60 protein-coding genes (1 of these 60 only partly in view) are annotated in these 54,326 nt (G+C 47.4%); 32 read left to right on the plus strand and 28 right to left on the minus strand.

Translation table 11 applies throughout. The features are described 5' to 3' along the window. Both clpB and QU605_RS10620 read left to right on the plus strand, forming a co-directional pair. Positions 1-822 carry the 3' portion of an ATP-dependent chaperone ClpB gene (gene clpB / locus QU605_RS10615; protein ID WP_289725286.1) on the plus strand. It extends 1,779 nt beyond the left edge of the window, so only the last 822 of its 2,601 coding nucleotides appear in the window; the start codon falls outside the window, past its left edge; the stop codon is at positions 820-822. A gap of 117 nt (positions 823-939) precedes the next feature. Then, entirely contained in the window at positions 940-1,536 is a 597-nt protein-coding gene (locus QU605_RS10620; RefSeq protein WP_289725287.1) for a TetR/AcrR family transcriptional regulator, read from the plus strand. Between the two features lie 16 nt (positions 1,537-1,552). Here QU605_RS10620 and QU605_RS10625 read toward each other — a convergent pair whose 3' ends face one another. Beyond that, complete coding sequence (locus QU605_RS10625) at positions 1,553-2,977, minus strand: PorP/SprF family type IX secretion system membrane protein (protein WP_289725288.1); 1,425 nt, start codon at positions 2,975-2,977, stop codon at positions 1,553-1,555. Between the two features lie 94 nt (positions 2,978-3,071). Here QU605_RS10625 and QU605_RS10630 point away from each other — a divergent pair, with 94 nt between their 5' ends. Then, complete coding sequence (locus QU605_RS10630) at positions 3,072-3,617, plus strand: SixA phosphatase family protein (RefSeq protein ID WP_289725289.1); 546 nt, start codon at positions 3,072-3,074, stop codon at positions 3,615-3,617. Here the strand turns inward: QU605_RS10630 and QU605_RS10635 are convergent. After that, a complete protein-coding gene (locus QU605_RS10635; RefSeq protein WP_289725290.1) occupies positions 3,595-4,344 on the minus strand; it encodes a DUF6503 family protein in 750 nt (249 codons plus the stop codon). The genes QU605_RS10630 and QU605_RS10635 overlap by 23 nt on opposite strands. 101 nt (positions 4,345-4,445) lie before the next feature. On the opposite strand from QU605_RS10635, the gene smpB reads away from it, so the two are divergent. After that, positions 4,446-4,907, plus strand: coding sequence for an SsrA-binding protein SmpB (gene smpB / locus QU605_RS10640; protein WP_289725291.1), 462 nt, complete (start codon positions 4,446-4,448; stop codon positions 4,905-4,907). A gap of 8 nt (positions 4,908-4,915) precedes the next feature. Here smpB and QU605_RS10645 read toward each other — a convergent pair whose 3' ends face one another. Next, complete coding sequence (locus QU605_RS10645; RefSeq protein ID WP_289725292.1) at positions 4,916-5,557, minus strand: protein-L-isoaspartate(D-aspartate) O-methyltransferase; 642 nt, start codon at positions 5,555-5,557, stop codon at positions 4,916-4,918. Positions 5,558-5,733: 176 nt separating this feature from the next. Here QU605_RS10645 and QU605_RS10650 point away from each other — a divergent pair, with 176 nt between their 5' ends. The 8 genes from QU605_RS10650 to QU605_RS10685 all read left to right on the plus strand — a co-directional run bounded on the left by QU605_RS10650 (position 5,734) and on the right by QU605_RS10685 (position 12,933). After that, positions 5,734-6,714 carry a Gfo/Idh/MocA family protein gene (locus QU605_RS10650; RefSeq protein WP_289725293.1) on the plus strand — a complete coding sequence of 327 codons (981 nt, stop codon included), beginning with the start codon at positions 5,734-5,736 and terminating at the stop codon, positions 6,712-6,714. Between the two features lie 27 nt (positions 6,715-6,741). Continuing rightward, complete coding sequence (locus tag QU605_RS10655; RefSeq protein ID WP_289725348.1) at positions 6,742-7,629, plus strand: 3-hydroxyacyl-CoA dehydrogenase family protein; 888 nt, start codon at positions 6,742-6,744, stop codon at positions 7,627-7,629. Between the two features lie 3 nt (positions 7,630-7,632). After that, on the plus strand, positions 7,633-8,880 hold the full coding sequence (locus tag QU605_RS10660) for a DUF1015 domain-containing protein (protein WP_289725294.1): 1,248 nt from the start codon (positions 7,633-7,635) through the stop codon (positions 8,878-8,880). Then, positions 8,877-9,536, plus strand: coding sequence for a YggS family pyridoxal phosphate-dependent enzyme (locus tag QU605_RS10665; RefSeq protein WP_289725295.1), 660 nt, complete (start codon positions 8,877-8,879; stop codon positions 9,534-9,536). The genes QU605_RS10660 and QU605_RS10665 overlap by 4 nt, the downstream gene beginning before the upstream one ends. A gap of 16 nt (positions 9,537-9,552) precedes the next feature. After that, positions 9,553-10,665 carry an exonuclease domain-containing protein gene (locus QU605_RS10670; protein ID WP_289725296.1) on the plus strand — a complete coding sequence of 371 codons (1,113 nt, stop codon included), beginning with the start codon at positions 9,553-9,555 and terminating at the stop codon, positions 10,663-10,665. A gap of 81 nt (positions 10,666-10,746) precedes the next feature. Beyond that, positions 10,747-11,523, plus strand: a complete 777-nt coding sequence (locus tag QU605_RS10675) for an ion transporter (RefSeq protein ID WP_289725349.1) — start codon at positions 10,747-10,749, stop codon at positions 11,521-11,523. Then, positions 11,523-12,443, plus strand: a complete 921-nt coding sequence (gene miaA, locus QU605_RS10680; RefSeq protein WP_289725297.1) for a tRNA (adenosine(37)-N6)-dimethylallyltransferase MiaA — start codon at positions 11,523-11,525, stop codon at positions 12,441-12,443. Before QU605_RS10675 ends, miaA begins: the two co-directional genes overlap by 1 nt. Then, the gene (locus QU605_RS10685; protein WP_289725298.1) at positions 12,433-12,933 is read left to right on the plus strand and encodes a gluconokinase; all 501 of its coding nucleotides are present in this window, start codon (positions 12,433-12,435) and stop codon (positions 12,931-12,933) included. Before miaA ends, QU605_RS10685 begins: the two co-directional genes overlap by 11 nt. 48 nt (positions 12,934-12,981) lie before the next feature. Here the strand turns inward: QU605_RS10685 and QU605_RS10690 are convergent, their stop codons facing one another. The 13 genes from QU605_RS10690 to QU605_RS10750 all read right to left on the minus strand — a co-directional run bounded on the left by QU605_RS10690 (position 12,982) and on the right by QU605_RS10750 (position 25,382). After that, the gene (locus QU605_RS10690; protein WP_289725299.1) at positions 12,982-13,695 is read right to left on the minus strand and encodes a response regulator transcription factor; all 714 of its coding nucleotides are present in this window, start codon (positions 13,693-13,695) and stop codon (positions 12,982-12,984) included. A 6-nt stretch (positions 13,696-13,701) separates the two neighbouring features. After that, positions 13,702-15,282, minus strand: coding sequence for a sensor histidine kinase (locus QU605_RS10695; protein ID WP_289725300.1), 1,581 nt, complete (start codon positions 15,280-15,282; stop codon positions 13,702-13,704). A 55-nt stretch (positions 15,283-15,337) separates the two neighbouring features. Continuing rightward, positions 15,338-15,946: a dephospho-CoA kinase gene (gene coaE, locus QU605_RS10700; RefSeq protein ID WP_289725301.1), complete on the minus strand. Its 609-nt coding sequence runs from the start codon at positions 15,944-15,946 to the stop codon at positions 15,338-15,340. After that, positions 15,943-16,872: a CdaR family protein gene (locus QU605_RS10705; RefSeq protein ID WP_289725302.1), complete on the minus strand. Its 930-nt coding sequence runs from the start codon at positions 16,870-16,872 to the stop codon at positions 15,943-15,945. The genes coaE and QU605_RS10705 overlap by 4 nt, the downstream gene beginning before the upstream one ends. A gap of 27 nt (positions 16,873-16,899) precedes the next feature. Next, entirely contained in the window at positions 16,900-17,916 is a 1,017-nt protein-coding gene (locus QU605_RS10710; protein WP_289725303.1) for a glycosyltransferase family 2 protein, read from the minus strand. A 59-nt stretch (positions 17,917-17,975) separates the two neighbouring features. Further along, entirely contained in the window at positions 17,976-18,788 is an 813-nt protein-coding gene (locus QU605_RS10715; RefSeq protein WP_289725304.1) for an enoyl-ACP reductase FabI, read from the minus strand. Positions 18,789-18,873: 85 nt separating this feature from the next. Next, positions 18,874-20,529 carry a DNA repair protein RecN gene (gene recN, locus QU605_RS10720; RefSeq protein WP_289725305.1) on the minus strand — a complete coding sequence of 552 codons (1,656 nt, stop codon included), beginning with the start codon at positions 20,527-20,529 and terminating at the stop codon, positions 18,874-18,876. Between the two features lie 58 nt (positions 20,530-20,587). Next, entirely contained in the window at positions 20,588-21,481 is an 894-nt protein-coding gene (gene porD, locus QU605_RS10725; RefSeq protein WP_492008284.1) for a type IX secretion system protein PorD, read from the minus strand. Next, positions 21,471-22,676, minus strand: coding sequence for a bifunctional phosphopantothenoylcysteine decarboxylase/phosphopantothenate--cysteine ligase CoaBC (coaBC, locus tag QU605_RS10730; protein ID WP_289725306.1), 1,206 nt, complete (start codon positions 22,674-22,676; stop codon positions 21,471-21,473). The genes porD and coaBC overlap by 11 nt, the downstream gene beginning before the upstream one ends. Position 22,677: 1 nt before the next feature. Continuing rightward, positions 22,678-23,013 carry a DNA-directed RNA polymerase subunit omega gene (locus QU605_RS10735; protein ID WP_289725307.1) on the minus strand — a complete coding sequence of 112 codons (336 nt, stop codon included), beginning with the start codon at positions 23,011-23,013 and terminating at the stop codon, positions 22,678-22,680. Then, positions 23,010-23,852, minus strand: a complete 843-nt coding sequence (locus tag QU605_RS10740; RefSeq protein ID WP_289725308.1) for an outer membrane protein assembly factor BamD — start codon at positions 23,850-23,852, stop codon at positions 23,010-23,012. Before QU605_RS10740 ends, QU605_RS10735 begins: the two co-directional genes overlap by 4 nt. Before the next feature lie 106 nt (positions 23,853-23,958). After that, a complete protein-coding gene (dapA, locus tag QU605_RS10745; protein WP_289725309.1) occupies positions 23,959-24,849 on the minus strand; it encodes a 4-hydroxy-tetrahydrodipicolinate synthase in 891 nt (296 codons plus the stop codon). Next, positions 24,846-25,382: a DUF6913 domain-containing protein gene (locus QU605_RS10750; RefSeq protein ID WP_289725310.1), complete on the minus strand. Its 537-nt coding sequence runs from the start codon at positions 25,380-25,382 to the stop codon at positions 24,846-24,848. Before QU605_RS10750 ends, dapA begins: the two co-directional genes overlap by 4 nt. Before the next feature lie 64 nt (positions 25,383-25,446). Between QU605_RS10750 and QU605_RS10755 the strand changes: the two genes are divergently transcribed. Together QU605_RS10755 and QU605_RS10760 are read left to right on the plus strand one after the other, a co-directional pair. Continuing rightward, positions 25,447-26,220, plus strand: coding sequence for a 5'-nucleotidase C-terminal domain-containing protein (locus QU605_RS10755; RefSeq protein WP_289725311.1), 774 nt, complete (start codon positions 25,447-25,449; stop codon positions 26,218-26,220). Continuing rightward, positions 26,217-27,128 (plus strand): bifunctional metallophosphatase/5'-nucleotidase, encoded by a 912-nt coding sequence (locus tag QU605_RS10760; RefSeq protein ID WP_289725312.1) that lies wholly within the window; start codon positions 26,217-26,219, stop codon positions 27,126-27,128. The genes QU605_RS10755 and QU605_RS10760 overlap by 4 nt, the downstream gene beginning before the upstream one ends. 73 nt (positions 27,129-27,201) lie before the next feature. Here the strand turns inward: QU605_RS10760 and ligA are convergent, their stop codons facing one another. Genes ligA through QU605_RS10775 form a run of 3 tightly spaced genes read right to left on the minus strand, consistent with a single transcriptional unit; the run spans position 27,202 to position 30,595 of the window. Beyond that, positions 27,202-29,199 (minus strand): NAD-dependent DNA ligase LigA, encoded by a 1,998-nt coding sequence (gene ligA, locus QU605_RS10765; RefSeq protein ID WP_289725313.1) that lies wholly within the window; start codon positions 29,197-29,199, stop codon positions 27,202-27,204. An 11-nt stretch (positions 29,200-29,210) separates the two neighbouring features. After that, entirely contained in the window at positions 29,211-30,098 is an 888-nt protein-coding gene (prmC, locus tag QU605_RS10770; RefSeq protein WP_289725314.1) for a peptide chain release factor N(5)-glutamine methyltransferase, read from the minus strand. After that, positions 30,095-30,595 (minus strand): GNAT family N-acetyltransferase, encoded by a 501-nt coding sequence (locus QU605_RS10775; protein WP_289725315.1) that lies wholly within the window; start codon positions 30,593-30,595, stop codon positions 30,095-30,097. Before QU605_RS10775 ends, prmC begins: the two co-directional genes overlap by 4 nt. A gap of 5 nt (positions 30,596-30,600) precedes the next feature. Here QU605_RS10775 and ribD point away from each other — a divergent pair, with 5 nt between their 5' ends. From ribD to QU605_RS10795, 4 genes are read left to right on the plus strand one after another with little or no spacing between them, the layout of a single operon-like run. Further along, positions 30,601-31,671, plus strand: coding sequence for a bifunctional diaminohydroxyphosphoribosylaminopyrimidine deaminase/5-amino-6-(5-phosphoribosylamino)uracil reductase RibD (ribD, locus tag QU605_RS10780; RefSeq protein WP_289725316.1), 1,071 nt, complete (start codon positions 30,601-30,603; stop codon positions 31,669-31,671). Then, the gene (locus QU605_RS10785; protein WP_289725317.1) at positions 31,664-32,269 is read left to right on the plus strand and encodes an HAD family hydrolase; all 606 of its coding nucleotides are present in this window, start codon (positions 31,664-31,666) and stop codon (positions 32,267-32,269) included. The genes ribD and QU605_RS10785 overlap by 8 nt, the downstream gene beginning before the upstream one ends. A gap of 4 nt (positions 32,270-32,273) precedes the next feature. Beyond that, positions 32,274-33,143, plus strand: a complete 870-nt coding sequence (locus tag QU605_RS10790; protein ID WP_289725318.1) for an EamA family transporter — start codon at positions 32,274-32,276, stop codon at positions 33,141-33,143. 11 nt (positions 33,144-33,154) lie between these two features. Next, positions 33,155-33,766, plus strand: a complete 612-nt coding sequence (locus QU605_RS10795) for an IMPACT family protein (protein WP_289725319.1) — start codon at positions 33,155-33,157, stop codon at positions 33,764-33,766. Here the strand turns inward: QU605_RS10795 and QU605_RS10800 are convergent. Next, the gene (locus tag QU605_RS10800) at positions 33,763-34,164 is read right to left on the minus strand and encodes an acyl-CoA thioesterase (RefSeq protein WP_289725320.1); all 402 of its coding nucleotides are present in this window, start codon (positions 34,162-34,164) and stop codon (positions 33,763-33,765) included. The genes QU605_RS10795 and QU605_RS10800 overlap by 4 nt on opposite strands. Before the next feature lie 205 nt (positions 34,165-34,369). Between QU605_RS10800 and dnaA the strand changes: the two genes are divergently transcribed. The 3 genes from dnaA to QU605_RS10815 are packed head-to-tail and all read left to right on the plus strand — an operon-like array spanning position 34,370 to position 36,988. Then, positions 34,370-35,794, plus strand: a complete 1,425-nt coding sequence (gene dnaA, locus QU605_RS10805) for a chromosomal replication initiator protein DnaA (RefSeq protein WP_289725321.1) — start codon at positions 34,370-34,372, stop codon at positions 35,792-35,794. Between the two features lie 6 nt (positions 35,795-35,800). Next, the gene (locus QU605_RS10810) at positions 35,801-36,259 is read left to right on the plus strand and encodes a low molecular weight protein-tyrosine-phosphatase (RefSeq protein ID WP_289725322.1); all 459 of its coding nucleotides are present in this window, start codon (positions 35,801-35,803) and stop codon (positions 36,257-36,259) included. Between the two features lie 6 nt (positions 36,260-36,265). Then, entirely contained in the window at positions 36,266-36,988 is a 723-nt protein-coding gene (locus QU605_RS10815) for an SAM-dependent methyltransferase (protein WP_289725323.1), read from the plus strand. A 12-nt stretch (positions 36,989-37,000) separates the two neighbouring features. Here the strand turns inward: QU605_RS10815 and QU605_RS10820 are convergent, their stop codons facing one another. From QU605_RS10820 to dapF, 4 genes are all read right to left on the minus strand, one after another. Beyond that, positions 37,001-37,642, minus strand: coding sequence for a hypothetical protein (locus tag QU605_RS10820; RefSeq protein ID WP_289725324.1), 642 nt, complete (start codon positions 37,640-37,642; stop codon positions 37,001-37,003). A gap of 149 nt (positions 37,643-37,791) precedes the next feature. Continuing rightward, on the minus strand, positions 37,792-38,835 hold the full coding sequence (mltG, locus tag QU605_RS10825; RefSeq protein WP_289725325.1) for an endolytic transglycosylase MltG: 1,044 nt from the start codon (positions 38,833-38,835) through the stop codon (positions 37,792-37,794). Further along, positions 38,825-39,358, minus strand: coding sequence for a GNAT family N-acetyltransferase (locus QU605_RS10830; RefSeq protein ID WP_289725326.1), 534 nt, complete (start codon positions 39,356-39,358; stop codon positions 38,825-38,827). The genes mltG and QU605_RS10830 overlap by 11 nt, the downstream gene beginning before the upstream one ends. Then, positions 39,355-40,128 carry a diaminopimelate epimerase gene (dapF, locus tag QU605_RS10835; RefSeq protein WP_289725327.1) on the minus strand — a complete coding sequence of 258 codons (774 nt, stop codon included), beginning with the start codon at positions 40,126-40,128 and terminating at the stop codon, positions 39,355-39,357. The genes QU605_RS10830 and dapF overlap by 4 nt, the downstream gene beginning before the upstream one ends. 110 nt (positions 40,129-40,238) lie before the next feature. Between dapF and QU605_RS10840 the strand changes: the two genes are divergently transcribed. The 6 genes from QU605_RS10840 (at position 40,239) to rplS (ending at position 45,584) form a co-directional block, all read left to right on the plus strand. Continuing rightward, positions 40,239-41,624, plus strand: coding sequence for a trypsin-like peptidase domain-containing protein (locus tag QU605_RS10840; RefSeq protein ID WP_289725328.1), 1,386 nt, complete (start codon positions 40,239-40,241; stop codon positions 41,622-41,624). A gap of 119 nt (positions 41,625-41,743) precedes the next feature. Further along, entirely contained in the window at positions 41,744-43,195 is a 1,452-nt protein-coding gene (locus QU605_RS10845; RefSeq protein WP_289725329.1) for a glyceraldehyde-3-phosphate dehydrogenase, read from the plus strand. Between the two features lie 135 nt (positions 43,196-43,330). Continuing rightward, complete coding sequence (locus QU605_RS10850; protein ID WP_289725330.1) at positions 43,331-43,945, plus strand: tRNA (guanine-N1)-methyltransferase; 615 nt, start codon at positions 43,331-43,333, stop codon at positions 43,943-43,945. A 20-nt stretch (positions 43,946-43,965) separates the two neighbouring features. After that, on the plus strand, positions 43,966-44,403 hold the full coding sequence (locus tag QU605_RS10855; RefSeq protein WP_289725331.1) for a GNAT family N-acetyltransferase: 438 nt from the start codon (positions 43,966-43,968) through the stop codon (positions 44,401-44,403). A gap of 27 nt (positions 44,404-44,430) precedes the next feature. Continuing rightward, positions 44,431-45,129: a tRNA (guanosine(37)-N1)-methyltransferase TrmD gene (gene trmD / locus QU605_RS10860; RefSeq protein ID WP_289725332.1), complete on the plus strand. Its 699-nt coding sequence runs from the start codon at positions 44,431-44,433 to the stop codon at positions 45,127-45,129. A 104-nt stretch (positions 45,130-45,233) separates the two neighbouring features. Then, positions 45,234-45,584, plus strand: coding sequence for a 50S ribosomal protein L19 (gene rplS / locus QU605_RS10865; protein ID WP_289725333.1), 351 nt, complete (start codon positions 45,234-45,236; stop codon positions 45,582-45,584). Positions 45,585-45,636: 52 nt separating this feature from the next. Here rplS and rocD read toward each other — a convergent pair whose 3' ends face one another. Continuing rightward, a complete protein-coding gene (gene rocD, locus QU605_RS10870; RefSeq protein ID WP_289725334.1) occupies positions 45,637-46,914 on the minus strand; it encodes an ornithine--oxo-acid transaminase in 1,278 nt (425 codons plus the stop codon). Between the two features lie 203 nt (positions 46,915-47,117). Here rocD and rlmD point away from each other — a divergent pair, with 203 nt between their 5' ends. Genes rlmD through QU605_RS10885 form a run of 3 tightly spaced genes read left to right on the plus strand, consistent with a single transcriptional unit; the run spans position 47,118 to position 49,833 of the window. After that, entirely contained in the window at positions 47,118-48,536 is a 1,419-nt protein-coding gene (rlmD, locus tag QU605_RS10875; RefSeq protein WP_289725335.1) for a 23S rRNA (uracil(1939)-C(5))-methyltransferase RlmD, read from the plus strand. A 12-nt stretch (positions 48,537-48,548) separates the two neighbouring features. Beyond that, positions 48,549-49,079 carry a DUF6452 family protein gene (locus QU605_RS10880; RefSeq protein ID WP_289725336.1) on the plus strand — a complete coding sequence of 177 codons (531 nt, stop codon included), beginning with the start codon at positions 48,549-48,551 and terminating at the stop codon, positions 49,077-49,079. Beyond that, on the plus strand, positions 49,060-49,833 hold the full coding sequence (locus QU605_RS10885) for a DUF6048 family protein (RefSeq protein WP_289725337.1): 774 nt from the start codon (positions 49,060-49,062) through the stop codon (positions 49,831-49,833). Before QU605_RS10880 ends, QU605_RS10885 begins: the two co-directional genes overlap by 20 nt. A 6-nt stretch (positions 49,834-49,839) precedes the next feature. Here QU605_RS10885 and QU605_RS10890 read toward each other — a convergent pair whose 3' ends face one another. Beyond that, entirely contained in the window at positions 49,840-51,000 is a 1,161-nt protein-coding gene (locus tag QU605_RS10890; protein ID WP_289725338.1) for a THUMP domain-containing class I SAM-dependent RNA methyltransferase, read from the minus strand. A gap of 55 nt (positions 51,001-51,055) precedes the next feature. On the opposite strand from QU605_RS10890, the gene QU605_RS10895 reads away from it, so the two are divergent. Beyond that, positions 51,056-51,748, plus strand: a complete 693-nt coding sequence (locus QU605_RS10895) for a ZIP family metal transporter (protein WP_289725339.1) — start codon at positions 51,056-51,058, stop codon at positions 51,746-51,748. Between the two features lie 10 nt (positions 51,749-51,758). Here the strand turns inward: QU605_RS10895 and trhA are convergent, their stop codons facing one another. Both trhA and QU605_RS10905 read right to left on the minus strand, forming a co-directional pair. After that, positions 51,759-52,394: a PAQR family membrane homeostasis protein TrhA gene (trhA, locus tag QU605_RS10900; RefSeq protein ID WP_289725340.1), complete on the minus strand. Its 636-nt coding sequence runs from the start codon at positions 52,392-52,394 to the stop codon at positions 51,759-51,761. A gap of 165 nt (positions 52,395-52,559) precedes the next feature. Continuing rightward, positions 52,560-53,873, minus strand: coding sequence for a hypothetical protein (locus tag QU605_RS10905; protein WP_289725341.1), 1,314 nt, complete (start codon positions 53,871-53,873; stop codon positions 52,560-52,562). A 261-nt stretch (positions 53,874-54,134) separates the two neighbouring features. On the opposite strand from QU605_RS10905, the gene QU605_RS10910 reads away from it, so the two are divergent. Further along, the coding region (locus QU605_RS10910; protein WP_289725342.1) for a hypothetical protein at positions 54,135-54,326 on the plus strand (192 nt) is incomplete at its 3' end.

Below are 54,326 nucleotides of genomic sequence, written 5' to 3' on the forward strand. Positions count from 1 at the left end.
AAACCCATAGGCTCCTTCCTCTTCTTAGGAACTACCGGAGTGGGGAAAACCGAGTTGGCCAAAACCCTGGCAGCCTATTTGTTCGACGATGAAAATGCCATTACGCGCATAGATATGAGCGAATATCAGGAACGGCATTCGGTCAGTCGTCTGGTAGGAGCACCTCCCGGATATGTCGGTTATGACGAAGGGGGACAATTGACAGAGGCAGTGAGGCGCAAGCCCTATTCCGTGGTATTACTGGACGAAATAGAAAAGGCCCACCCCGATACCTTTAACACCCTCCTTCAGGTACTCGATGAAGGAAGGCTTACCGATAATAAGGGAAGGGTTGCCGATTTCAAGAATACCATCATAATCATGACCAGTAATATGGGTAGCCATATCATTCAGGAGAAGTTTGAGGAGTATCCGGATATGGAGACCGCATCAGAGCATGCACGGACGGAAGTCCTGGAACTGTTGCGTAAGAACATCCGTCCGGAGTTCCTCAACCGGATTGATGACATCATCATGTTTACACCGCTCAATAGAGAGGACATCAAACAGGTGGTTCGACTACAGATCGAAAACTTGAAGAAGATGCTTGCTGAGCAGCATATCACTGTTGACGCCACTGAAGAGGCCATTGCGTATCTAGCGGACAAAGGATTTGATCCTCAGTATGGGGCACGCCCGATTAAAAGGACCATACAGAAAGAAGTCCTGAATAACCTTTCGAGGGAGATCCTCAAAGGCAGCGTTCACCCCGAGAGCATTGTATTGATCGATAGTTTTGAAAATGAACTCGTGTTTCGCAATGAGGATGAACTTGTAAAGTAGCCTTAAGAAACCCCGTAAATAGCCCCCGGATTCCCTTTGAATCCGGGGGTTCTTTTTTAAGTTGCATTATACCGTGCAGTATGCTATTTTTAACTTCTGACAAAAACCAACCCCTCCATGAGTACAAAAGCTGAGCGGACTACCGCCTTTATTATCGAAACTGTAGCTCCCATATTTAACCGACAGGGGTATGTAGGAACGAGTATGAGCGATCTTACCGAGGCGACAGGACTCACCAAAGGGGCCTTGTACGGGAACTTTGAGAATAAGGATGCCCTCGCTTTGTCAGCTTTTCAATACAATACCACAAAGCTTTTAGGAGCTATCGATGAAGTACTCAGCAAGGAAGGCAGTGCCATGGAGAAATTGTACCGCCTTATTAATTTCTACAGGACCTACGATATATTTACAAATTCAATGGGGGGCTGTCCGATACTCAATACAGGGGTTGACGCTCAGCACAACCATCGCGTCCTTGCGGCTGCAACACGGGAAACCGCCAGAATCATAGAAGGTAAGATTGCCCTGGTGCTGGAAGAAGGGGTGAACAGCGGAGAAATGAAATTACCTGTCCCGCCCCTGCAGTTCGCCAAACAATTTTATACGATGATCATGGGTGCGGTGGCTATGGCGACCATAATGAGTGATCGCAAATACCTCTTTAACACTACTGCCTATCTGGAGGTCCTGATCCAAAAGGAAATCAAAAAATAATTACGGTAACGGATCCTTATCGAATCCTGAAGATCCAAAGTGCATCCTTATAGCGACCGCCAAACTTGCTGTCACGTGCCTTACGCGCTTCCTGAATGCTATTATAGCGCTGCAGGTATACATAGTTGAATTTATTCGCACTCCGATAGAACGACTTGGGCTCCAGGCCGCGGTCAGCGAGTTCCTTCATAAACGCTTCATAATACTTTTTGGTCCCAAAGACATTGGTGATCAAGTAGAAGCCGGGCTCCAGGCCTTCTTCATCCACCTCCTGGTATTTTTCACCTTTTTCAGGGACAACCTCCTCATTGAGTGCCAGTGCTGCTTCCTCGGCTTTGGCAATGGAATCCCTTGTGCGCTGAAGGGCAAGCTCCTGATCCCTGGCAACGGCATCCAGCGAATCCCGTCTGCGGGCCGCCTCGGCTATGGCGCGCTCCTGAGCTTCGATTTCAGCCTCGAGTTCCGCCTGCTCAGCATCGGTCAAAGCCGCATCCTCCTCGGGCAGTTCCTCTTCGATTTCCTCCTGCAGGATGTCTGATTTCCTCGGACCAAAGGAGAATGCCATGACTACTTCGTAACTGGTATTCCCTCCAACCGGATTATCATTCGAACCAAATTCCATTAGCGCACCGATTGACACCATTTCAAATAGCCTCACCCCTGCTCCCAGGGATGCCCCGTAAAAACTATTATAACCAGCCTGGGCCCAGTAAGATGGGGCAGACCAAAGGGCAGTCAGCCCCATTTGGTTATCGTATCCGGGAACGCGTCTATAGTAAACAAGGGGTTCAAGGGTGGTCATGGTCCCAGACTTATTTTCCATAACCGGGAACGAGTATCGCGCCATCACACTAAAAACCTTCTCATCTGATTCCGTCACCGCGCCACTTTCGGTAAAGTTGTAATCCAGCATGTTCTCCGAAGTTACACCAATGGCAAACTCCCTGATCTGAAGTTCAATGCCAGGCATAACCTGAAAAACAAAATCATCCACTTCACCATCGATAGGAAGTATGGGTTCTCCCGGATCAAGTCTGTCGTCTATCAGTTCTTGTTGATACCCAAAAACATTGACCCCAAAGGCAAGACTAAAATCTCCCCCAAGTGGTAAGTTGTAGGCAAAATTCAGCATTCCTCCAGTCTGTTGAAACAAGCCTGTATTGTGCTGGATAAACCCCGCACCATAAGACATGCGTTCCTGGCTCCTCATGTAACTCAGGTACAAAGTTGTTGGGTCAGCATCGATACCCTGCCATTGCCAGCGCGACCACAATGCCACCTGATTTTCATAATCCTGGCGCAGGGAATACGTCGGGTTAAACAGGTTGGAGTTGAATTCCTGCAGGTTGTGTTGTCTGAAATCCGGGGGCAACTGAAGACTCTGGGTAAAAGCAGCTGTGCACATTGCGAAGAATAGCCCAATAATACCTTTCTTAACCATTAGCCCCGCATTGAATTAATGAAGATGAATATATTATATTTGTTAGCGCGTGCGCTTTTCGAGAGAGTCTCAAATGTACGGAAACCTACCAATTATGAAAATTTTTCCTTATCTATTTTTAGGAATTTGCCTGTTAACGTTTTGGGGTTGTAAGGATACCCCGGTCGAATCCAAAATCGAGGTCAGCCCGGTTGTTTCAACCTATTATCTTATCCGGCATGCGGAAAAGGACCGGACAGATCCCGAAAACAAGGATCCGGAGCTCAATCAACGGGGATTGGGAAGGGCGATGCACTGGGCCGAGATCTTCGACGATATCCCCCTGGACGCCATTTACTCCACGGATTATGCCCGAACTACCATGACTGCGGCGCCTTCAGCCGTAAAAAAAGATATTACGGTTTCGTACTACGATCCGGAAATGTTGGGGATAGAGAGCTTCAAGGCTGAGACCATGGGAAAAAATGTACTCATCGTAGGTCATAGCAACTCAACGCCTGCAATGGTCAACCGGTTAATTGGAGCGGAAACCTACGCTGCCATGGAAGACACGGATAACGGGAGCCTGTTCATCGTTACGCTAGTGGGAGAAACCCACTCCGTTGTGCGGTTGCATTTTAATTGTAATTGCCCGGAATAACCTCTACGTTTTCTAACTCCACAAGGGATAGCAATTCCAGGGCATCGCGGAGGTAAAGGGAATCCAGTTCTGCTACGGGCAAGGGGCCTTCGTATTTGTAATTTCTATAGTCCACAAAGCGCATCCCCCCGATCACTCGTTCGTTAAACGCCCTGCGAAAGCGCTTTCCACCGCCATTGGTATGGTATTCATACGCCAAAAATTCCGGCAAATACGTCCTGGCGTTGAACCAATAGACGAATACATCTTCGTAGTCCGTTCCTCCCCCCTCCTGATCGAAGGTGACCTGAACCTTGTAATATTCAGAATCCTCAAGGGTTACACGCCCCAGATAGGCCTTGTTTACCGCTGCGTCATTCAGGCCGTTTGGCAAATACGCAAAGTAGTGCACTGAATTTACAGCCTCCGCCAGTTTCTGACGGGTACTGTCCGCTAACACTTGAGGCACCCCGTCAATCTTTCTCTCAAAAGAAGCCCCGGCAAGCCGATCTTCAATAAGGGAAGAATCGGTCTGTGTTATCCGCATCAGCACCCGCTTACCGGATTCCCGGAAGGTGCGGTATTGGCGGTCCCGGAATGTAAACTGTATCACACTGGTGTGGTAGCGGTCTCCACCGGCAGCCTCAATGGCGCAATCTACGATCTGTTGGGCATCGGGAACGGTTTCTTTTCTCGACTGGCACGCAAAGGTCAGCAGTACGATTGGCAAAAGCAGGAATCTGTTCATTGCGAAAATAATTGAAATGCAAAGGTGCTATTTTCCTGTGAATTAAATCAGACCCACCTTTTTCAAAAAGCGTTCCCCCTATTTTGTGCTATTTTTGCCTTATGGAAAAGCGGATCAACATTAAGAACAGGCGTGCCCGGTTCGATTATGAATTTCTGGATACCTATGTAGCCGGCATTGTGCTTTCCGGTACGGAAATCAAATCGATTCGCCAGGGCAAGGCATCCATCACCGAGAGTTTCTGCGAATTCAATGAGCAGGGGGAACTCTTTGTGATCAATATGCAGGTTGAACTCTATTCCCACGGATCCCATTACAACCATCAGCCCAAAGCCTCCAGAAAACTATTGCTTCAGAAGCAGGAACTCAAAAAGCTTGAGAAGGCCGTAAAGACGAGTGGAAACACCATCATTCCCACAAACCTCTTTATCAATGAAAGGGGGCTTGCCAAAATGAAAATCGCCTTAGCACGGGGTAAGAAAGAATACGACAAGCGTGAGACCATTAAAGACCGGGATTCAAAACGACAACTGGATCGGGTCAAAAAAGCCTATAACAATTAAGCGAAAGCTTAGTTCTTATCTTCAAGCAAGGGAACAAAACGAAAGGTACCGCATTCCCGTCTCTCGAATTCCTTTTCTGAACTCCGCGTAATGAGCAACATCGTCTGACTGTCCTCCCCTACCGGAATGACGAGCCGGCCTCCGATCTTCAATTGGGAGAGGAGCGCCTTAGGAACTCTCGGAGCTCCTGCAGTTACAAGGATTCCGTCAAAAGGAGCTTCTTCCGGCATTCCCTTATAGCCATCTCCAAAGACAAAACGTTTCGGCCGATATCCCATTTTTTCAAAAAACAATTTCGTTTTCTTGAACAAACTGAGCTGTCGCTCCACGGTATAGACTTTAGCTTTTAAAAATAAAAGGACGGCAGTCTGGTAACCACTACCCGTTCCTATTTCCAAAACCTTATCCCCTGGCTTGATTTGCAGCAGTTCAGTCTGGTAAGCCACGGTATAGGGCTGTGATATGGTCTGATCCGCGGCAATGGGAAATGCCTTGTCCTGATAGGCGTGATGTTCAAAACCGCTATCCATAAAAAGGTGCCTCGGAATTGTGCGTATCGCCTCCAGTACATCAGCATTTTTAATGCCTTTGGAAGCAACCAAATCGGCGAGTTGGTTTCGTTTCCCTTTATGTTTTAGCGTATCCTTCAAGAATGCAAGGTTTGATGCGAATTTAGAAAATCCCGGGAACACTAAAAGGATTTTTTACGCTTTGACTGCCCCTCGGGACGGGTCCTGAATTTTATACACCCATAGTTGGCGGGAACTACGCCAATTCTGCGGGGAACTCATAAAGTATCATTATTTTTGAAAAAACAGGAAATCACATGTTGAAAGCAGGCGTTCTCGGGGCGGGTCATTTGGGCAAAATTCACCTGAGGTTGTTAAAAGAATCCTCCCGTTATGATTTAATCGGGTTTCACGACCCTGATATCATTCAGGGTAAGGCCGTATCCGAGGAATTCGGTATTCCTTACTATGAAAATATGAACGCGCTCATCGAGGCGGTCGACGTGGTCGATATTGTCACCCCCACCCTATCGCATTATGACTGCGCTAAAAAAGCCATCGGAAAAGGCAAGCATGTCTTTATTGAAAAACCGATTACACATACGCAGGAAGAAGCCAGGGAACTTATCGCACTATTACAGGCCAAAGGACTGAAGGGGCAGGTTGGCCATGTAGAGCGATTCAACCCCGCGTTTCAGGCTGTCAAACATCAGATTGCAGATCCGATGTTTATCGAAACCCATCGCCTAGCAGAATTCAACCCCAGAGGTACCGACGTACCCGTGGTACTGGACCTGATGATTCACGATATCGATATTATCCTGAGTGTGGTACAATCGGAAGTCGCAGATATTCAGGCAAGTGGGGTTTCAGTAATCAGTAATTCCCCGGATATAGCCAATGCCCGGATTGCCTTTAAAAATGGATGTGTAGCCAACCTCACGGCAAGCAGAATATCCCTTAAAAACATGCGGAAATCCCGATTCTTCCAACGCGATGCATACATTTCTGTAGATTTCCTGGAACGGAAGGTGGAGGTCGTAAAAATGAAAGATGCCCCGGAAGAACCAGGGGAATTTGATATGGTCTTGCAGAATGCAGAAGGAGCTAAAAAACAGATCTATTTCGAGAACCCGGAAATCGTTGCAAACAATCCGATCCTCGATGAACTCGAAGCCCTTGCCACTGCTATTGAAAAAGACGTCACCCCCCCGGTTCCACTGGAACAGGGTGCCCGTGCACTTGATGTGGCGCTGCGGATCATCCAGGCCTTTGAAACTTCAAAACTCAATGCATAACATTAGATAACTGTATACCAAATCATGATACAAAATATAGCTGTCATCGGCGCTGGTACTATGGGAAATGGAATTGCCCACGTATTTGCCCAAAATGGATTTAAGGTGCACCTTGTGGATATCTCTGAAAAAAGCCTTGAACGCGGCCTGAGCACCATCGAAAAGAATCTGGATCGGATGTTGAACAAGGGAATACTCAATTCCGACCAGGTTAAAGACACCCTTGATAATATAAAGACCTTTACAGATCTGGCCAAAGGAGTTGTGGAGGCAGATCTCGTAGTGGAGGCAGCCACGGAAGAGGTAACCCTGAAGAAGAAAATATTCCGGGAGTTGGACGCCCATTGTCCTGAACAAACGATTCTTGCCACCAATACCTCCTCGATTTCCATTACCGAGATCGGGGCAGTAACCAACCGGGCAGATAAAGTCATCGGCATGCATTTTATGAATCCGGTACCGATAATGAAACTCGTAGAGGTGATTCGGGGCTACAATACGAGCGACCGGGTGACCGAAGAAATCCTGGCCCTATCGGCCAAACTTGGGAAAATACCTACTGAGGTGAACGATTACCCCGGTTTTGTAGCCAACAGAATATTGATGCCCATGATCAACGAGGCTATTGAAAGCCTCTTTCACGGCGTGGCAGGGGTTGGTGAAATCGATACGGTGATGAAATTGGGAATGGGCCACCCCATGGGGCCACTCCAGCTCGCCGATTTTATCGGCCTGGACGTCTGCCTTTCCATTCTGGAAGTGCTCTATGATGGTTTTAAAAATCCCAAATACGCTCCATGCCCCCTGCTGGTTAAAATGGTAATGGCCGGGAAACTCGGGGTTAAATCGGGCGAAGGTTTCTACGATTACTCCGAATCCAGAAAAGCAGAGAAAATAGCTGCGCAATTCAGCTAATCCATGGCTGAGGTAATTCCTTTCCAGGCCACACGTCCTGCCCCTGATAAAGTGGCCCATGTGGTGTCGCGATCTTATGACGAGTACCGGCCCAAGGAACGCAAAGCGGTTATGGCCTATAATCCCTTTTCGTTTCTCCACATTATTGACCCGGGTTTTAAATTTCACAAAGAAGTACATGGGGCCCGGCGTTTTGCCATGGTACGCAATCGATACCTCGAATTCATGGAAGAGGGCATCCTGATGCGGGAAAAGACACCTTCTTATTATCTATACCGGACACAGCAAGATACTTATACCTCATGTGGAATTTTTTGCGCTACCGCCACAGATGATTATCGGAACGATGTAATACGCAAGCATGAGGAGACCCTTAGCTATAGGGAAACCCTCTTTGCCGACTATCTTCAGACTGTGAAATTCAATGCTGAACCCGTCCTGCTCACTTATCCTGACCAACCTCAGCTCGATTCCCTCTTCAGGGACATCATGAAGGAGACCCCTGAATATTTTTTCACCACAACAGACCAGGTGACACACCAATTGTGGGTTATTTCAGATCCGGATCGCATTGAGGGAATCCAGAAGGGCTTCGCCAAGGTGGAGACCTTGTATATCGCCGATGGGCATCACCGCAGCGCCTCCTCCGACCTTCTTGCCCGCAGAATGCAGCAGATATCAAATCCTGCTGCAACGGGCACCTACGGATACTTTATGAGTTACCTCATCCCGCAGTCCCAATTGAGAATCCGATCTTTTAGCCGGTTACTTTCGGGAGTGGGCCATCAGTACACGGATGACATTCTGATTGGCCTGGATCGGCACTTCAGGATTCACGAAAAAGGCACAATGCCTTTTGAGCCTTCACAAAAACACGAGTTTTCGATGTATTTGCGGGGTGAATTTTATGCTTTAAAGCTCAGGAAGCATTCCCATTCCTTTGCGGATCCTCTGAGTGCGCTGGATACCCAAATCCTGTATCAAACCGTCTTAAAACCACTTTTCGGGGTTCAGGATCTCAGGAAGGATTCCAGAATACATTATATCTGTGCGAGCCAGAACGCCATCAAGATGAAGAAATTGATCGATAAGGGAACCTTCGATATCGGTTTTGGGATGACTCCCGTAGACGTTGAAGAACTCAAGGCCATTTCAGATGCAGGGCTTAAAATGCCCCCTAAGAGCACCTTCATCGAACCCAAACTCCCCAGTGGGCTTACTATTTACGATTTCCAAAACCCGGACCTATGAGCATAAGCGAGAAACTACAGCAGATTGTAAAAACACTTCCTCCCGGGGTGACCCTGGTTGCTGTTTCCAAGACCAAAAGCGAAGATGATATCATGAAAGCCTACACGGCAGGTCAGCGCGTTTTCGGAGAAAATAAGGTCCAGGAATTGGTGGGAAAATGGGAAGTGCTGCCCAAAGATATCCAATGGCATATGATCGGGCATTTACAGCGAAATAAGGTGAAATATATTGCGGGATTTGTGACCTTAATCCACGGTGTTGACAGCCTTCGATTGCTCAGGGAGATAAATAAAAGAGCTGCCCAGGCTGACCGGATTCAGGATTGCCTGCTGCAGGTCCATATTGCCAGCGAATCCACAAAATTTGGTTTTGATCAGGCCGAAATCGCCGAGGCAATGGAGATCATCAAAGCAAAACAACTTCCTAACATACGGGTACGGGGCCTTATGGGAATGGCTACGTTCACGGAAGATCAGGCCCAGGTAAGGGGTGAATTCAGGTTTCTCAAGTCGCTGTTCGATGCGCTTGGAAAAGGAGATGAGACCTTTAATATCCTTTCCATGGGTATGAGCGGGGACTACCTTCTGGCAATTGAGGAGGGCAGTACCATGGTGCGTTTGGGAAGTAGTATCTTTGGGAGTCGAAATACCCCCTGAGGGGAAAAAGATTACTATGTACGCTATTCTGGATATAGAGACCACAGGTGGGAAGTACAACGAAGAAGCGATTACAGAAATCGCCATCCATCGTTTTGACGGAGACCAGGTCGTGGACACCTTTATCAGCCTGATCAATCCAGAGCGGGAAATTCAGCCCTATGTACAAAAGTTGACGGGAATATACCCGAAAATGGTTCGAACGGCTCCAAAATTTTATCAGGTGGCAAAGCGGATTGTGGAGATTACCGAAGGAACGGTCCTGGTAGCTCACAATGCGATGTTCGATTATCGGATACTGCGCACCGAATTTCGGAGGTTGGGATTCGATTTTCAACGGCAGACCCTTTGTACGGTAGCCCTTTCACAGCAGCTTATCCCGGAAGCAGAATCGCATAGCCTGGGTAAACTGGTCCGATCCCTTGGCATTCCGGTAAGCGACAGACACCGGGCCAATGGCGATGCCCTTGCCACATTAAAACTCTTCCAGGTCCTGATGAACCGGGATATTAAAAAGGGCATTCTCAGGGAGGTCATCCGGGCCGAAGAGCACGGGGAACTCTCTTCCCGACAGCTCAAACTCGTGGCCTCCGTACCGCGGGACATTGGAGTCTACTATCTCTTTAACAAGGAAGGGGCTTTGATTTATCTGGGGAACAGCAGGAATATGCAGGCTGCGGTGAACGCCCACTTTACAGGCGAACATCAACCCGGGCTGAGTCTGAGAAAGGAGACCCGGGAGGTTCAATTTGAACGTACGGGCAGTGAGCTGATGGCATTGCTGAAAACCCATATGGAACTGGTTACCAATCAGCCCGTCCACAACCAGCCCCTCAGATCTGCGGTAAAGCCGGAAAGGAATCAGATCCAGGTTAACGGCACCCCAATGTCGCTTGAGGGAAGGCAACTTTTGCTGGTGGATAAAGGGCGTAAAAACGGGGAGCGGTCGGCCATATGGCTGCAGGATAAAGAAGTGAAGGGGATTGGTTATTATGAATTAAACCACCAAATCAATAATATTCATATCTTAGAAAACCTTCTTACCCCTGTATCCGACTCCACAGGGGCACTGGATGTGGTGATCGATTTCCTGAATAAAAAACCGATCCTGAAGGCTATTGAACTCTAAGATCCTGATTTGAAAAACACCATAGTAAAGAAAGATTGGAGACATAAGCTTCACGAAATCATTTACGAGGCAGATACGCCTATGGGCAAAGGGTTCGATCTGATTCTCATATTTGTGATCCTCCTGAGTGTGGTGCTGGTCATGCTGGAAAGCGTTACGGAATTCGATCAAAAATACCACGATACCCTTTTCACAATGGAGTGGATCGTGACGATCTTTTTCACCATTGAGTACATCGCCAGGATTATATGTATCCGGAAACCTACCAGCTATATTTTCAGCTTTTACGGCATCATTGACTTTCTTTCGACCATTCCCCTCTACCTCTCCTATCTCGTTGCCGGCTCCCAGGTATTGCTGGCCGTAAGGGCTTTCAGGCTTTTGCGTATTTTTCGGATCCTCAAACTGGTCCAATATATTGGGGAAGCCTCTCAATTGGGCACTGCCCTGAAGGCCAGCCGGACGAAGATTGCCGTTTTTATCTACGTTGTGCTTATCCTTTCGGTGATCATGGGAACCCTGATGTACCTTATCGAAAGTCCGGAAGCGGGGTTCACAAGCATCCCCAGAAGCATTTACTGGACGATTGTTACCCTTACCACTGTGGGATATGGAGATATTGCGCCCCAGACTACCATGGGACAGTTTATCGCAACAGTGATCATGATCCTGGGGTATGGGATCATTGCCGTGCCAACCGGTATTGTTACGGTGGAATTTGCCAAGCATGGAAGCAAGGGGAAGAACGCAGAGGACAAAAATCTGGTCCATGTCAATACCCACTCCTGCTCATCGTGCGGGGTGGAAGGCCACAGAGATGACGCCACCCATTGTTTCAAATGCGGAGAGCTGCTCTGATGGACAAGTATTTGATCTCGATTTGCGGAGCTACCGGAATCGGTAAAACCCGGTGGGCCATACGCCTGGCACAACATTATAAAACAGAAATCCTCTCCGCGGATTCGAGACAGTTTTACCGCGAAATGCGCATTGGGACGGCAGTCCCCTCAGCCTCCGAATTAGAAGCCGTTCCCCATCATTTCATACAGCATAAATCCATTCTCGAAACCTATACTGTCGGGGATTTTCAAAGGGAAGCTCTGGAGCGTATTGCGGACCTTTTTCAAGTACATGACCACCTTATCCTGGCAGGTGGCAGCGGGCTCTATCTGGACGCCGTAACCAGGGGGCTGGATGAATTCCCGGAGGTGACTCCCGGTGTGAGGGAGGACCTTGAACGAAAATACCGCGAAGAGGGAATCAAGACCTTGCAGGACCTGCTCTATAAGGTCGACCCGGAATATCACAAAATCGTCGACTTACAAAACGTCAGAAGACTTGTTCGCGCCCTCGAAATTTGTATCTCCAGCGGAAAGCCTTATAGTTCTTTCCTGGGAAAACCAAAATCACCCCAGGGCTTCAAACATATTGCATTGGGTATCGATGCCCCACGAGAGGTGATCTATAGCAGAATCGACCAGAGGGTTGATCATATGATTGAACAGGGCCTCCTGGATGAAGTGATCGAATTACGCCAATATCGGGACCTGAACGCCATGCAAACCGTAGGATACCAGGAACTCTTTGCCTATCTGGACGGGGAGGTTGCTTTGGAGACCGCTATAGAGAACATCAAAAGAAATACGAGACGTTTTGCCAAACGACAGGGGACCTGGTTTCGCAGGGATCCGAATATTTTCTGGATTCCCTTTGATGCTCCTGCTGAGACCGGTATAGCACTTGTGGAAAATCACATAAGATCCCTCCATGGTCACTAAAGAAAGAATATATATAATCATGGGTGTTTCCGGCTGTGGAAAGTCTACCCTGGGCAGGGTGCTGGCCGAACGTCTGGAGCTCCCTTTTTTTGATGGCGATGATTTTCATCCCCCTGAGAATATTGAAAAAATGTCCGGCGGTTTACCCCTGGACGATTCGGATCGGGAGGGGTGGCTCAGCAGACTGAATGAGCTCTCCCTGCAGCACAAAAGCAAGGGGGCAGTAATTGCGTGTTCCGCACTTAAGGAGAGGTATCGCAAACGATTAGGGGCCGGTCTCGAAGGCAGTATCACCTGGGTATACCTGCATGGAAATTATCAAACAATACTGGAAAGAATCCGGGGCCGGGAATCTCATTTTATGCCATCCGCCCTGCTCAAATCCCAGTTTGAAACCCTTGAACCTCCGCAATACGGTTTACATATCCCGGTCAGTCTTCCGGTTGCAGCGGCAGTTTTAAAAATTCAGGAGTACGTAAAACAGCTCTGAAACGTTGATGCTCAGATGTACGTAGGTACATGGAGTGCTTTTTTTCCTTTAGGAATCAGTCGCCTTGACGACCAGGCGAAAGCCCTCCCCGTGAATATTCAGAATCTCCACGCTATCATCCCGCTTCAAATATTTCCTGAGCTTGGCAATGTAAACATCCATACTCCGGGAGGTGAAGTAATTATCATCCCTCCATATTTTGGTCAGGGCAAGCTCCCTGGGCATAAGGTCGTTTTCATGCAGGGCGAGCAATCGAAGTAGTTCATTCTCCTTTGGAGAAAGCTTATTGGGCTCCTCGTCTTTATATTTTAGGAAACGCAACTTTGAATTCAGATGAAAATTCCCGATCTGAAACTCAAACTGCTTGCTGTCCGCCAGGTTGTTGGATTCCTTGCGCAGAAGTAGTGCCTGTAGTTTGGCCAGGAGAACCTCAGAATCAAAAGGCTTATTCAGATAATCATCAGCCCCGGCTTTGTAGCCTTTAAGGACATCTTCCTTCATCGTTTTGGCAGTGAGGAAAACAATGGGGACGCTCTCATTCTTCTCACGAATCTCTCTGGCAAGGGTAAAGCCATCCTTATAGGGCATCATCACATCGAGGATACAAACATCGTAGTTATCCTTCTTGAATTTTTCAAAACCCTCCATCCCATTCTTTGCCAGAGTGACATCGAAATCATTCATCGACAAGTAGTCCTTGAGCACGATTCCAAAATTCGGATCGTCTTCTACCAATAATATTTTCTTATTTGCTACTTCCATAACTTGCTAAATTAATGGGAGTTTAATGTAAAAAGTGCTTCCTTTTCCTTTCTCACTTTCCACATAGACCTCTCCCTGATGGTCTTCAACTATTTTCTTGACATAGGCCAGTCCCAGCCCGTGTCCCTTTACGTTGTGAATATCTCCGGTATGCTCCCGGTAAAATTTTTCAAAGATGCGTTTGGTCACCGCCTTGGACATTCCCGCACCCTGATCCTGGATTCGGATGATCAGGTAGTTGTTGGCCACTTCGGTAAACACATCAATTTTTGGTGCTTCCGGGGAATATTTTACCGCATTGTCAAGCATATTGACAATCACATTCCCAAAATGTGTTTTGTTGGCCAACACATCGCATCTCTCGGCATTCAAATGCGATTTGACGTAGCCTCCTCTATTCTGAACAATCAATCCTATGTGCGCAATGGCCTCATTGATTATTTGATGCGCATCGACACGCTCTTTACTGATATCGAGTTGGTTCTTTTCCAACTTGGAAATCCTCAGTACGTTTTCAACCTGGGCGTGCATGCGTTTATTTTCATCCCGGATCATGTTTAAATACCGACCTACTTTCTCCGAATCACCCATGATTTTTGGATTCCTGATGGCTTCAACCGCAAGGTTTATAGTAGCTATCGGCGTTTTGAACTCATGGGTCATATTGTTGATGAAATCCGTTTTAATCTCTGAAATCTGCTTCTGACGGATTAATTGATAAATAGCACTGGCATAGGCGATCATGATAATTAGCGTAAATAGCAGGGATAAAACAGCCATTCCTACAATTGAGCGCACCAGGAAATCTTTTTTGTTGGGAAAGGAAATCAAAAGTGCAAAGTCCGTTTGGTCTTCGCTATCCCGGAACACCGGTGCCTTGTAATAACTATCCTTTTCGAGACTGAATTTCCTGGATTTTATCTTGGTCGGCAAGCCCCGGCTATAAACACCGTATTCATATTGAATGTCGAGGTTTCTGTTTTCGAGTTCCTGATTGAGCAGAAGTTCGATTTCCTCTCGTGTCACCCTTTCGTGTATCGGAACCCGATTGGCATAAACCCTGTAGACATCGTCAAACATTGCCTTTTCCATGGAGGAAATACCTCCGACTTTTTCCCATTTTTCGATAGGGCTCAACCGGTAGGCCTTCCCATCCAGACCGTACTCTTCTTTAAAGATGGTTTTTGTCCTCCGACTCGTAAAATTCTTTATCGTAGTCGTATCCGAGGAATTTGAATTGTCAAAGAACGTAGAAGCTATATCGTAATCTTCTTCCAGAATCCCGTGAGAATAGAATAGAATTTCATTGGAATTCAAATCGCGGTCGATGAAGAAGATATTGCTGAGTTGGGTGCTTTTGAGATCCCCCAGGCTATCCTTTAAATTAAGGAAGCGCTCGGAGTAATCCTTCATTTCACGCTCCTCGATTTTTTCGGCTACCCTGCTCAAGACTTCGGTCACCGTATTGGAGAACTGTTCCTCCTTATCTTCAACAGAACGCTTAATCCAATATAACTGCACCGCTATTATCCCGACAAGAGAAAGGCTCATTAGAACCACCAGCAGCACAAACAATCTCTTATTCATCGTTCAGGTAAAAATAAAAATTTAACATTTAGGGGGCGGTTGGTTTAACCTAACCTTAACAAAAGGATTCGTCCCCGGCCCCCGATAATTGGAGGAGTTCACGGTGTATGTCTTCAACTTGACGACGCGTATTTTCCAGGTTGGTGTTCTCGATGACGAAGTCCGCCAGGGGTATTTTATCGGAATCCTTCCATTGATTCTCCATTCGTTCCCGCACATCTGCTGCCTGAACGTCATCCCGTTCTACAACCCTTGCAATCCGCACTGATTCCGGCGCAGTAACCAGTATGGTACGGTCCAGATGCTTATTCCCTCTATTCTCCATGAGTATAGCGGCTTCCTGCAACACATACGGGGCTTTCTGAGCGGCACTCCACAAATTGAAATCCTCCCGGACAGCGGGATGAACCAGGGCATTCAGGGACGATAGAAGCTCAGGATCAGAAAAAACGCGGCCGGCGATCCATTGGCGATTCAGGCTGCCATCTTTATAAGCCTTTGTTCCCAATAGGGTTGTAATTGCTTCCCGGAGGTCCGTATCCCCATTCATTAAGTCTTTTGCCCGCCTGTCCGAATCGTATACCGGGGCACCCAGCTCCCTGAAAAAAGAAGCCACGGTACTCTTTCCACTACCGATCCCCCCGGTCAGGCCTACACGGATCATTCCCTTTTGGTGATAAATTCCACGGAAGTCTCAAGCAATTGCGTCTCGTGCACCCCCTCCGGTTTTACTGCCAGATTCAACATCAAACGACCCGTTCCCGAAGACGGGGAGCTATAGTCTGCCACAAGACGAAAATCATTTGGACTCAAAGATTTTAGGCCTTCGATACGTCCCTTACACAAGACCCCTACCATATCCGGAAATGTCTGAACCTTAAGGCTATCCGGAAGATTGATTACCTCTACAGGAACTTCGATCACCGCCTCTGAGAAACGCAGGACCTTTCCAGTGACCTGTATGCGGTTCTGGGAGAATTCGGTATTTGGGAATTGCTCCCCGGGATCCAGGGATAATTCACTTACAAAATCCTGCTTTATGCCACTGATTGGGAGGGGCTCGGTATAAATGACCTCTATGCTGTCGATTTCTGAAGGAGGGCCTAAAAGGTGTACCTGGGCCGGCTCCAGAACCAATGCTCCCTCGAGCATGTAATTCTGGGCAAAATCCAGCTCCCCGCCAATCTCCACGGGGACAGTCTTAGACCTGAGTTGTTGGAAATTCATAAAAAGCGTGTCGGAGGGAACCTGTAACAACCCGGTTCCCTGCCCAAGTTGTTCTTCTATCTGATCCCTGTAGGTTTGTGGACTGACAAAGTACCCTCTGTCGCCCTTTAGCGCTTCCCTGAGGTCAATATTGATTTCTTTGGGACTGAGCTGATACCGAAGTAACTGAAATCCGTTCGCCCGGATACGTACCGGGAGCTCTTCAGGGGGGGCATCGATCAGTAAAGTCCCCTCCGGCTGATGGGTATAGTTCAGTGCAAATGCCACCGTATGCGAGTACGTCTCAGAGAGACGGGTGATAAACCAGGCCGTTATGGAAAATAAAAGGAAAAAGAGAAAAACCCGAACTCTCCGTTGTTTCATGCCAGACTGGAAATTTTTAATCAAAACTCAGGGTTTAAAAAATAATTCAGGCATGAGCGCCTCAGGTTTCTTCTTACTAAAGGTAAGCAAGATGGTCGATTTAAGAAAACCCAATCCATATCCCAGATACTGCACGACCAGGGCCACTGGGGCTAAGATAGCTGCCCCCGGGTTTTTTGATTTCAGCCCTGCCCCTATTGCCACGAGCATCAGGTAAAATGCATACAGTCCCAGCAAGGACCACCCAAGGGGACTACGTATTAAAAAGGGAAGGCTCACCGCAAAGAGCAAACCCAGGAGAAAAAAGGTCGGGAACCAATAGGTAATCTGTGCCGAGCCGGGATGCCAACGATTGAGTATGGGCCTTGTGAGCCCGAATTTATGTACCTGTCTGAAAAATGATTTAAAATTGATCCTCCTTTTGTGATATACAGAAGCCCCGGGTATAAAACCGATCGAAAATCCCAGTTTTTTAAGCCTTAAGCTCAGGTCCGGGTCTTCTCCGGGATGAATATTCCCAAAACCGCCACTGGCCTCAAAAGCTTTCCTCGAAAGGCCCATATTAAAACTCCTGGGCTGGAATTTCTTTCGTGTAGCTTCCTTTCCCCGGATTCCCCCAGTGGTCAGAAAAGAAGTCATCGTAAAACTGATGGCCTGCTGCATGGCGTTAAACGACGGGTGGGCGTCATCGGCTCCACCGTAGCAATCCAGATAATTCTCGGAAAGAAACCCTGCTACCTGCTCCAGGTATTGAGGGGGTAAAATACAATCTGAATCTACCAGGATGCAGTAGGTACCCCGGGCGCGTTTCATTCCAAAATTTCTGGAATCTCCCGGGCCTGTATTGCGTTTTTTAAAGTAGGTGAGTTCCAAACGATCTGAAAAGTCACGAATGACTTCAGCTGAGGAAATACTGGAACCATCTTCTACTATGACAACTTCAAAAGGTTGTGAATAGGTCTGGGCCGAAAGACTTTCCAAAAGCTCTCTGATTTCCCCAGGCCTGTTATAGACAGGAACTACGAATGAAAAATAAATTTCCATGATCACCTATAAAAAAGCCATCCGCTAAGGGGATGGCCTTAAACCTTATTTATTATTTCCTATTCCGAAAATGAATCGATAATCTGCTGGCTCACTCCTGTGGATGAAAAACCGCCATCGTGAAAGAGGTTTTGCATCGTCACCTTTCGCGTCAGATCGGAAAACAGGGTTATCGAATAATCCGCGCATTCCGATGCCGTGGCATTCCCGAGAGGTGACATTTTTTCAGCGTAATTGATAAAAGCGTCAAAGCCTTTAACGCCCTTGCCGGCCGTTGTAGGCGTTGGTGATTGGGAAATGGTATTGACCCGCACCTTTTTCTCCGTTCCGAAGAAATACCCGAAGCTCCGGGCGATAGACTCAAGGTAGGCCTTATTATCGGCCATATCATTGTAATCCGGAAACGTCCTTTGAGCCGCCATATAGGTCAGCGCTAAAATACTCCCCCATTCGCTCATCGCATCTGCCTTATACAGGGTCTGCATCACCTTGTGGAAGGACAATGCCGAAACATCCCATCCTTTAGCGGTCCAGTCGTATTTCTGATCCGTGTATTCCCTGCCCTTCCTTACATTAACGGACATTCCTATGGAATGCAGTACAAAATCGATCTTTCCACCCAGGATTTCCATGGATTTGGAGACCAGCGCCTCAAGATCTGCTTCGTCTGTGGCATCTGCAGGAATTATTTCCGATCCTGTTTTTGCGGCGAGCTCATTGATCTTACCCATGCGCATGGCAATTGGCGCATTTGTTAAAACAAAAGTAGCACCCTCCTCGTGAGCGCGCTCGGCTGTTTTCCAGGCGATCGAGAGTTCGTCCAATGCTCCAAAAATAATACCTCTTTTTCCCTTCAGTAAGTTATGACCCATGCTGTTATTTTAAATTATAGACACCAAAGATATTAAAAAGAACATTCCAGCCCTATGAAGGGGGTACATTCTGATTCCCAAAGACTCAGTTGAGCATTTCTCTGGCGTGGGAGATCGCAGTCTCCGTAATTTCACTCCCTCCCAGCATCTGGGCGAGTTCATGCAAGCGCTCCTGTTGACTCAGTTGTTTCATCCGGGTCTGCGTCCGGTCTTCTTCGTCTTCCTTATAGACCTTAAACTGTTGTTGTCCCCTCGAGGCCACCTGAGGCAAATGGGTGATTGCAAAGATTTGCATATGCCGGGACATCTGTTCCATCATTTCAGCCATACGGGCGGAAACATCACCCGAAACACCTGTGTCGATCTCATCGAACATCATGGTTGGCAGAGGTTCGTAGGAAGCCAGTATCGCCTTGATAGTTAGCATAATACGAGAGAGCTCACCCCCGGAGGCTGTTTTTTTAAGGGGACCGTACTTCCCACCTTTGTTGGCCGTGAATTTAAGTTCCAGTACGTCCCGCCCGCTGCGCCCAAAATCTGCTTTCTCAAGCAGTTCCCAGACAAAGGAAGCATTCGGCATCCCCAATCCAGAAAGGTGCCGGCGCAGTTCGCTTACAAAATTGGGAAGAACCTCCATGCGTTTTTCCCTTATCGTGTCTGCAAGTACAGCCAGGTTTGTTTCCAGATTTTCCAGAACGAGCTCCTGCTTCTGAATTTCCGCGTCGAGATCCAAGGTCTGATCAACCTTTAACCTGAGGGCTTCCCGCATGGCAATAAGGTCATCCACCTGACCAACGCTGTGTTTTTTCTGAAGGTTGTGAAGGAGTTCCAGGCGGGAACTCAATATTCCCAGGCGGGCCGGATCTGCCACCTGTCGATCCAGCAGGCCGTTTACCTCTTCTGAGATATCGTCGGATTCGATATACAGGGATTTAATCCGTTCCTGCAACGCCATGTAATCCGGGCCAAATGAGCTGAGTTTTCCCATAAGCTGGTTCAGTTGCCCCTGAACCGCCAGCAAGCCATATTGCTCCTCCTGGAAAAGTTGCTGGGCATTTTCGAGCGTTTCCCGGATCAGCTCAGCATTGCTCAGTTCGGCATATTCCGCTTCCAGCCCCGCCTGCATCCCGATTACCAAATCAGCTTTGTCCAGTTCGGCAAGGAGGAATTCATTGTAGTCCTGTTCCCGGAAAGCCTCTTCCTGCTGTTTTTTGAGCAATTCCAGTTCCTTGCGGGTTTTTAGCATTAATTCCCGATCCGCAGTGTAGCGATTCAGTAATTCAGAATTACCGGCAAGGGCATCCACCACGTGCAACTGAAAATCCTGGTCTGTAAGTTCGAGCGTCTGATGCTGAGAATGCACATCGATCAGGTGACTCCCAAGACCGGAAAGGACATCCAGGGTTACCGGACTATCGTTAACAAAAGCCCTGGATTTGCCACTTGGCTGGATTTCCCTCCTCAATATTGTCAGGGGGTCATAGTCCAGGTCGTGATGCGTGAAATAGGTTTTAAGGGCGGGATACCTGTCAAGGGCAAACTCGGCTTCAACCACACATTTGAGTTCCTGATCCCGAAGCGCAGACCGGTCAGCCCGCTTCCCGAGCACCAGTCCCAAACTCTCAAGCAGAATGGATTTTCCAGCTCCGGTTTCCCCTGTAATTGTGGTAAACCCTTCCTGAAAACGCACCTGAAGATCCTCGATCAGGGCGTAATTTTTTATGGATAGTCGTATAAGCACGTAAGCAACAGTTTTATCAACTGTAAAGATAAAGCTTCAGACCGCAAAAAAAATGGTGCTAATAAGTAATTTGATTCCAGGTGCTCGCGTAGAAGGGAGCGACCTTGTTCAGGGTCTCCTTTAACTGGACGATGTCCACTTTGGGGCCATCCGAAAAGATATTCTGTATTTCTTCCGACTTGGCATCGAAGAACGTCTGGATCAGGAATGCATTGGGCCGTCTCTGGATCAGCGTTTCAAATAGGCGAAGTGAGCCTGCAATAATCTGTTTCCCCGTACTGTTATTATCGGCCATGATGTCCAGGCCTTTCCGGTGATAATTGTAGAGGGCAATCCTGTATTCCCTGAAGGTATTGGAGAGCAGGTTGTCTACCAGTTGGAAACGGCTTCGGTTATTCGAAGCGGTTTGTCCCCATCCCGGAGCATTAATCCCCTGGGCCTGGGTGACTATACCCTGGGCGATCTTATAATACTCTGTTCCCCCTTCGAGTTCAAAGGTATCCGCATCCAACCCGAGCATGATGTAAACGTAGTAGGCAATAACACCTACCAGATTGGAGTCGAGAATGTTTTCATTGAATACCAAAGGCTGAAATTCGATGTATTCAAAGTTAAACTGGTCGTCCTTGTAGTTAAAAACCGGGGTTTGATAGCTCGTGTTATATACAGGTCTGGAGGACTGCACTTGTATATTGGCCTGAAATCGGCTCGATTCGAAATTGGTAACGGTGATGAAAATGCGACAGTCCAGTCGTTCATTCTCCTGGACTACCCTTCTGGTCCACCGTGTTTTATTGACAAATTCCAACAGCGAACGCTCGAGGGTTGCGAAAACTTGCTGGTTCGTCTGGGAAACCTGGTCCGAATTCACCGTAACAGTGCAATTGAGTTCCTGTCCCCGCACGGTCAGGAGCATAAGAAATCCGGCTATAAAAAGCAGGTTAGTTCTCAAGGCGTTTGTGAATTTCATGTAGGATATCCCTGGCCACCTCGGCCTTAGTTTTTAATTCAAACGGTGTTATCTCTAAATTCTTGTCTATAAAGGTGACTTTGTTTGTGCTGGAGCCAAAGCCAGCCCCAGGATCCCGCAAGGAATTCAGGACGATGGCATCGAGGTGTTTCTCATGTAATTTTTTCCTGGCGTATTCCAGTTCCTTTTCCGTCTCCAGGGCGAAGCCCACCAGATATTGTTGTTTTTTAAGCTTTCCCAGGGAAGCGATGATATCCGGATTTTTGACCAGACTCAGTGTAATGGAGTCCCCAGACTTCTTTATTTTCTCCGTGGCCTGATTCTCAGGTCTGTAATCTGCTACAGCTGCTGCGCCTATTACAATGTCCGCCTCAGGGAAAAAGCGGTGCGCCTCAGCATGCATTTCAGCGGCAGAGGTAACGCGGATTACCCGGACTTCGGGATCCGAACATTCAAGAGCTGTCGGCCCACTGATCAGCGTAACTTCTGCCCCCATGGCTGCGGCAGCTTCAGCAAGGGCATATCCCATCTTACCACTTGAATGATTCCCGATGTACCGCACAGGATCAATGGCTTCGTAAGTAGGCCCGGCCGTTATCATAATTCGCTTCCCTTCAAAGGGTCTTCCTGCGCGTAACCATTCATTCAGATGGCCCACTATAGTTTCGGGTTCTGCCATCCTCCCCTCTCCGACCAGACCACTGGCGAGTTCTCCTGACTCCGCCGGGATGATTTGATTGCCGAATCCGCCCAGGATTTCCAGAGATTTGCGGGTCGATGGATGCCGGTACATATCCAGGTCCATCGCAGGTGCTACAAAAACGGGGCACTTGGCAGACAGATAAATCGCAAGGAGCAGATTATCACAGCTTCCAGATGCCATTTTTGAAAGGGTGTTCGCCGTGGCCGGTGCAATAAGCATAAGGTCTGCCCACAAGCCGAGATCCACATGATTGTTCCAGTCTACAGCTCCATCTTCCTGGTCTGTAAAACTGGTGAGCACCTTATTTTTCGAAAGGGTAGCCAGGGTAAGGGGGGAAACAAAATCGGCCGAGGCAGGGGTCATAACAATACGAACCTCTGCGCCGGCCTTGATCAGTAATCTGGTGAGAAATGTGGTTTTATAAGCAGCAATTCCCCCGGTAATACCCAAAAGAATTCGCTTGGAAGCCAACATCTTATTCAGGGTCTTTCTCTGTATTCCTATAGTAGATTTTATCTTCCAACCACTCCTGTATAGCCAGGGCGTGGGGCTTGGGTAGTTTTTCGTAAAACTTGGATACTTCTATTTGTTCCTTGTTTTCAAAAACTTCTTCGAGGCTGTCACTATAGGTCGCAAACTCTTCCAGTTTCTCGAGCAATTCCTTTTTGATATCGGCATTGATCTGGGAGGCGCGTTTGGCGACTATAGAAATAGATTCGTAGATATTATCCGTCTTGTCGTCAAATTCAAGTCTGTTAATTGTTACCGTGGTAATCGGTGCTTGTGAATTCTTAAGGTCGTTCATATTCATTTTGCCAACTTTTCTAGTTCTGTATATTTACTGAGTTCTTCCTGAAGTACTTCGTATAACTTCTCCGCATCGTCTGAAAACTCAGTCTCGGGATAGCTTCGCATCAGGTTTTCGTAGGCCACAAGGGCTTCATCGAGTCTTTCCTTCCGCTTTCTGAAAGTACTGTTTACCGCAAGATTAACGGTAGCTCTGAATTTTTGAAACAGCGCTTCTTCTCTGTAAATGGATCCGGGATGGTCATTTACAAAATTATCGAGAGAGGAAATCGCAGACAAGTTGTAATCCAGGACATAGTATTCACCCAGTTTTACAAACTGTTTCGCTATTTCAAAAGCTTTCTTTTCTTTTTTTGTCGTGAGCTCCTGGGCCATCGCATTTGCTTCGGGCAGGTTCTCAGATTCCGGGTATGCGTTAATGAATAACTGCAGCTTGGTAAGGGCTTTATCGGTATCCGTTTGGTCCAGCGAATATCTGGGAGAGAGCATGTAATAACTCTTGGCCCCAAGAAAGGCCGCTTCAGGTGCCTTATCACTCCTGGGGTACGATTTTAGAAAACGCTCGAACTGGTATCCGGCGAAATTGTAATCCCCGATCTGGTAATAGCTGTCCGCCAGAAAAAACATTACCCGCTCTCCCTGAGGTTTTCCGACAAATTGGGGTGCAATGGCTTCAAACAGCCTGTTGGCCTTTTTGTAATCCCCTTCGTCATACATTTTCTGGGCGTACTCGTATCTCCTTGAGACGTCCGTATCCTTGAGGGCCTTCTGGTATTCGCTACACGAGAAGACGACCAGTCCGAAGAAGAGGATAACACTGTATCGGGCTATTTTCCAAAACATTGGGCAAAAGTAGGTATAATTACCGGAATATGAAATCTGAATTGAGTACGAAATATAGGCCAGTAACCGTATAAGTCGCCACTATTTGATTTTACTTTAACATCTCTCAACGTCCGGGCAGCTCATTCTTTAAAAAATCTTCAATGGCCCTGACCAGGTCTTCAGATGGAGCGACCAGTGGCAGGCGCACCCTTGCGCTGCCTATTCCCCGTGTTTTGAGTAAGCCTTTAATACCAGCCGGATTTCCCTCCCGGAAAAGCATTTCGACCAAAGGCGCTAACTGAGAATGCAATCCCAGGGCTGCTTCAGATTCCCCTGACCGGGCTTTGCGTATCATCTCCGAGAAAACACCTGGAATACCCTGGCCGAGGACTGAAATAACCCCTGCACCGCCCTTGAGGATTACGGGCACTGCTGTGAGATCGTCCCCTGAAATCACCATAAAACCTTCTGGAGCGTTCTCCAAAAGATGGCTGATTTGTGCCAAATCGCCGCTTGCCTCCTTTATTCCGATGATGTTATCGCATTCCTCTGCCAATCTGATTGCGGTCTCCGGAAGGACATTGCTTCCGGTGCGGGAGGGAACATTATAGAGGATCAGCGGAAGCGTACTCGCCTTTGCCAGCGCCTTGAAATGCCGATAAATCCCCTCTTGAGTAGGGCGATTGTAATAAGGTGATACAGAGAGGATTGCGCTATATCCCTGAAGGTCTTTTGTTTTAATTTCCTCTACCAGGGCACGGGTATTATTTCCGCCAATACCCACTACCAGCGGGATACGTCCTGCTGCAGCCCTGGCCACAGTACGCATTACATCCTTTTTCTCCTCCTTGTCCAGGGTGGCCGACTCAGCTGTGGTTCCCAGTACGACCAGATAATCCACACCTCCTTCAATTACGTATTCTACGAGGTGCCGAAGGGCTTTATGGTCTACTTGTAGATCGGATGTAAAAGGGGTTACCAATGCAACACCCGTACCTGTGAAATGCGTGTTCATACTAATTGATTAAACAACCCTAAATACTTTTTTAGCTCTACTCTGAAGGTGTCGAAATCCGAAAGAGGACTTTGGAGTATCAGGTCGTTATACACCGGATCCACTCCTGAAAAACCAATCCTCATTTCCGCGCGGGTCCTAATGCTCATAAGATGTAAGAGCAGTCTGGGCTGGTCAAAATAATTGATAAGCAAATCGTAGTCCCTGCTAAGGAATTCCAGGGCATAGCTGTTTTCAATAACCCCTTTCCACCCCAAATCCTTATCTGAGAAAACCGGAGTGGCATAGGGAGAGTTTTTGTCGTAATATTCCCGGTATCCGATTATTTTTACGGTGTTGGACTTCAGGCCCAGGTCTTCGACCAGTTCAAAAAACCGATCGTCCTCCTTAAAGCTTTCGAGATCGGCAATAATACCCAGGGAATTAATTCCTGGCTTGCGGTTAAGGGAAACCGGGGCACGTTTTAATTCCTGTTCCAGGAACTTTATTCCTGATTTGTGTTTAAATTTGTCCTTGATCCCTTTGAACACCATAACCGTTTCAGGTTTACAGCAAAGGTAATTGAATTCCGGCCAATAGAAAGATAGGATTTAACGGATGAAGCAAATATTTTCCAAAGTTTTTGTGCTGCTAATAGTCCTCCTTGGCCTGTGGAGCTGCAAACAAAACCCTTCGGTCGGGAATGATCTGAAGGCCAGTCAAATTCTTATAGACACTACCCTGGCCACGTCCGATAGCATCAACGCTTTTATCGAACCTTATCGCAGCCATTTGAATAGCGTCCTGGATGCCCCCCTTTGTTATGCAACAGACCACATCACAAAAACGGAAGGGAAGTGGAATACGCCACTGGGCAACCTCATGGCCGACCTGATGCGGGAACGGGCCGGGGCGGTATTGCAGACCCGGGAGAACATCAAGGTGGATTTGGCCTTACATAACTTCGGAGGGATGCGGACCGCTATCGCCAAAGGGGATGTTACAGAGCGCACAGCTTTTGAGGTCATGCCCTTTGAAAACAAGCTGGTAGTCGCAGGTATTTCGGGCAAAGGAATCAAAAAAATGGTCGATTTTCTCATCGGGTCAACCCGTCCCCATCCAATTTCCGGGATGCAGATTATTCTGGATTCCAAGGGCGCTGTGAAATCGTTGAGCATAGATGGAGAACCTGTAGAGGATGAACGGATATATTATGTTGCAACCTCCGATTATCTAGTGGGTGGCGGAGATCGTATGCGTTTTTTCCAGGAGAAGGTGAGCGTTTATGATACCGGCTATAAAATCCGGAATGCCATGATTGATTATTTTAAGGCTGCCGATACGCTTCGCCCACAAATAGATAACCGCTTTATTCAACTGGATAGCCTGTGAAACGACGAAATTTCATAAAGACCGGGGTCATGGGAGGAACTGCCCTTGGATTAGGGGGTATGGCACTACAGAGTTGTCGTTTGGATACGTCAAAGCGCATCACCGTCTTACATACCAATGACGTACACAGCCATATCGATCCGTTTCCGGCTTCACATCCCCAATTCCCGAAGCTCGGAGGGGTGGCCCGCAGGGCGGCTTTGATACAATCGCTACGAGAAGAAAATCCGAATATCCTCCTGCTCGATGCGGGCGATATTTTTCAGGGCACACCCTACTTTAATTTCTATGGGGGGGAATTGGAATTCAAATTGATGAACCGGATGGGATATGACGCAGCCACTTTGGGAAATCACGATTTTGACAATGGACTCTCGGGGTTACTGGCGCAGTTGCCAAATGCCAATTTTTCATTTCTATCGGCAAACTATGATTTTAACAATACCATCCTGGAAGGGCGTTTCAGACCCTATCAGGTCTTTGTCAGGGATGGGGTCAGAATCGGTGTTTTTGGCCTTGGAGTTAAGCTTGAAGGGCTTGTGCTTAAGGAATTATACGGGGAAACCAAATACCTGGATCCAATAGAAATCGCACAGGATATGGCGCGGGTCCTCAGGGCGGACGAAGACTGTGATCTGGTTATCTGCCTCTCCCATCTCGGGCATGTATACGACAATCCGGATCGGGTTTGTGATCAGGTTCTTGCAGCATCAACCGAAGATATTGACCTGATTATCGGGGGGCATACCCATACGTTTATGGATGAGGCGGAAAGGGCGACAAACCGTTCCGGAAATCCGGTATACATTCAACAGGTGGGTTGCTACGGAGTCCGTCTGGGCCGCGTGGATTTTGAGATGCATGCCCAGGGTATCCGGAGCACCACAAGCCAGGCTTTGCGGATATGAGATTGTGAGAAATTCATGCTTTCCCGAAAACAATTGGCTTTTTAACCCGCCAAAAAGAGGGACATTAGATCTGTTACAGGAGCGCGAGGAATTCACCCTCTGAAATAATAGGCACCCCCAGCTTTTCAGCTTTCTCCCGTTTACTGGGCCCCATTTTATCCCCAGCCACCAAATACGTGGTTTTGGAAGACACTGAGGAGGCTACCTTGCCGCCGTTGTCTTCAATCCGCTTTTTCAATTCATCCCGGCTCAATTCCGTGAAAACCCCCGAGACCACAAAAACCTGTCCTTTAAGTGTTTCTGACCTTGCCGACAACTGGGATTCGTCCAGGGCAAATTGCAGGCCGTGAGTTCCGAGTTTCTCTACAAGTTCCCGTTTAATGGGATCGCTGAAGAAAGCTACGACACTCTCGGCTATCCTCTCCCCTATTTCATCTACCTTAATAAGTTCCTCCTGTGTGGCTGCCATCAGGGCCTGCATGCTTCCAAAGGACCTTGCGAGCTTTTTGGCTACCGTCTCACCCACAAATCGAATCCCCAATGCAAAGAGCACTTTCTCAAAAGGAACAGCCCGGGATGCAGCGATACCCTCTAATAGATTGTTTACGGATTTTTCGGCCATTCGCTCCAGGGGGAGCAATGCTTCCCGGGTCAGTTCGTACAGGTCGGCATAATTTCGGATAAGTCCCTGTTGAAAAAGCAATTCCACCGTTTCCCCTCCCATGCCCTCAATATCCATGGCTTTACGGGAAATAAAATGTTGTATACGTCCCGTAATCTGGGGCGGGCATCCCGTATCATTAGGGCAAAAATGAAGTGCTTCTCCCTCCTCCCGAACCAAAGGGGTGTGACATTCGGGGCATTCCGTAATATAGGCCACCGGCTGGCTGTCCTCAGGGCGTTGACTGTAATCGACGGCGGTGATTTTTGGGATGATCTCCCCTCCCTTCTCAACAAATACCATATCGCCTTCCCGCACATCGAGCTTCGCAATCTGATCGGCATTATGCAGGCTGGCACGCTTAACCGTAGTTCCTGCCAGTAAAACAGGCTCTAAATTTGCCACAGGGGTAATGGCTCCCGTCCTGCCGACCTGGTAGCTGATATACTTCAGCTTTGTGAGCGCCTGTTCAGACTTAAACTTATACGCTATAGCCCATCTGGGAGATTTTGAGGTATACCCCAATTCCTCCTGAAAGCGCATTTCATTGACTTTTATGACCACCCCATCTGTTTCATAGGGCAACTCATTGCGATTGACATCCCAATATTCCAAAAACTTCAGGACCTCCTCCATCGACTTAAAGACACGGGCTGTATCTGGGACTTTAAACCCGAGCGCCCGGGCGGTTTCCAAAAATTCGCCCTGGGAACCAAGCGACAGTGCAGGGCCGGCAATCCCGTAAATAAGACAATCCAATGGGCGTTCCGCAACCATACTGCTATCCTGTAACTTTAAACTCCCGGAAGCCGTGTTTCTTGGGTTCATATAGGGGTCTTCTCCATTTTCGACGCGCTCCCTGTTCATTTTGGCAAAGCCTTCCAGAGGCAGGACAATCTCACCCCTGAATTCATATCTCCCGGGAAATGGCTTTTTAAGCCTCAAAGGGACAGAGCGGATCGTTCTGACATTGGTTGTTATTTCGTCCCCCTGTACCCCGTCTCCGCGGGTAACTGCCCGGAGCAGTAGCCCATCCTCATAGGTCAGGCTAATGGAAGCCCCATCGTATTTCAGCTCACAGGTGTAACTGAGTTCGACCTGCCCCAACAGGCGCTGTAAACGCCTTTCCCATTCGATTAATTCTTCCGTGGAATACGAATTATCCAACGAATACATAGGCGTGTCATGGCGAACGGTTTCGAAATTTTTGGTGACCCCGCCACCTACGCGCTGGGTTGGGGATGTGGGGTCATAGAACTCGGGGTGTTCGGCCTCAAGAACCTGGAGTCGCTTGAGTTTCATGTCAAATTCAAAATCACTTATCTGGGGCTGATCAAGAACATAATACCTGTAATTGTGCTCCTGAAGTTCCTTTCGCAAGGATTCGATTTCCGCTGCTACCTTGGTCATGAGTTTTTACTTTATAATCCGGATGAACCCGGGGGTATGCTGTTCCATTTCGCCCGGACAAACCTGTTTTTATCAAAAATATCCTTTTTTACCTCTGCGCTTATAAACCCTCTGCCTTCCAATAGCGCTTTTACAGCTTCTGCGTAATCCCGATGCGTCTCCAGATAGATCCACCCCTGGTTTTTTAAATGAATCCCGGCAAAATCACAGAGATACCTGTAAAACATTAACGGATCCTCATCGGGCACAAAAAGCGCCAAATGCGGCTCGGAAGCCGTCACGTGAAGATGCATTGTTTCGGCTTCACTTTCGGGAACATAAGGCGGGTTGGATACAATGGCATCCATTTTTGGCAGTTCAGATTCCGGGTGCCGAAGGTCATCTTTAAGGAATGTAATTTCTAGGTTTTGCGCCTCTGCATTTAACCGGGCTACCTTCAGGGCAGCGTCGGATATATCAATCCCATATACCTTTGCGTCAGGGAGATACCTTTTTAAACCTAAAGCGATACAACCACTCCCCGTGCCCGCATCGAGCATGGACAAAGTCGAAGGATGTTCCCTGAAAGAAGTTTCCACCCATGCGACCAGTTCAGCAGTCTCGGGTCTGGGAATCAATACATCGGGGGTTACCAGAAGATTCATGTCCATGAAGTAGGCCTGCCCCATGATTTGTTGTACCGGACGATGCTTACTCAGATCATCCAGTGCCCGCAGGAGCGTAACAGCCTCTGAACTGCTGATTTTTTTGGCGGGTTCCATCGCGAGAATCGTCTTTGGGAAGGCAAAATAATGCGCGATAAGCAGGTGAAAGATGGACTCTATTTCCTCCGGGGGATACGCCTGAGCGAGTTCAGTTCGAAAGCGATTTCGAATCTCTTTAAGATACTCCTGTTTCATTCGCCGTTAAGGGGTTTTGACATCCAGACATTACAGACCGTATGTCCGGTATCCCCCATGGGGGTCTCCAAATACTGAAATCCAAACCGCTTATAAAGGGACTGTGCGGCCATCATATACCGCATGGTTTCCAGATAACATACTTCGTACCCGAAGGCACTGGCCTGCTCAAGAGCCATTTGCAGAATCCGCTCTCCCCATCCCTGTCCGCGTATTTCCTTCCTGAAATACATTTTTTGCAATTCGCATACCCTGTGGTCCCCGTTTTCCAGAGGAGAAAGGCCACCACCGCCCCAGAGCTCCTCCCCGTCGGTTAAGACCCAATATACAGATCTGGGAGCCTGATAGTACGTATAGAGTGCCTCCATGGAAGTATCCGTGAACGCACTACCTTTTCTCGGGACTTCAAATTCGACAAGGACCTGCCTTATAATCTCTGCAATGAGTGGACCATCTTCGGGTAATATCGGGCGAATACGAACCTTGGAGGGAATCATTTTCTATGTGCTATTTTTACCGTGTGAAGATACATGAAAAATACCTTCTACGCTGCCTTCAAATCGCTGGAAATGGCTTGGGGTCCACAGCTCCAAACCCAATGGTGGGGGCCGTAATCACGTATAATGACCGCATTATTGGGGAGGGATTTACGAGTCCTTTCGGAGGCCCTCATGCCGAAGTCAGGGCTATTGATTCGGTTCGCGACAAGTCCCTGCTGCCTAAATCCACACTCTATGTAACCCTCGAACCCTGCTGTCATTTCGGAAAAACCCCACCCTGTACTGATGCGATTCTCGCCTCAGGCATCCCAAGGATTGTAATCGGTCTAAAGGACCCGCATGACAAAGTGGGTGGAAAAGGGATTGCTGTCCTGGAAAATGCAGGATGTGAGGTTATTACCGGAATACTGAAAAAAGAATGCAGAGAGCACCATCGTCGTTTTCTGACCTTTCATGAAAAAAAGCGCCCCTACATTATCCTTAAATGGGCACAGAGTGCTGATGGATATATGGCTCCCGATCCCTCCGTCAGGACAGCCCGACCTGAGCCGTACTGGATCTCCAGCGCAATTTCCCGTCAATTGGCGCATAAGTGGCGAAGTGAGGAAGCCGCCATCCTCGTGGGTACCCGAACAGCCCTGGAGGACAACCCAACACTAGATACCCGTCTGTGGAAGGGATCCAATCCCTTGCGTGTTCTGATAGATCGAAAATGCAGCGTGCCCCGGGACTACCGTATTCTGGATGGTAAAATCAAAACATTGGTGTTCTGTACTGAAAAGAATGCTCCGCAAAACACCGAAGGTATTTTATACCGCACAGTTTCAGGGGGAGAGCCCCTGATCCCCCTTCTTCTTACAACGCTTTGGGAGGAACAACTGCAGAGCGTCATTGTGGAAGGTGGAGCCAAAACCCTTAACAGCTTTTTGGGTTCCGGATACTGGGATGAGATCCGAATCATCACGAGCCCGGTCCATTTAAAAAACGGACTGGTCGCTCCAAAAATAACTACAAAGCCCAGATACGACTTTAAGTCCGGTCGTGATCTGGTCCAAATCTTCAGAAATGATTGAGAATATAATATTCGATTTTGGCGGCGTCTTCATCAATCTGGATGCTGAGGCCGTACCCAGGGGCCTCAGGAATTTTGGCGTGGATTTTCCGGAACCTGAACTGATTGCCCTGAGTCAGCAATATGAAAAAGGGGTTATAAATTCGGAAGCCTTCCTAAGAGGTGTGAATCGATGCATCCCCGGCAGCCACACTGAAGACATCCGGACAATCTGGAATCAAATGATCGCCGACTTCCCCGAAGAACGACTCGAATTCCTCAAAGATCTCAAAGAATCCGGGCAATACAGAATGTTTCTACTCAGCAATACGAATGCCCTGCATATCGAACATGTAAAACAAACAATGGGCATGGCGTCTTATAATCAGTTTTACAGCTGTTTTGACTCCTTTTATTTATCACACGAAATTGGCATGCGTAAACCCGACCGAAAAATATTTTCTTTTGTCCTGGATGAAAACGGATTAAACCCTGCGCATACACTCTTTATCGATGATACAGAAGAGCACACCCTCAGCGCCTCCCAATTGGGCATTAAGACGTGGCATCTCGATATTAAAAGGGAAAGTATCCTCGAATTGCCAAACCGAATGGATTAAAACAATGTGGGACCTCATATGGAGTATTTGTTGCTCCAGTATCATTTTTGTTGTTTTCAAACTCTTCGACACCTACGGGGTGGACACCTTCCGGGCCATTATCGTAAACTATTTCACGGCCCTAGGGGTCGGTCTGCTGGTCTATCAGCAGCCTGTGTTCCTTCAGGAACTACCACAAAAACCCTGGTTTGCAGGGGCATTGCTATTGGGGTCCTTTTTTATTCTCATTTTTAACCTAATGGCCCTGACCTCCCAGAGAATGGGAGTTTCCGTGGCCTCCGTCGCCACTAAGATGTCTTTGGTGATTCCTGTGGTCGCCGGGATCGCCCTGTACAAAGAACAAATCAGCCCGGTACAGGCAACAGGCATCACTTTAGCCCTTGCTGCCGTATATTTTACATCCATGAAATCCGGGGGTCGGGGTATCAGGAAGGAGCTCCGGGCATTGATTTTACCCGCCCTGGTTTTTCTGGGTTCCGGAGTGATCGATACCAGCATTAAATACCTGCAACACACCCGAATCCCACAGGTGGAATATCCGCTTTTTTCCGCACTGGTCTTCGGTTTTGCGGGGACAACCGGTATCCTGTTGCTGTTCTTTAAAAAACCTAAAGGTGCAACACGGTTCAATGGCGTGACTATTTTGGGAGGAATAGCCCTTGGCGTGCCAAATTTCTTTTCCATTTATTTCCTTTTACGCGCCTTGCAATTCGAGGGTCTGAACAGCGCCTCGATCTTTACCCTGAACAATGTGGCTATAGTCATGCTCACTACCCTGGCCGGAATTGTCTTTTTCAAAGAAAAGTTGAGCCTTAAGAACTGGATGGGTATTTTCCTTGCTGTAATCAGCATATTGTTAATCAGCTTATTCTGACGTCGAACCGCATGAAAAACTTTAAAACAATTTCAGCGCCTGCAGGACCTTTTCTGCTCCGGGAGAAAAAGAGCAAATTCTTGGGATTCGCCTTTCCTGTTTCCTCGGTTTCCGAGGCTGAGTTACGACTTGAAACACTGCATAAAGACTACTCAGATGCCTCTCACCTTTGCTATGCATACCGCATTGGGGTTGAGGATGTCCAGTTGAGGATGAATGATGACGGGGAACCCGCATACACTGCCGGGAGTCCTATTAGTGGGCAGATAAATGCTTTTGAACTCTACAACATCCTGGTTTGCGTGGTTCGCTATTACGGCGGCACTAAATTGGGTGCGAGTGGCCTTACCCAGGCCTATAGGGAAGCCGCAAGAGGCGTCCTGGAACTCGCCCCGGTGATCCTGAAGAAAGCAGGTTGTTTGCTCAGACTAGAATTCGATTATCCCAGCCTCGACGAGGTCATGGGATTTATTTCCCAAAACCGGTTAGAGATCAAAAAACAGGAAATGGGGCTGGATTGTATACTGGAACTCATTGTGAAAAAGGAAAAGAGCGAAACCTTGGTGCAACGGCTGAAAACGATCAATGGGGTCCGCTTAAGTAAAAAAGACGTGTACATTTAATTCTGCAGCACTTTCTGCAGAATGTAATCGGGGCACCTGACGGGTCTTCTGGTTTCAGAATTCAAAAAGGCGAGATCCGTCTGAGCCGTTGCCAAAATTTCCCCATTTTCGCCCTCAATTTCATAGTCAAATGAGATACGGACGGTAGGTATATTCCTGAGATGGGTTCGAATCGTGATAACCTGGTCGTAAACAGCTGGTTTTTTGTATTGTATAGCGATGGAAGTTACCGGGAGAATGTAGCCGGTTTCTTCCATGTTTTTGTAGGATATTCCGAGGGCCCTCAACCACTCAACCCTTCCCAACTCCAGGTATTGCGGGTAATTCCCGTGGTATACCACTCCCATCTGGTCTGTTTCGCCATAGCGAATTCTGATTGAAATCTCGTGAGAATGCATAAAAACTGGTTGAAAAACAGTATATTTAAAAAGAGGGTCGAAGCGCGCTGAACTTGCAAAAAAAAAAGCAGAATTTCAACCCCGTTTGTATTTTTTTTTTAGGTTTTTTGTTCACATATTTGTCTCTCTCAATAAGGACAGAATTTCTGTCTTTTTTTTTACCGATTAACGATTACCTAACCAAGATATAAGACTTCCATTTAAAATGAGTGTTACCGCGCGTTCCGTATGGGATAATTGTTTAACCTTTATTAAGGACAACATACAACCGCAGGCATTCAAAACGTGGTTTGATCCTATTAAACCTGTTCGCCTCACCGACAAGTCCCTGAGCATCCAGGTACCGAGTAAATTCTTTTATGAGTGGCTGGAAGAGCACTACATCACTTTGTTGAAGGTGGCCCTTACCAGAGAACTGGGCGAAGGCGCTAAACTGGTCTACGTCATAAAAATGGAAAACACTTACGGGAACCGGGAGCCGTTTACCGAAAAGATCCCGAGTTCGAACCGCGGGCAGATGACCCCTCAGGAAATGGATGTTCCGATCAAATCCAAGAATCCACAATTGAAAAACCCTTTTGTGATTCCGGGCATCCGTAACATCAAGATTGAATCCCAGTTAAACCCCAATTACAATTTCGAAAATTTCCTGGAAGGAGATTCAAACCGATTAGCCCGTTCAGCCGGGATGGCTGTTGCCAATAAACCGGGAGGAACATCCTTTAACCCCCTCCTGATCTTTGGGGGCGTCGGCCTTGGAAAAACGCATCTCGCCCATGCCATTGGGGTAGAGATCAAAGACAAATACCCGGATAGGACCGTACTCTATATCTCCGCCGAGAAATTTACCCAGCAATACATCGAATCGGTAAAAAAGAATACCCGGAACGACTTTATTCACTTTTATCAACTCATCGATGTGTTGTTGATCGATGATGTACAGTTCCTTTCGGGCAAATCAGGAACCCAGGACGTATTTTTTCATATTTTCAACCACCTGCATCAAAACGGGAAGCAGGTCATTCTCACCTCCGATAAAGCTCCTGTCGATATGCAGGATATCGAACAACGGCTGCTTTCGCGATTTAAATGGGGGCTATCTGCAGAACTACAAACCCCTGATTACGAAACCCGTGTCTCGATTCTGAAGAACAAGCTCTACCGGGACGGTGTCGAGATGCCAGAAGAAATCATCGATTACGTCGCCAAGCACATCAAAACGAATATCCGGGAGTTGGAAGGTGCCATTATTTCACTCATCGCCCAATCCTCTTTTAATAAAAAAGAAGTCACCCTGGACCTTGCTCAAAAGGTCGTTGAGAAATTCGTCAAAAACACCAAAAGGGAAGTTTCCATTGATTACATACAAAAGGTCGTCTCTGATTATTTTGAGATGGATGTCGCAACCCTGCAATCCAAAACCAGGAAACGCCACATCGTACAGGCCCGGCAACTTGCGATGTATTTTGCCAAAAAATACACCAAAGCTTCCTTGGCCAGTATCGGTTCTCAAATAGGGAAACGCGATCACGCAACAGTGCTTCACGCCTGTAAGACCGTAGATAACCTGGCGGAAACAGATAAGCAGTTCCGCAAGTATATCGATGACCTCACTAAAAAATTTTCCTGACCGATTATGCCTGTTAGGGTTTTAATGGTTTGTCTGGGAAATATTTGCCGCTCACCCCTTGCTGAGGGAATTCTCTCATCCAAAGTAAATCCTTCTGAAATAACTGTCGATTCGGCGGGTACTGCCGGGTATCATGTCGGGAACCCACCTGATCCGCGCTCTATTGAAACCGCAGCCTTGCAGAACATAGACATTAGCCGGCAAAAATGCAGGCGTTTTTCTCAGGCAGATTTTGATAATTTTGATTATATTTTTGCGATGGATAGGGAAAATCTGATGCATTTGCAGGATATGGCGCGAAATGAATCGGAGTTAAAGAAACTTCACCTGTTGCTCGAACTGGCTGAAATGCCGGAGCAGGAAGTGCCCGACCCCTACTACGGCGGGGATTCGGGTTTTCAGGAAGTCTTCCGACTGCTGGACAGGGCAACGGACCAGATCCTCCCAATCCTCTCCAGACATTAGAACCCTATGAAATCAAATCCCACAGAATTTGGGAAGCTCTTCCTGATCCCGACAACACTGGGGTTGACAGAACCCCTTGAAGTCCTGCCGTTGACCATTAAACGGACTATTGAACAAATTGATCACTTTATCGTAGAGAACGAAAAGACAGCGCGCAGGTTTATCAAAAAAATAACGCCTCGCAAAACCCAGTCCCTGCTTCAGATATTCCTGCTTAATAAATTTACCGAAGCTGAAGCCCTGCCGGGGTACCTGACCCCGTGTTTAGAGGGCAAACCGGTCGGAGTTTTATCTGAGGCGGGATGTCCGGCAATTGCGGATCCCGGGGCAATGATCGTAAAGCTCGCCCATGAGAAGGGTATACAGGTCGTACCTATGGTAGGACCTTCCTCCATTATCCTGGCACTAATGGCCAGTGGCCTGAATGGACAAAATTTCGCTTTTAACGGCTATTTACCCATAGATTCAGGGGAACGCAAAAAAGCCATTAAACAACTGGAAAAAAGATCCCGGGAACTCGGGCAAACCCAGCTCTTTATGGAGACACCTTATCGGAACGACAAACTGGTACAGGAACTGCTCAAAACCCTCCACGGAAAAACCAGGCTCTGTATTGCGGCAGACATCACATTGAAAACGGAATGGATCCGGACTCATGAAGCAAGTCAATGGATGGGCAAACTACCAGAACTCAACAAACGCCCGGCCATCTTTGCCATACAGGCATAATGCGATTATCGCTTAATTTACACGTGGATTTCGTCTGGGCAGGATGGACGAGGTGTCGTACCCTTTAAATTTACCCATATAATGCGAAATGGTGGTTCCATAGGCATCGGCTAAATCGTGTGCTCCCCAACTGCGCAGGTATTTTCTCACGTTTCCCGGTCCCGCGAGATGTGCAGCGGCAAGTATTCCGGACTCGGTGATTTCAACCCCTTTGATTTTCTTACCCACAAATCGCGGGATATCCCTGCGGAGAATCCACTTATTTCGCGAGAGGTTGGTTACAAAAACACGCTCTTGCAATGCAGGGTTTTTCAGGAACTTTGTGGCATTGTATACGCCCATCAGTTGAAGGGTACCTATTCCAAATTGATATTTTCCGAGGTATCCCAGGGTATTGGTTATAAAGTAATCTCCACTGGATTCTTTAAAGGCCAGAGCCTCTCTGAAGCCGATCACTGAGGTTCCCAAAAAAGGAGGTTGAATCCATTCTTTTGGCGTATCAGCTGGCAAAGCGGGATAAATTACGTGAAGTGTTTCTTTGATCAGAAGCTTTTCCGGAACCCTTACGATAACCTCTGTCCGCGATTCCGAACTGAAGCTTGTAAAGAGTAAAATCATGATCAAAGGACTGATTAAACGAATCCTCTTTTTCATATAGCTCGTTTCAAAAGACTTAGGGATTTCAACAAATCCTGCTTATAGTTCTCCGGACAAAGATATACCGGCCATCGTGTGCATTCCCCAAAATTGTCTTAAAACGTCAGAAATTTCGGATAAAAAGCAGGAAATAACCTTAAATGTGCTTATCGTCGGATTTTTTGAGCATTTAGCCATCGGACGTATTGCTCCTTATTGCGGTTGTGCTGTGAAAGTGTTTCCGCAAACTTGTGATACCCAAAGTTTTCGGTATCAGCCACAAAATATAAGTACCTGTGAGTTTCGGGGTCCAGCACCGCCTCGACAGCCGAAATATCAGGCATGGCAATGGGCCCCGGAGGAATCCCGGGATACTTATAGGTATTATAGGGAGAATTAATTTCGAGATCCCGGTAAAGAACCCGCTTGATTATCGTATCGAAATTCCCGGTTTCTTTTTTAATTGCGAAGATGACCGTTGGATCTGCCTGCAACAACATCCCCTTTTTCAGGCGGTTCAGATAGACCCCGGCAACCCTGGGCCGCTCATCCGGTTTGGCGGTTTCTTTGTGCACAATGGCAGCCAGGGCGATAACCTGTTCAGGGCTCAGACCGAGGGAACGGGCCTTTTCCTGTCGGGCATCTGACCAGAATTTCTTGTACTCTTCCAGCATTCGATCGCGAAACTCTACTGCCGTGGTATTCCAATAAAACTCGTAACTGTTTGGTATGTAAGGCAATATTGCCTGATCGGCACTCCAGCCCTGGGCTTCCAAAAATCGTGGGTCGGAAAAGGCTTCCAGCAGCTCCAGACTATCTGCCTCGAGCTGGGAGGCAATGCGTCCGGCGAGCAGAGACGGACGCTCCTGATTATTGAAGGAAACGCGAACAGGGATATTGCCGCTCCTCAATGCATTGACAATATCATTATTATTCATCCCGCTGGAAATGGCGTACTTCCCACCTTTTACGTTTTCGACATATCGCTTTCTTTCAGCGGCTGTTTCAAAGGTCGATATGTCCTTTAAAAGCGGTTCAAGCTGCTGTTTTACCTCCTCGAAATCAGCATCGGAGGGAATATACACAAAAGCCTTATCATTATTGAAAGAGGTATTGGATATAAATAACGTCCTGTAGACCATGGCAGAAAAAAGGCCTCCAAGTAACAGTCCGAGAATAACAACAGTGAGCAGAATACGCTTAATATACATCTGTCCTTATTTTTTGAAATAGCAATTCATCTTTAAATCCTTGGGAGGTCCGCAACCAGTCTTTCCGGACCCCATTCTGCTGAAACCCCAACTTCTCGAACAAATGAATGCTTCGGGAATTATCGGCAGATACCCCGGCATACAACTGGTGTAGGTCCAAAACCTGAAAGGCGTATTCACAAAGCAATGAAAGGGCTTCTGCACCAAATCCGCGATCCCTGTTGCCGGGTTGCGAAATTACAATCCCGATCCCAGCACGTAAATTCCTCGGGTCAAAATCATATAAATCGATAAGTCCAATATGGGGTTCTGAATCTGAGCAAATAACCAGGCGAAGTTGCTTGGCCTGGTAGATATCGCAATGCGCCCTATCCAAATAATCCTTGAGTACTTTTTTCGAATACGGGGCCAGGGTACCGCTGATTTCCCAAATATCCGTATCGTTTTCCAGAGAGTATAAATACTCGAGATCATCCGGCTCCAGAGCCCGAAGGGCAATATGCGCTCCCTTTAGCAATTTCATGACACACTCCCTTTAAACACCTGTTCCGCCGGGCCTTCCAGCCAGATATCCGAATATACCGCTCCTTCTTTTGTAAAACAAACCCTCAGGTTTCCACCTTTGGTCTCAAGGATCGCCTCGGACCCTGAGGCGCGTCCCAACTCGTGCATCGCAATGGCAACCGCGGTAACACCGGTCCCACAGGAATACGTTTCACTTTCCACGCCCCGTTCGTAGGTCCGGACTTCGAAATGTCCGGATTCCAATGGGTTCACAAAATTAATATTGCTTCCTTTTTCGCCGTAAAGGCCATACCGCAGACGCTTTCCTTCCTTCTCTGCATCCAGGGTCTCCCAGTCTTCCCAAAGTTGAACGTGATGGGGTGAGCCTGTGTCCAGAAAAAGATATTTCGGTTTAACGTGGATTTGAGATACGTCCTGCATCTGAAGCGCTACTACATCCCCGGAGATACGGGCCCTATGAACACCATCGAAAGCCACAAAACTGCAGTGTGTATCTATGATTCCCAAATATTTTGCAAACGCCACGATACACCGGCCTCCATTGCCACACATACTGCCCTCCCGCCCATCGGCGTTGTAATATACCATGCGAAAATCTGTCGAATTGTCAGTTTCGAGCAGGATCAATCCGTCAGCTCCGATACCAAATCGGCGATGGCAGAGGCGTTCAATAGTTTTGGTATCGTTTTTGGGGAAAAAATCATGGCGGTTGTCCACCATTATAAAGTCGTTGCCTGTGGCCTGATATTTACAAAAGGTCAGTTGCATAAGCGCAAAGATACACTTTAATCGGAGCCGGACTCCCGTTAAAATGTCGTTAAACGAAAATCAGAACGAACGAAAAACTGTTAAATTTAAACTTCAAAATGCACAAGAACATGAGACGTATAGGAGGTTTATTTGTAGTCGCCGTCCTGGCGGGAGTTTTTACCCTGGGAGCTTATAAAACATTTTTTGAGAAATCCCAGCCGCTGACTTACCAGAATGAAGAACAGCCGGTTTTCCAGACGAGTTCATATACCACAGCAACAGGAGCACCCCTTAGTGAAGTTGATTTCACGAATGCGGCTGAGAAAACCGTAAATGCTGTGGTGCACGTAAAAAATATCACCATCAGCAGGGGTCCGGGAAGCCTTATGGAATTCTTTTACGGGTATCAGGAACGGGCCACACCTCAAGTGGGAACCGGATCCGGTGTCATCATTTCCCCCGACGGGTACATTGTCACCAACAACCACGTAATTGCAAAGGCCACGCAGCTAAGCGTTACAATGAACAACAATAAGACCTATGAGGCCACCGTGGTTGGAACAGATCCCACCTCTGATATCGCCTTAATCAAAGTGGATACTGAAGATCCACTACCCTATTTGGTCTTTGGGGACTCCGACAATATAAGAATCGGGGAATGGGTCCTCGCCGTGGGCAATCCATTTAACCTGACCTCCACGGTTACGGCCGGGATTGTTAGTGCCAAAGCCAGGAACCTGGGAAGAAATCAATCCTTTATACAGACAGATGCCGCAGTTAATCCCGGCAACAGTGGGGGTGCCCTTGTGAATACAAACGGGGAGTTGGTGGGGATTAACACAGCAATCACCTCTCAAACAGGGGCTTATATCGGTTATTCTTTCGCCGTTCCCAGCAATATCGCCCGAAAAATCGTCCAGGATCTGCTGGAATACGGTGATGTGATCAAAGGGGTGATCGGTATCCGCACTGTAGATCCAAACTCAGAATACGCCCGGGAAAATGGGATCGATCAGGTGGATGGGGTATTCATCGGCGAAGTCGAGGAAGATTCCGGGGCTGAGACAGCAGGCCTCAGAAATGGAGACATCATCAAACAGGTAGACGATATCCAGGTCCGTAAGTTTGCGGATCTTACAGGGTATATTGCAACCAAGAGTCCCGGGGATCAGGTGGATGTACAACTGGTAAGGGGTGGTGAAATGATGGTAGTTCCCGTGGAGGTTCGCGAGAGACAGACCATGCAATTGCCGCTCCTGGGTTTCACAATCAAAAACCTGACGGAGGAAGACATGAAAACATACGACATCAAACAAGGTGTTAAAATTATCGATGTTCCTGAAAACTCGCGTAAATACGGCCTTGAAGGTAAAGTAATCCTCGAAGTAGACGGGCAGGAAATCAGGGACATCAAAGATGCCCGGAAATACTTCAGCAACATCTCGCGGTTCGGGCAGACTAGCATTACCCTTAAGAACGCAAATGGAGAACGCGAAAGGGTCATTTTCCAATAAAGTTAATCGGTATTTCGATGTAAAGCCCACCCGAAACGGTGGGCTTTTATTATACGATTTCCTATGGCGAAAACGTTTGATTGTATAGTTTTGCAAAAGATTTAAAATAACCCTTACCAATGAGCCACAACAGCACCTATGAGAAGGAGCTTGCCTTCCAGGCCGACAGGCGAAAAGCCACCACTGAATTCATAAAAATCATAAGCGACCTTTGGTATGACAAGGCGATTGAGGTGGTTTTGTTCCGGAATCAGGTAATCGATAAGAATGTCAGCGACATCATCAATTTGCACGAGTACGCCGGACAATTTGTTCAAAAACCCATTTCAATTTTTGATTCGGTTGAATTACTCCGCGCGATCAACGACATTAAACTACCGCCCTCAAAGCTGGACATAGGAAAACTGACCTATGAGTATCATACAGAGGAGGAAAATACGTATCACAACGTAAAGTCCTTCGTTCTGGACAAACTCAGGGATGCCGATTCCTATCCGGCAATTGAACCCAAGGATGTTGTGCTTTATGGTTTCGGCAGGATCGGGAGATTACTGGCCAGGGAACTTATGGCTAAAACCGGCAAAGGGAATCAGCTCCGGCTCCGAGCCATAGTCACCCGGGGGCAATTAACCCCTGAGATACTCGAAAAAAGAGCTGCCCTCTTACGGACGGATTCGGTGCATGGAGAATTCAGCGGTACCGTAGAGGTGGATGCCCAAAATCACTTGCTCCTGATCAATGGAACCAGCGTGCATCTGATTTCCGCGGATAATCCTGAGGATATTGATTATTCGAAATTCGGAATTTCTGATGCCCTCGTTATTGACAATACTGGAGCTTTCCGGGATGAGAAAGCACTGGGCAGGCATTTAAAGGCCAAAGGGATCTCGAAGGTGCTCCTTACCGCCCCGGGCAAGAATATTCCCAATATAGTACACGGGGTGAATCACAGAGAATTCGATCCGGATCAGGTCGACATCTATTCAGCCGCTTCCTGCACCACAAACGCCATTACCCCTCTTTTGAAAGTAGTAGAGGATTCCCTGGGTATCGTTAAAGGGCACATCGAGACCATACACGCCTATACCAACGACCAGAACCTCGTAGATAATATACATTCCAAATACCGCAGGGGCCGGGCCGCAGCGCTGAATATGGTAGTTACCGAGACAGGGGCCGGAAAAGCTGTCGCTAAGGCATTACCGGTATTAACGGGAAAGCTCACCTCGAATGCCATTCGGGTTCCCGTGCCGAATGGTTCCCTGGCCATCCTCAATCTCGAACTCAACAGTACAACGACTCCCGAAGGCATCAATACCATTGTAAAAAAATATGCCCTGGAAGGAGATCTGGTCGAACAGATCAAATACTCCCTCAGCAACGAACTCGTCTCTTCCGATATCGTTGGAACTTCCGCCCCGGCTATTTACGACAGTAAAGCCACTATCGTATCCCCGGACGGCCGGAGTATCGTTCTGTATATATGGTACGACAATGAATTTGGATATGCGCATCAGGTGATACGACTCTCAAAATATATCGCAAAAGTCCGACGTTTTACCTATTATTAGGATGTATGGCCTGTTTTTATATGTTTTGATCGGGGTTGGGCCCTGAAAGCGTGTTGCTTGTTTTTTTTAAAATTCCATAATATTAAAGTACTTTAGTCACTTCTTAAACCATTTTACACCAAAGAACAATCTCAAATGAGGCTACTTAAAACAATTTTTCTCGGCCTTGCGTTATGTGCAGGTAGCATGCTCTGGGCTCAGGAAGAAGAACAGGAAAACTCTCTGGAGGGCGGAACCATAGAAAGCCAATTTGAATTCCTTTACAGGAAATCCGGGAATTATAATGCGGAAGGAAGAAGGTATGAAGTAGTTCGAAGGATACAGCTCGACAAAATCAGGGACAATATTTTAGATAGCCTGAACAAGGGGCGTGCAGAAGCCAGGGAACTCAATGCCACCATCGCCCGGCAGGAAGGTACCATTGAAGACCTCAATGGAAAGCTCGAAAATACGACCAATCAATTGGCGGATATCACCGCCGAAAAAGATAGTATGTCTTTGATTGGTATGCAGGTATCCAAAATCACCTACAACCTGGTTTTATGGACCATTATCGGAGGTTTACTGCTCTTCCTGTTGTTGTTTATCTACAAATACAGAAGAAGTAATGTCCTCACCCAGGAAGCCAAGGTGAAACTCTCCGATGTGGAAAGTGAATACGAGGATCACCGTCGCAAAGCTCTGGAGCGGGAACAGAAAATAAGTCGTCAGCTGCAAGACGAGATCAACAAATATAAAAAGGGCAAGTAAGACTGCCTTTTTAGTTCTTCATGACTGTCCGGGAAGCGAGTAGAGCGGATTTGCCACAACTGGCAGAACTTATGGACGCCTACAGGGTGTTCTACGGAGCCGATTCGGATGTGGAAAAGGCCAGGGTGTTCATGCATGAGCGGCTTATTAAACAGGATTCCGTCATCTTCGTTATCCAAAATGACCATGCCTTACTGGGATTCACGCAATTGTACCCATCGTTTTCCAGTGTGAGTTTGAGGCCCCTTTATATTTTGAACGATTTGTTTGTGACCCCGGGTAAAAGGGGTACAGGACTTGGAGAGGCCTTATTGCGGCATGCACAGGGGTTTTGTCGTGAAAAAGGGGCTAAAGGACTTGCCCTGGAGACGGCAACGGACAACCCGGCCCAAAAACTCTACGAGCGATTGGGATGGAAAAAGGATGCCGGGGTATTTCATTACTTTTGGACCTCCTGAGAGTTCAGGAGTTCATAACCGTTCCTCATGCGAATTGATATTATCACCGTACTCCCCGAATTACTCGAAAGTCCCTTCGGCGCTTCGATTTTGAAACGCGCTATCGACAAGGGCCTCGTTGCGATTGGTTTACATAATCTCCGGGACTACGCTACCTCCCGATACAAACAGGTAGATGATTACGCCTTTGGAGGTGGAGCCGGGATGGTAATGATGCCGGAACCCCTGGATCGCTGTCTTGAGGATCTGACTTCCAAATGCACCTATGATGAGATCATCTATATGACTCCGGATGGCGAGACCCTGAACCAGTCCATGGCCAACCGCCTGTCCCTAAGCAAGAACCTCCTGATTATTTGCGGGCATTATAAGGGTATCGATCAGCGCATCCGGGACCTCTGGGTTACCCGGGAGATTTCAATCGGCGATTACGTTCTGTCCGGTGGTGAACTAGGTGCTGCTGTATTATGTGATGCCATAATCCGCCTTATTCCGGGAGTCCTCAATGATGAGACCTCTGCCTTAACCGATACATTCCAGGACAATCTATTGGCACCCCCGGTATACACGAGACCACGGGAATTTAAGGGAAAACACGTGCCTGAAGTATTGTTAAGCGGCAATTTCAAAAAAATTGAAGCCTGGCGGGAAGAACAGGCGCTTCTGAGAACGCGGCAGCGACGTCCGGATTTACTCCAGGACCCGCCCCCTGCAAAATCAGACTGATTTTCCTTGTGATTTGAGATTATTCAACTATTTTTGCACACGATTTTGGGTCAACCTCTGACGAGGTGCGTGAATGTTGGTCCGGATAAATTAAAAACAATACAATGGAATCCTTAGTAAGTTTTGTTGAAAACGAATTTGTAGTAAAAAATGATTTTCCGAATTTTTCTTCCGGAGATACCATCACCGTTTACTACGAGATCAAAGAAGGGGAAAAAACCCGGACGCAGTTCTTTCGCGGAGTGGTCATCCAAAGACGTGGCTCAGGTGCTACTGAAACCTTCACGATTCGAAAAATGAGTGGAACTGTTGGTGTAGAGCGGATCTTTCCGATCAATATGCCCGCCCTGCAGAAGATAGAAATTAACAAGCGTGGGAAAGTACGTCGTGCGCGAATCTATTACTTCCGCGGCCTCACTGGTAAGAAAGCGAGAATTAAAGAGATCCGGTCTTAGGAATAGATCGATACTAAAAAAAAGACCGGAGTTTTCACTCCGGTCTTTTTTTTTAGGCAGCTTCGTAATTGAGAAGCGTTTTACGAATGATTTCCACACATTCTTCCAATTGTTCCTCTGTCATCACAAGGGGAGGCGCAAAACGTATAATGTTACCATGAGTCGGTTTGGCCAGAAGACCATTCTCTTTTAAGGCCACACATATTTCCCAGGCAGTGGAGCTGTCCTCGGTGTCATTGATAACAATGGCATTCAAAAGCCCCTTCCCCCTAACGAGTTTTACCAGATTTGTTTCCTGTATTATTTCCTTCATTTTATCTCTGAAGATTTGCCCGAGCCGCTCGGCACGTTCAGCCAGACGTTCTTCCCGCACAACCTCAAGGGCGGCAACAGCCACAGCACATGCCAGGGGGTTGCCCCCAAAGGTGGAGCCGTGATTTCCCGGACGGATCACCTCCATGATTTCATCATTGGCCAGAACAGCTGAAACAGGAAAAACACCACCTGACAAGGCCTTGCCCAAAATAAGGATATCGGGTTTTACCTCCGGGGTCCCGGAACAATTCTTTTCGGGGCAATTGCAGTTTCCGCAACTGGCCAGTAAACGGCCCGTACGGGCAACCCCGGTCTGAACTTCATCGGCAATGAACAGAACGTCATTGGCCTTACATATTTTTTTAGCCTCCTTCAAATAATTTGCGTCGGGTACATATACCCCGGCCTCACCCTGTATAGGCTCAACCATAAATGCTGCAACGTCAGGGCCCATTACTTCTTCGAGGGCATTGAGATCGTTATATCTGATCGCAATGATCCCAGGTGTAAAGGGTCCGAAGTTCTCTGTGGCAATAGGGTCGTTGGATGCTGAAATTATGGAGATCGTGCGACCGTGAAAGTTGTTCTGACAAACCACTATTTTCGCCTTGTTCGCAGGAATGCCCTTTTTCTCATAACCCCACTTTCTGGCCAACTTCATCGCCGTTTCAACCGCTTCAGCCCCGGTATTCATGGGCAGCACCTTGTCAAATCCAAAATACTCGGTAATATACTTTTCGTAAGGCCCCAGCTGGTCGTTGTAAAACGCCCGTGAAGTAAGGGTAAGGTTTTCGGCCTGGGTTTTCAGGGCGCCGATGATTTTCGGATGGCAATGCCCCTGGTTTACTGCCGAATATGCAGATAAAAAATCGTAATACTTTTTCCCTTCCACATCCCATACATAAGCACCTTCACCCCGGCTTAAAACCACTGGGAGCGGGTGGTAATTCTGTGCGCCGTATCGCGCTTCAAGAGCCATAGCCTCCGCTGAACTGAGTTTTTCAATAACAGACATTCCTCAAAATTTTTAATTATTCAAATACAATTCCTGCTTTGGGAGAGAAATCATCCGCGAAGAGGCATAAATGTACGATTATTTGAAGGGTGTAAACAAAATTTTCAGGGCGAAATCCGCCCTATTCCCGACAGCCTGATTATCCGGTATTCGAGGATGACCTGTTAAGCGTTTCTATTGAACAAAACCCTTACTTTTGCCCCATGAGAAAAAGAAAGGTCAGGCCACACTTTGAAGACCTGAGAGTTATAGATGCGGGCTCCAAAGGAAAGGCTGTAGCAAAGGCTCCGGATGGGCGTATCGTCTTTATCAGCGGTGCCGTTCCGGGAGACTTGGTTTCAGTACAAACCACCCGAAAACGAAAAGGGTACTATGAGGGTTACGTAACCGCCATACAAGAAGCCTCTGAAGATCGGGTTACACCCAAATGTATCCATTTTGGCACCTGCGGAGGGTGTAAATGGCAAAACATGAGTTATGAAGCGCAGTTGAAATTCAAACAAAAGGAAGTTGTGGAGAATCTCCTGCGGATCGGAAAGCTCGATTTACCGGAGATCGATCCGATTTTACCGGCCCCCCAGCCTTTTTATTACCGCAATAAGATGGAATTTTCTTTTTCCAATAACCGCTGGCTGCAACCTGAAGAACTCGAAGAGGGTTACCCCGCGGGTAGCAGGAATGCCCTGGGGTTGCACATTCCGGGAATGTGGGATAAAATCCTGGATCTCAAGGAGTGCCATCTGATGGCTGATCCTGTCAATCAGATCCGCCTGGCCATTCGCGAATATGCCGATGCGAACGGACTTTCCTTTTTTGACCCCAGGAAGCAGGAAGGACTGCTTCGCACGCTGATGATCAGAAGTACATCCTCGGGCAGCCTGATGATTGTGCTTCAATTATTTGAGGAGGATCAAGCAGGCAGGGAACTCCTGCTCGATTACCTGCTTGATACATTTCCACAAATCTCATCCCTTTACTATACCGTCAACCAAAAAAAGAACGATACGATCTACGACCAGGAGCTCATAAGATATGCGGGGGCTTCCTGCATTTATGAGACAATGGAGGGGCTGCAATTTCAGATCACCCCCAAATCTTTTTATCAGACAAATAGTGAACAAGCCTACCAACTATACAGGAAAGTCCGGGAATTCGCCGGTCTTTCGGGTACAGAACTCGTTTACGACCTCTACACCGGGTTGGGTACCATTGCGCAGTTCGTCGCTCGGGAAGCGGGAAAAGTTGTCGGAATTGAAGCTGTCCCTGAAGCCGTTGAAGCGGCAAGGGAAAATGCTAAGGTCAACAATATCGGTAATGTCTCCTTTTACTCCGGGGATATGAAGGATCTGTTCAGTCGTGAATTCCTGGCGGAACACGGCCACCCGGAAGTGCTGATTACCGACCCTCCCAGAGACGGTATGCACAAAGACGTCATTGAGAGAATTCTTGAAATCACCCCATCACGAATCGTGTATGTGAGCTGCAACAGTGCCACTCAAGCCAGAGATCTGGCTTTGATGAAAGATGTATATGAAGTCGTAAGGGTTCAACCTGTGGATATGTTTCCGCAGACCCATCACGTTGAAAATATTGTACTTTTAAGACGGCGGAATAATCCGTAATTTACCCCCTTTATGCTTAAAGCAACTTTTCCTTTTTTTGGACGCACCATATGCATTCTAATGGTATGCAGTTTGTTATTGATGCTGCTAGGTGGATGCGAGAAAGATGATATTTGTGTGGATGGGGATACGCCTTTGTTGATCATCAAGTTTTTTGATGCTGAAAATCCGCTGGACGCCAAAAGTGTGAATCGCCTGAGGGTACTCGGTCTGGGTAAAGATGAGGCGGTGGATACATTTACGGATCGAAGCACTTTGGACTCCATTGCCATTCCCCTGCGTCCTGGAGAAACAGAGACGACCTTTATAATGATCCTCGATTCTCAAGATGATGAGGAACAGGAAATTGGTAATCCGGACACCGTTCGTTTCGATTATCAAACCCGTGAAGTCTTTATTTCCAGAGCGTGTGGCTTTGTTGCCCAATACGACGAGCTGGAGTCCCAATTACAGACCGGGTCCGAAAACTGGATACAGAATATTGAAGTGGAATATACTTCGGTACAAAACCTGGACAGTACGCATGTGTCGATCTTTCATTAAATTTTCACTACTCCTGGCACTGTTCTGCTCCTATACGGGTTTTGGACAAAAGAAGGTGCGGGATACCACGAAGAAATCGGAAATCTATGGTCTGCGGGTGGGGATTGATCTGAGCCGGCCCTTAATTTCAGTTTTTAAGGACGGATATCAGGGCCTGGAAATTGTGGGAGACTACCGACTAAGCAACCGCTGGTACCTGGCAGCCGAACTCGGAAATGAATCGAATGTTGTTGAAGAGGTCCTGGACAATGCCGATGGAAATAACCGGATTACAATTTATGAAATGAATCCCTCTGGAAGCTATATTAAGCTCGGGGCTGATTTCAATACCTATCAGAACTGGTTTGGCATGAACAACAGCATTATTGTGGGTGCGCGCTATGCCTTTTCTACCTTTAGCACTTCCCTGGACAAGTACAGCTTATTCGACAGTAACCGGTACTGGAATCCCGATACGTTTCCCCAGGGATCAGGAGCGTATTTAGGGGAATATTCGGGCCTGAATGCCTCCTGGCTCGAACTCTTGTTAGGGGTTAAAACAGAGCTCTTTGCAAATATTTACCTGGGAGCGAGTGTGCGGCTTGGAATTTTGGTTACAGATTCCGGTGCGGGCCCCTTTCCAAATGTCTGGATTCCCGGTTTCAACAAAAAAACAGACAACAGCAGGTTTGGAGTCGGATTTAATTACTCCATCAGTTATTTAATCCCCCTCTACCGGAAATCCCGGGAAAAGCCTGTGGAAATCACGGAATAACCCCTTTTATTTCGGGTTGTATTTTGCCTTTTTACTGCCCTCGTAAATTTCATAAAGGGCTAGCCTGGATTCAATACTTCCATTATAAAGCTTAATCTTCCTGGAAGGGCGCAGCCCTACATATTTCAGTGCTTCGAGATTGCCGGTAAACATCCATGCCCTTGTATTCTTATAGTGGCGCTTCAGGGTATTACCAAATTCTTTGTAGAAGGACTCTATAGCTACCGGAAGCCGCTCTCCATAGGGGGGGTTGCAGATCAGGTGAAGGGGGCCTGCCGATTCTTTTTCAGTCTTAAAGAAGTCCTGATGCGTCACCTCGATGTATTCGGATAAGTTTGCATTCTTGATGTTTTCAGATGCCTTTTGAACCGCTGAGGGCGCTTTGTCGAAGCCCTGGATTTTATAATGGAATTCCCGTGTTCTGGCGAGGCTGGCATCATGGATGGTTTTAAAAAGATCCGGGTCGTAATCCTTCCAGTTCTGGAAGCCAAAGTTTTCCCTGTTAATATTCGCCGGGATATTGCATGCGATCATGGCAGCTTCAATCAGCAAAGTGCCACTGCCACACATCGGGTCAAGAAGGTCACATTGCCCGCGCCATCCACTCAACAAGAGCAATCCCGCCCCAAGCACCTCATTTATAGGGGCTATATTGGTATCCGTTCGGTAACCCCGCCTATGCAAAGAGCTGCCCGAACTGTCCAGGGACAGGTGAATCGTATCACCCTGCAAATGGAGGTGTATTCGAACGTCCGGATCAGAAACCGAAACTGTGGGCCGTTCCCCTACCCGCTTTCTGAACTGATCCACTATGGCATCTTTTGATTTCTGAGATACAAAGAGGGAATTTGAAAAATGGTCGCTATGCATTACCGTATCCACGACAAAGGTCATTGAGGGATCCAGATATTTCTCCCAATTGACCTCCTGAATGGACGGGTATAGATCTTCCGGTCTGCGAATGCGAAAGGTCTGAATCGGTTTAAGAATTCGCAATGCGGTTCGAAGTGTGAGGTTTGCCTTGTACATAAAACCCAGATCGCCTTCAAAGAAAGCACAGCGTACCCCTTCCTTTACATTACCTGCCCCCAGTTTTCGCAATTCCTCGCTAAGGACAGATTCCATCCCGTAAAGGGTTTTGGCGATCATTTTAAAATTTTCTGCCATGGCATACGCATTTTGAACCCCAAAAATACACTAATTTTACAGGCGTATTTAATAAATGACACCTAACCAACCCTCCTTTCTCGTCCTTACCTTACCCGCCCTTGCAGTGGTTTTGAGCTTTGTAGTTCTAATCCTCTTTCCGGCCCTGCGATTGCGCAGCCATCGGCTGTTGCTATCCTTTAGCGGAGCCTTCCTTTTGGGAATCACGCTTTTTGAACTCTTCCCTGAGGTGTACAGGGATTTTGAAATGCGACAAGCCGGCGTGTTTATTGCCCTGGGGATCCTGCTCCAAATTGTTTTGGAATTTTTTTCAAGAGGTGCAGAACACGGACATTTGCACCACAAAGGGGAACAATCAGGGATTTCAGGAATACTTTTCCTGAGTCTTGGCATTCACGCTTTTCTCGAAGGAATCCCGCTGGTACAGAATCCGGATGTAGTCTGGGGGATTTCAATCCATAAAATACCGGTAGCCCTTATTTTTGGGAGTTTTCTCCTGGGTTCCGGAAAGACGCCAACTCAAAGCTGGGTCGTTGTTGTGATCTTCGCCCTCATGACGCCCCTGGGAGCTATATTCGGGAACCTGACCATGCTTCAAAACATATATCCTTATTTGCTCGCCCTGGTTATCGGAATGATCCTCCATGTATCGACCATTATATTGTTTGAAAGCTCAAAAGACCACGCTGTGAACCTCAAGCGATTCGGGGTCATTGTACTTGGAATGGTTCTGGCTTACCTCCTTTAGGTATTCTACGTTAATCGGGAACGACGTCAAGATAGACGAGAAGCCAGTGGCAAATAGCCCCGCCCAGAACAAAGAAGTGCCAGATCATGTGATTAAACGGGATCTTTCGAATGGCATAGAACAAAATTCCCAGGGTATAAAAGGCCCCTCCCGCGATTAAGAGTCTCTTGCCTGTCGGGCTTAACAACTCCATCAGATTTCCTATGTCGATCACAATCAACCATCCCATCAGGAGATAAAGCAGCAGTGAAAATATTTCAAACCGGCCTGTAAAAAAGATCTTCAGGACGGTGCCAAAGGCAGCCATTCCCCAAACAGCCCAGAACAGTGTCCATCCACTGGTATCCCTCAGGGTGATTAGGGCTACAGGAGTGTAGGTGCCTGCAATCAGAAAATAAATACTGATGTGATCCAGGATGCGAAGTTTCTTTTTAATTCTTGGGTCGGCAACGGCATGGTAGATCGTGGAGGCTGAAAAAAGCAAAATGATAGAAAGGCTGTAGACCCAAAGTGCCCAGCGCCCTGTAGGGTCCAGGTCCGACCCTTTTGAGACCAACATCACCGCACCCGCGATCCCCAGAAGAATTCCAAGGGCATGTGTCCCTGTATTCCAATATTCTTCTTCTTTATAGCTAAGGTTCCACATTCAGACCGAGTTCTGGAATTTGGTCACCCAAAGGTACGGCATGAAAGGGAATAGACAGCGTAAGGGCACCTATTTTGGCCACCCCCAAAGGTTCTTTTTGGTTCTTGGTTATAGGAATTCACTGAAGGCAGATAGGGCATCTGTAAAAGACACCTCAAAAGGGAGCTACTCCGGAAAATACCAAAATGGAATGTTTATGATCGTCCTGAGATAGACGCTATCCATGTCGTGATCCTTGCGACGTACCCTAAGTACATGCTTGCCCCGTGGAACATTACCCAGGTCTAGGAATGTTTCATACCCCAATTGTTTCTGGGTATTCTGGGTGTAGACAAATTCAGGTTTAAAATCCAGGCTATCAATGGTCAGCGTATACATATCCTCAAGGGTTTCAAGATATTTCTTCAGGCCATCGCGTTTTTTTGACCAACTGACGGTCCCCTCTGCAGTTGCAGAGAAAATACCCCTTTTATCTTCCTCGGGCTTAAGGTCTTCGTTAAAAAAGAAGACGTCATCCTCTACGCTGCTCCCATAGGCGACAAAAACATTAAGGAAAGGATCGGATATCACCTTGGAAGGTATGGCAGCCCGGTCCACAAAAGGAACATCCTGCTCAAGTGTATCGAAATAATTGGCCTTTCCCGCCGTATATGAATTGGTATTCATCTCATTGTCAATATAATTGGATGTGCTGAAACCTGTACCCGTCAAAAATGTCAGGCCCAGATAGAGCGGTATGACAATCCAGATCAGGCGTTTTCCAAACCGGGTGTCCAGGAAATTATAGACCATAGGTCGGTAAAGCACGGACAGGGTGAGGTATTTAAAGACCCAATAGAAGGGATAGTAAATCTTTGTGGTCCACTTCTTTCGTTTCAGCCAGCCCTGGGTCACAAAGTCTATAAATGTCAGTATCAGTCCAAGGCTGAGAAAGATAATCAGTGGTGGTGCCAACCAGGTTCTGGGCCACTCTGCAACATCTTCTTTGTCCAGCCACAATCCGATGAGCACAAAGCAAAAGGTAATCACCAGTAATCCCAGCAGGTAGAAAACCAGTAAAAAAGTTACGGCAAAAATGATACTGCAGTATTTCTCGAGGGTGGCCACGTAATTGTCAAAAGACCCTACCCTTTTCTGTAAGTGACGGGTAAATTTTTCACTGTAATTCAATTTATCATAGTCAATCTCACCGGAAACATATCGCAAACCGATAGCTCCAATCCACAAACCCCTCAAAATAACATGTGCAATCAGGTTTACCGTAATGATATACCAGGAAACCTTTAAACCCTGATAGAGCAGTATTGTATAAAAATTATCGTCATTTTCAGCCCTTAATGAAGCGAGTTCAATCGGCTCGATCACCATGAATAGCCCGTAAATCGCAAATCCTGAAATTATGAGCTCCAACTGCCAACTTTCCTGCTGAAGTATGTCCAGCCAATTCTTAAATTTCTTATCGTTCGGGTCGTGGCTCATTTTTTTAAGATCGGTGTCTTATTAAAGATAAAATAATATTCCAACCTGTTACACTTTGCCTGAAATCAGATGCGGGTTTTCAGGCCTTGCAGAATTTGTTTACACAGCTTAATTCTTTTGGTGAAGCCACCCTTACCCGATTTGCGGAGATTGCCCTGGGTGATTTCAGTATGGTGCGCAAATGGTTGCATCCTGCTTTTTTAGTACAACGTAAAATCCTTTCTTATTTCCGGGGGTCAGGGGAGTTTACTCCCCCGGGGGGTGGATTCATGTCAAGGCATTGGGGTGCTGGTTACTTGCAGTATGCCGGGGTATCTTTCCTTTGGGGCGGGGGCTTCTGCCCCACCCGGAACCTACAGTTTATCCCATAAAAAAAGCCCTTCACATTTCTGTAAAGGGCTTTCGAAGAAGGCGGCGACCTACTCTCCCACCAATCGGCAGTACCATCGGCGC

The sequence above is a fragment of the Robiginitalea aurantiaca genome (genome assembly GCF_030380815.1).
In the GTDB taxonomy this organism is placed as follows: domain Bacteria; phylum Bacteroidota; class Bacteroidia; order Flavobacteriales; family Flavobacteriaceae; genus Robiginitalea; species Robiginitalea aurantiaca.

Coding starts and splice junctions, on each gene's coding strand:
- QU605_RS10620 (WP_289725287.1), top strand. CDS start 940: ATGAGTACAAAAGCTGAGCGGACTACCGCCTTTATTATCGAAACTGTA.
- QU605_RS10625 (WP_289725288.1), bottom strand. CDS start 2,977: ATGGTTAAGAAAGGTATTATTGGGCTATTCTTCGCAATGTGCACAGCT.
- QU605_RS10630 (WP_289725289.1), top strand. CDS start 3,072: ATGAAAATTTTTCCTTATCTATTTTTAGGAATTTGCCTGTTAACGTTT.
- QU605_RS10635 (WP_289725290.1), bottom strand. CDS start 4,344: ATGAACAGATTCCTGCTTTTGCCAATCGTACTGCTGACCTTTGCGTGC.
- smpB (WP_289725291.1), top strand. CDS start 4,446: ATGGAAAAGCGGATCAACATTAAGAACAGGCGTGCCCGGTTCGATTAT.
- QU605_RS10650 (WP_289725293.1), top strand. CDS start 5,734: ATGTTGAAAGCAGGCGTTCTCGGGGCGGGTCATTTGGGCAAAATTCAC.
- QU605_RS10660 (WP_289725294.1), top strand. CDS start 7,633: ATGGCTGAGGTAATTCCTTTCCAGGCCACACGTCCTGCCCCTGATAAA.
- QU605_RS10665 (WP_289725295.1), top strand. CDS start 8,877: ATGAGCATAAGCGAGAAACTACAGCAGATTGTAAAAACACTTCCTCCC.
- QU605_RS10670 (WP_289725296.1), top strand. CDS start 9,553: ATGTACGCTATTCTGGATATAGAGACCACAGGTGGGAAGTACAACGAA.
- QU605_RS10675 (WP_289725349.1), top strand. CDS start 10,747: ATGGGCAAAGGGTTCGATCTGATTCTCATATTTGTGATCCTCCTGAGT.
- miaA (WP_289725297.1), top strand. CDS start 11,523: ATGGACAAGTATTTGATCTCGATTTGCGGAGCTACCGGAATCGGTAAA.
- QU605_RS10685 (WP_289725298.1), top strand. CDS start 12,433: ATGGTCACTAAAGAAAGAATATATATAATCATGGGTGTTTCCGGCTGT.
- QU605_RS10690 (WP_289725299.1), bottom strand. CDS start 13,695: ATGGAAGTAGCAAATAAGAAAATATTATTGGTAGAAGACGATCCGAAT.
- QU605_RS10695 (WP_289725300.1), bottom strand. CDS start 15,282: ATGAATAAGAGATTGTTTGTGCTGCTGGTGGTTCTAATGAGCCTTTCT.
- coaE (WP_289725301.1), bottom strand. CDS start 15,946: ATGATCCGTGTAGGCCTGACCGGGGGGATCGGTAGTGGAAAGAGTACC.
- QU605_RS10705 (WP_289725302.1), bottom strand. CDS start 16,872: ATGAAACAACGGAGAGTTCGGGTTTTTCTCTTTTTCCTTTTATTTTCC.
- QU605_RS10710 (WP_289725303.1), bottom strand. CDS start 17,916: ATGGAAATTTATTTTTCATTCGTAGTTCCTGTCTATAACAGGCCTGGG.
- QU605_RS10715 (WP_289725304.1), bottom strand. CDS start 18,788: ATGGGTCATAACTTACTGAAGGGAAAAAGAGGTATTATTTTTGGAGCA.
- coaBC (WP_289725306.1), bottom strand. CDS start 22,676: ATGTTGGCTTCCAAGCGAATTCTTTTGGGTATTACCGGGGGAATTGCT.
- QU605_RS10735 (WP_289725307.1), bottom strand. CDS start 23,013: ATGAATATGAACGACCTTAAGAATTCACAAGCACCGATTACCACGGTA.
- QU605_RS10740 (WP_289725308.1), bottom strand. CDS start 23,852: ATGTTTTGGAAAATAGCCCGATACAGTGTTATCCTCTTCTTCGGACTG.
- dapA (WP_289725309.1), bottom strand. CDS start 24,849: ATGAACACGCATTTCACAGGTACGGGTGTTGCATTGGTAACCCCTTTT.
- QU605_RS10750 (WP_289725310.1), bottom strand. CDS start 25,382: ATGGTGTTCAAAGGGATCAAGGACAAATTTAAACACAAATCAGGAATA.
- QU605_RS10755 (WP_289725311.1), top strand. CDS start 25,447: ATGAAGCAAATATTTTCCAAAGTTTTTGTGCTGCTAATAGTCCTCCTT.
- ligA (WP_289725313.1), bottom strand. CDS start 29,199: ATGACCAAGGTAGCAGCGGAAATCGAATCCTTGCGAAAGGAACTTCAG.
- prmC (WP_289725314.1), bottom strand. CDS start 30,098: ATGAAACAGGAGTATCTTAAAGAGATTCGAAATCGCTTTCGAACTGAA.
- QU605_RS10775 (WP_289725315.1), bottom strand. CDS start 30,595: ATGATTCCCTCCAAGGTTCGTATTCGCCCGATATTACCCGAAGATGGT.
- ribD (WP_289725316.1), top strand. CDS start 30,601: ATGTGCTATTTTTACCGTGTGAAGATACATGAAAAATACCTTCTACGC.
- QU605_RS10785 (WP_289725317.1), top strand. CDS start 31,664: ATGATTGAGAATATAATATTCGATTTTGGCGGCGTCTTCATCAATCTG.
- QU605_RS10790 (WP_289725318.1), top strand. CDS start 32,274: ATGTGGGACCTCATATGGAGTATTTGTTGCTCCAGTATCATTTTTGTT.
- QU605_RS10795 (WP_289725319.1), top strand. CDS start 33,155: ATGAAAAACTTTAAAACAATTTCAGCGCCTGCAGGACCTTTTCTGCTC.
- QU605_RS10800 (WP_289725320.1), bottom strand. CDS start 34,164: ATGCATTCTCACGAGATTTCAATCAGAATTCGCTATGGCGAAACAGAC.
- dnaA (WP_289725321.1), top strand. CDS start 34,370: ATGAGTGTTACCGCGCGTTCCGTATGGGATAATTGTTTAACCTTTATT.
- QU605_RS10810 (WP_289725322.1), top strand. CDS start 35,801: ATGCCTGTTAGGGTTTTAATGGTTTGTCTGGGAAATATTTGCCGCTCA.
- QU605_RS10815 (WP_289725323.1), top strand. CDS start 36,266: ATGAAATCAAATCCCACAGAATTTGGGAAGCTCTTCCTGATCCCGACA.
- QU605_RS10820 (WP_289725324.1), bottom strand. CDS start 37,642: ATGAAAAAGAGGATTCGTTTAATCAGTCCTTTGATCATGATTTTACTC.
- mltG (WP_289725325.1), bottom strand. CDS start 38,835: ATGTATATTAAGCGTATTCTGCTCACTGTTGTTATTCTCGGACTGTTA.
- QU605_RS10830 (WP_289725326.1), bottom strand. CDS start 39,358: ATGAAATTGCTAAAGGGAGCGCATATTGCCCTTCGGGCTCTGGAGCCG.
- dapF (WP_289725327.1), bottom strand. CDS start 40,128: ATGCAACTGACCTTTTGTAAATATCAGGCCACAGGCAACGACTTTATA.
- QU605_RS10840 (WP_289725328.1), top strand. CDS start 40,239: ATGAGACGTATAGGAGGTTTATTTGTAGTCGCCGTCCTGGCGGGAGTT.
- QU605_RS10845 (WP_289725329.1), top strand. CDS start 41,744: ATGAGCCACAACAGCACCTATGAGAAGGAGCTTGCCTTCCAGGCCGAC.
- QU605_RS10850 (WP_289725330.1), top strand. CDS start 43,331: ATGAGGCTACTTAAAACAATTTTTCTCGGCCTTGCGTTATGTGCAGGT.
- QU605_RS10855 (WP_289725331.1), top strand. CDS start 43,966: ATGACTGTCCGGGAAGCGAGTAGAGCGGATTTGCCACAACTGGCAGAA.
- trmD (WP_289725332.1), top strand. CDS start 44,431: ATGCGAATTGATATTATCACCGTACTCCCCGAATTACTCGAAAGTCCC.
- rplS (WP_289725333.1), top strand. CDS start 45,234: ATGGAATCCTTAGTAAGTTTTGTTGAAAACGAATTTGTAGTAAAAAAT.
- rocD (WP_289725334.1), bottom strand. CDS start 46,914: ATGTCTGTTATTGAAAAACTCAGTTCAGCGGAGGCTATGGCTCTTGAA.
- rlmD (WP_289725335.1), top strand. CDS start 47,118: ATGAGAAAAAGAAAGGTCAGGCCACACTTTGAAGACCTGAGAGTTATA.
- QU605_RS10880 (WP_289725336.1), top strand. CDS start 48,549: ATGCTTAAAGCAACTTTTCCTTTTTTTGGACGCACCATATGCATTCTA.
- QU605_RS10885 (WP_289725337.1), top strand. CDS start 49,060: ATGTGTCGATCTTTCATTAAATTTTCACTACTCCTGGCACTGTTCTGC.
- QU605_RS10890 (WP_289725338.1), bottom strand. CDS start 51,000: ATGGCAGAAAATTTTAAAATGATCGCCAAAACCCTTTACGGGATGGAA.
- QU605_RS10895 (WP_289725339.1), top strand. CDS start 51,056: ATGACACCTAACCAACCCTCCTTTCTCGTCCTTACCTTACCCGCCCTT.
- trhA (WP_289725340.1), bottom strand. CDS start 52,394: ATGTGGAACCTTAGCTATAAAGAAGAAGAATATTGGAATACAGGGACA.
- QU605_RS10905 (WP_289725341.1), bottom strand. CDS start 53,873: ATGAGCCACGACCCGAACGATAAGAAATTTAAGAATTGGCTGGACATA.